At 74.5% G+C, this 57,523-nt stretch carries 51 protein-coding genes and 1 riboswitch (2 of these 52 cut by a window edge); of the genes, 25 read left to right on the forward strand and 26 right to left on the reverse strand.

The genetic code is table 11. The features are described 5' to 3' along the window. The 3 genes from SM577_RS26335 to SM577_RS26345 form a co-directional block, all read right to left on the reverse strand. Positions 1-1,410, reverse strand: partial view of a family 10 glycosylhydrolase gene (locus tag SM577_RS26335; RefSeq protein WP_474588222.1) — the 5' portion only. It extends 615 nt beyond the left edge of the window; only the first 1,410 of its 2,025 coding nucleotides appear in the window; it begins with the start codon at positions 1,408-1,410; the stop codon falls past the left edge of the window. A 126-nt stretch (positions 1,411-1,536) separates the two neighbouring features. After that, positions 1,537-1,761 (reverse strand): GntR family transcriptional regulator, encoded by a 225-nt coding sequence (locus SM577_RS26340; RefSeq protein WP_302922855.1) that lies wholly within the window; start codon positions 1,759-1,761, stop codon positions 1,537-1,539. A 90-nt stretch (positions 1,762-1,851) separates the two neighbouring features. Then, positions 1,852-2,073 carry a winged helix-turn-helix domain-containing protein gene (locus SM577_RS26345; RefSeq protein WP_474581792.1) on the reverse strand — a complete coding sequence of 74 codons (222 nt, stop codon included), beginning with the start codon at positions 2,071-2,073 and terminating at the stop codon, positions 1,852-1,854. A gap of 226 nt (positions 2,074-2,299) precedes the next feature. Between SM577_RS26345 and SM577_RS26350 the strand changes: the two genes are divergently transcribed. Beyond that, positions 2,300-2,503: a hypothetical protein gene (locus SM577_RS26350; RefSeq protein ID WP_474588223.1), complete on the forward strand. Its 204-nt coding sequence runs from the start codon at positions 2,300-2,302 to the stop codon at positions 2,501-2,503. A 40-nt stretch (positions 2,504-2,543) separates the two neighbouring features. On the opposite strand, the gene SM577_RS26355 is transcribed toward SM577_RS26350, so the two are convergent. Beyond that, on the reverse strand, positions 2,544-3,584 hold the full coding sequence (locus SM577_RS26355) for an App1 family protein (protein WP_474581791.1): 1,041 nt from the start codon (positions 3,582-3,584) through the stop codon (positions 2,544-2,546). 241 nt (positions 3,585-3,825) lie between these two features. Here SM577_RS26355 and SM577_RS26360 point away from each other — a divergent pair, with 241 nt between their 5' ends. The 4 genes from SM577_RS26360 to SM577_RS26375 all read left to right on the forward strand — a co-directional run bounded on the left by SM577_RS26360 (position 3,826) and on the right by SM577_RS26375 (position 8,088). Beyond that, positions 3,826-5,439, forward strand: a complete 1,614-nt coding sequence (locus SM577_RS26360) for a hypothetical protein (RefSeq protein ID WP_474588224.1) — start codon at positions 3,826-3,828, stop codon at positions 5,437-5,439. Positions 5,440-5,497: 58 nt separating this feature from the next. Then, a complete protein-coding gene (gene yaaA / locus SM577_RS26365) occupies positions 5,498-6,292 on the forward strand; it encodes a peroxide stress protein YaaA (RefSeq protein ID WP_474588225.1) in 795 nt (264 codons plus the stop codon). A 100-nt stretch (positions 6,293-6,392) separates the two neighbouring features. After that, positions 6,393-7,055: a hypothetical protein gene (locus SM577_RS26370; RefSeq protein WP_474581788.1), complete on the forward strand. Its 663-nt coding sequence runs from the start codon at positions 6,393-6,395 to the stop codon at positions 7,053-7,055. A 76-nt stretch (positions 7,056-7,131) separates the two neighbouring features. Further along, positions 7,132-8,088 carry a TAXI family TRAP transporter solute-binding subunit gene (locus SM577_RS26375; protein WP_474581831.1) on the forward strand — a complete coding sequence of 319 codons (957 nt, stop codon included), beginning with the start codon at positions 7,132-7,134 and terminating at the stop codon, positions 8,086-8,088. Between the two features lie 65 nt (positions 8,089-8,153). Here SM577_RS26375 and SM577_RS26380 read toward each other — a convergent pair whose 3' ends face one another. The 3 genes from SM577_RS26380 to SM577_RS26390 form a co-directional block, all read right to left on the reverse strand. Further along, positions 8,154-9,572 carry a sensor histidine kinase gene (locus SM577_RS26380; RefSeq protein WP_302922848.1) on the reverse strand — a complete coding sequence of 473 codons (1,419 nt, stop codon included), beginning with the start codon at positions 9,570-9,572 and terminating at the stop codon, positions 8,154-8,156. Between the two features lie 10 nt (positions 9,573-9,582). After that, entirely contained in the window at positions 9,583-10,239 is a 657-nt protein-coding gene (locus SM577_RS26385; protein ID WP_302922847.1) for a response regulator transcription factor, read from the reverse strand. A 97-nt stretch (positions 10,240-10,336) separates the two neighbouring features. Then, positions 10,337-10,648, reverse strand: a complete 312-nt coding sequence (locus SM577_RS26390) for a hypothetical protein (RefSeq protein WP_302922846.1) — start codon at positions 10,646-10,648, stop codon at positions 10,337-10,339. A 128-nt stretch (positions 10,649-10,776) separates the two neighbouring features. Between SM577_RS26390 and SM577_RS26395 the strand changes: the two genes are divergently transcribed. Further along, positions 10,777-11,115 (forward strand): DUF952 domain-containing protein, encoded by a 339-nt coding sequence (locus SM577_RS26395; protein ID WP_302922845.1) that lies wholly within the window; start codon positions 10,777-10,779, stop codon positions 11,113-11,115. 90 nt (positions 11,116-11,205) lie between these two features. On the opposite strand, the gene SM577_RS26400 is transcribed toward SM577_RS26395, so the two are convergent. The 3 genes from SM577_RS26400 to SM577_RS26410 form a co-directional block, all read right to left on the reverse strand. Further along, a complete protein-coding gene (locus SM577_RS26400) occupies positions 11,206-12,966 on the reverse strand; it encodes a CDP-glycerol glycerophosphotransferase family protein (protein WP_302922844.1) in 1,761 nt (586 codons plus the stop codon). 215 nt (positions 12,967-13,181) lie between these two features. Next, a complete protein-coding gene (locus SM577_RS26405) occupies positions 13,182-15,272 on the reverse strand; it encodes a DUF6077 domain-containing protein (protein ID WP_474588226.1) in 2,091 nt (696 codons plus the stop codon). 151 nt (positions 15,273-15,423) lie between these two features. Next, positions 15,424-16,062 carry a TetR/AcrR family transcriptional regulator gene (locus tag SM577_RS26410; RefSeq protein WP_302922842.1) on the reverse strand — a complete coding sequence of 213 codons (639 nt, stop codon included), beginning with the start codon at positions 16,060-16,062 and terminating at the stop codon, positions 15,424-15,426. 179 nt (positions 16,063-16,241) lie between these two features. Here SM577_RS26410 and SM577_RS26415 point away from each other — a divergent pair, with 179 nt between their 5' ends. The 5 genes from SM577_RS26415 to SM577_RS26435 all read left to right on the forward strand — a co-directional run bounded on the left by SM577_RS26415 (position 16,242) and on the right by SM577_RS26435 (position 22,061). After that, the gene (locus SM577_RS26415; protein ID WP_302922841.1) at positions 16,242-17,138 is read left to right on the forward strand and encodes an ABC transporter permease; all 897 of its coding nucleotides are present in this window, start codon (positions 16,242-16,244) and stop codon (positions 17,136-17,138) included. Further along, entirely contained in the window at positions 17,131-17,949 is an 819-nt protein-coding gene (locus tag SM577_RS26420) for an ABC transporter ATP-binding protein (RefSeq protein ID WP_302922840.1), read from the forward strand. Before SM577_RS26415 ends, SM577_RS26420 begins: the two co-directional genes overlap by 8 nt. Before the next feature lie 133 nt (positions 17,950-18,082). Further along, entirely contained in the window at positions 18,083-19,585 is a 1,503-nt protein-coding gene (locus tag SM577_RS26425; RefSeq protein ID WP_302922839.1) for a bifunctional cytidylyltransferase/SDR family oxidoreductase, read from the forward strand. A gap of 34 nt (positions 19,586-19,619) precedes the next feature. Continuing rightward, positions 19,620-21,329, forward strand: a complete 1,710-nt coding sequence (locus tag SM577_RS26430; RefSeq protein ID WP_302922838.1) for a CDP-glycerol glycerophosphotransferase family protein — start codon at positions 19,620-19,622, stop codon at positions 21,327-21,329. A gap of 186 nt (positions 21,330-21,515) precedes the next feature. Then, positions 21,516-22,061, forward strand: coding sequence for an acyltransferase (locus SM577_RS26435; RefSeq protein WP_474588227.1), 546 nt, complete (start codon positions 21,516-21,518; stop codon positions 22,059-22,061). 81 nt (positions 22,062-22,142) lie between these two features. On the opposite strand, the gene SM577_RS26440 is transcribed toward SM577_RS26435, so the two are convergent. Then, positions 22,143-23,426 carry a nucleotide sugar dehydrogenase gene (locus SM577_RS26440; protein ID WP_474588228.1) on the reverse strand — a complete coding sequence of 428 codons (1,284 nt, stop codon included), beginning with the start codon at positions 23,424-23,426 and terminating at the stop codon, positions 22,143-22,145. 275 nt (positions 23,427-23,701) lie between these two features. Here SM577_RS26440 and wecB point away from each other — a divergent pair, with 275 nt between their 5' ends. Further along, on the forward strand, positions 23,702-24,790 hold the full coding sequence (gene wecB, locus SM577_RS26445; protein ID WP_474588229.1) for a non-hydrolyzing UDP-N-acetylglucosamine 2-epimerase: 1,089 nt from the start codon (positions 23,702-23,704) through the stop codon (positions 24,788-24,790). A 16-nt stretch (positions 24,791-24,806) separates the two neighbouring features. Here wecB and SM577_RS26450 read toward each other — a convergent pair whose 3' ends face one another. The 7 genes from SM577_RS26450 to SM577_RS26480 all read right to left on the reverse strand — a co-directional run bounded on the left by SM577_RS26450 (position 24,807) and on the right by SM577_RS26480 (position 32,325). Then, positions 24,807-25,841 (reverse strand): Gfo/Idh/MocA family protein, encoded by a 1,035-nt coding sequence (locus SM577_RS26450; protein WP_302922835.1) that lies wholly within the window; start codon positions 25,839-25,841, stop codon positions 24,807-24,809. After that, positions 25,838-26,950 carry a DegT/DnrJ/EryC1/StrS family aminotransferase gene (locus SM577_RS26455; RefSeq protein ID WP_302922834.1) on the reverse strand — a complete coding sequence of 371 codons (1,113 nt, stop codon included), beginning with the start codon at positions 26,948-26,950 and terminating at the stop codon, positions 25,838-25,840. Before SM577_RS26455 ends, SM577_RS26450 begins: the two co-directional genes overlap by 4 nt. A 241-nt stretch (positions 26,951-27,191) precedes the next feature. After that, on the reverse strand, positions 27,192-27,938 hold the full coding sequence (locus SM577_RS26460) for an alpha/beta fold hydrolase (protein ID WP_474588230.1): 747 nt from the start codon (positions 27,936-27,938) through the stop codon (positions 27,192-27,194). Positions 27,939-28,054: 116 nt separating this feature from the next. Continuing rightward, the gene (locus SM577_RS26465) at positions 28,055-28,882 is read right to left on the reverse strand and encodes a C39 family peptidase (protein WP_302922832.1); all 828 of its coding nucleotides are present in this window, start codon (positions 28,880-28,882) and stop codon (positions 28,055-28,057) included. A gap of 235 nt (positions 28,883-29,117) precedes the next feature. Beyond that, positions 29,118-29,259, reverse strand: a riboswitch (cyclic di-AMP (ydaO/yuaA leader). Between the two features lie 287 nt (positions 29,260-29,546). Then, positions 29,547-30,314 carry a hypothetical protein gene (locus SM577_RS26470; protein WP_474581779.1) on the reverse strand — a complete coding sequence of 256 codons (768 nt, stop codon included), beginning with the start codon at positions 30,312-30,314 and terminating at the stop codon, positions 29,547-29,549. A 116-nt stretch (positions 30,315-30,430) separates the two neighbouring features. Further along, positions 30,431-31,021 carry a hypothetical protein gene (locus SM577_RS26475; RefSeq protein ID WP_302922830.1) on the reverse strand — a complete coding sequence of 197 codons (591 nt, stop codon included), beginning with the start codon at positions 31,019-31,021 and terminating at the stop codon, positions 30,431-30,433. A 92-nt stretch (positions 31,022-31,113) separates the two neighbouring features. Further along, a complete protein-coding gene (locus SM577_RS26480; protein ID WP_474588231.1) occupies positions 31,114-32,325 on the reverse strand; it encodes an acyltransferase family protein in 1,212 nt (403 codons plus the stop codon). Between the two features lie 316 nt (positions 32,326-32,641). Between SM577_RS26480 and SM577_RS26485 the strand changes: the two genes are divergently transcribed. The 3 genes from SM577_RS26485 (at position 32,642) to pseI (ending at position 36,283) form a co-directional block, all read left to right on the forward strand. Continuing rightward, a complete protein-coding gene (locus tag SM577_RS26485; protein ID WP_302922828.1) occupies positions 32,642-33,967 on the forward strand; it encodes a polysaccharide pyruvyl transferase family protein in 1,326 nt (441 codons plus the stop codon). Positions 33,968-34,056: 89 nt separating this feature from the next. Continuing rightward, positions 34,057-35,178, forward strand: coding sequence for a glycosyltransferase family 2 protein (locus tag SM577_RS26490; RefSeq protein ID WP_474581778.1), 1,122 nt, complete (start codon positions 34,057-34,059; stop codon positions 35,176-35,178). Between the two features lie 52 nt (positions 35,179-35,230). Next, positions 35,231-36,283 carry a pseudaminic acid synthase gene (gene pseI / locus SM577_RS26495; RefSeq protein WP_302922826.1) on the forward strand — a complete coding sequence of 351 codons (1,053 nt, stop codon included), beginning with the start codon at positions 35,231-35,233 and terminating at the stop codon, positions 36,281-36,283. Positions 36,284-36,729: 446 nt separating this feature from the next. On the opposite strand, the gene SM577_RS26500 is transcribed toward pseI, so the two are convergent. Genes SM577_RS26500 through SM577_RS26515 form a run of 4 tightly spaced genes read right to left on the reverse strand, consistent with a single transcriptional unit; the run spans position 36,730 to position 39,541 of the window. After that, a complete protein-coding gene (locus SM577_RS26500) occupies positions 36,730-37,224 on the reverse strand; it encodes a hypothetical protein (RefSeq protein ID WP_474588232.1) in 495 nt (164 codons plus the stop codon). After that, complete coding sequence (locus SM577_RS26505) at positions 37,208-37,963, reverse strand: SDR family NAD(P)-dependent oxidoreductase (protein WP_302922824.1); 756 nt, start codon at positions 37,961-37,963, stop codon at positions 37,208-37,210. Before SM577_RS26505 ends, SM577_RS26500 begins: the two co-directional genes overlap by 17 nt. Further along, complete coding sequence (locus SM577_RS26510) at positions 37,956-39,293, reverse strand: AMP-binding protein (protein WP_474588233.1); 1,338 nt, start codon at positions 39,291-39,293, stop codon at positions 37,956-37,958. Before SM577_RS26510 ends, SM577_RS26505 begins: the two co-directional genes overlap by 8 nt. Continuing rightward, positions 39,290-39,541, reverse strand: coding sequence for an acyl carrier protein (locus SM577_RS26515; protein WP_088995045.1), 252 nt, complete (start codon positions 39,539-39,541; stop codon positions 39,290-39,292). The genes SM577_RS26510 and SM577_RS26515 overlap by 4 nt, the downstream gene beginning before the upstream one ends. Positions 39,542-39,677: 136 nt before the next feature. Here SM577_RS26515 and SM577_RS26520 point away from each other — a divergent pair, with 136 nt between their 5' ends. Then, positions 39,678-40,151, forward strand: coding sequence for a GNAT family N-acetyltransferase (locus tag SM577_RS26520; protein WP_474588234.1), 474 nt, complete (start codon positions 39,678-39,680; stop codon positions 40,149-40,151). Between the two features lie 118 nt (positions 40,152-40,269). Here SM577_RS26520 and SM577_RS26525 read toward each other — a convergent pair whose 3' ends face one another. Continuing rightward, positions 40,270-42,096 (reverse strand): hypothetical protein, encoded by a 1,827-nt coding sequence (locus SM577_RS26525; protein WP_474588235.1) that lies wholly within the window; start codon positions 42,094-42,096, stop codon positions 40,270-40,272. Positions 42,097-42,461: 365 nt separating this feature from the next. On the opposite strand from SM577_RS26525, the gene pseB reads away from it, so the two are divergent. The 7 genes from pseB (at position 42,462) to SM577_RS26560 (ending at position 49,824) form a co-directional block, all read left to right on the forward strand. After that, entirely contained in the window at positions 42,462-43,445 is a 984-nt protein-coding gene (gene pseB, locus SM577_RS26530) for a UDP-N-acetylglucosamine 4,6-dehydratase (inverting) (RefSeq protein WP_302922820.1), read from the forward strand. Next, positions 43,445-44,593 (forward strand): DegT/DnrJ/EryC1/StrS family aminotransferase, encoded by a 1,149-nt coding sequence (locus SM577_RS26535; RefSeq protein ID WP_474588250.1) that lies wholly within the window; start codon positions 43,445-43,447, stop codon positions 44,591-44,593. Before pseB ends, SM577_RS26535 begins: the two co-directional genes overlap by 1 nt. A 10-nt stretch (positions 44,594-44,603) precedes the next feature. Beyond that, entirely contained in the window at positions 44,604-45,440 is an 837-nt protein-coding gene (locus tag SM577_RS26540) for a hypothetical protein (protein WP_302922819.1), read from the forward strand. Next, positions 45,437-47,251 carry a class I SAM-dependent methyltransferase gene (locus tag SM577_RS26545; protein ID WP_474588236.1) on the forward strand — a complete coding sequence of 605 codons (1,815 nt, stop codon included), beginning with the start codon at positions 45,437-45,439 and terminating at the stop codon, positions 47,249-47,251. Before SM577_RS26540 ends, SM577_RS26545 begins: the two co-directional genes overlap by 4 nt. 119 nt (positions 47,252-47,370) lie before the next feature. Further along, on the forward strand, positions 47,371-48,093 hold the full coding sequence (locus SM577_RS26550) for a glycosyltransferase family protein (RefSeq protein WP_302922942.1): 723 nt from the start codon (positions 47,371-47,373) through the stop codon (positions 48,091-48,093). Then, positions 48,090-49,151 carry a PseG/SpsG family protein gene (locus SM577_RS26555; RefSeq protein ID WP_474588251.1) on the forward strand — a complete coding sequence of 354 codons (1,062 nt, stop codon included), beginning with the start codon at positions 48,090-48,092 and terminating at the stop codon, positions 49,149-49,151. Before SM577_RS26550 ends, SM577_RS26555 begins: the two co-directional genes overlap by 4 nt. 37 nt (positions 49,152-49,188) lie before the next feature. Beyond that, positions 49,189-49,824 carry an alpha-ketoglutarate-dependent dioxygenase AlkB gene (locus SM577_RS26560; protein ID WP_302922817.1) on the forward strand — a complete coding sequence of 212 codons (636 nt, stop codon included), beginning with the start codon at positions 49,189-49,191 and terminating at the stop codon, positions 49,822-49,824. Positions 49,825-49,840: 16 nt separating this feature from the next. On the opposite strand, the gene SM577_RS26565 is transcribed toward SM577_RS26560, so the two are convergent. Then, the gene (locus SM577_RS26565; RefSeq protein WP_302922816.1) at positions 49,841-50,359 is read right to left on the reverse strand and encodes a TrmH family RNA methyltransferase; all 519 of its coding nucleotides are present in this window, start codon (positions 50,357-50,359) and stop codon (positions 49,841-49,843) included. A gap of 198 nt (positions 50,360-50,557) precedes the next feature. Here SM577_RS26565 and SM577_RS26570 point away from each other — a divergent pair, with 198 nt between their 5' ends. Continuing rightward, positions 50,558-51,904, forward strand: coding sequence for a uracil-xanthine permease family protein (locus SM577_RS26570; protein ID WP_474588237.1), 1,347 nt, complete (start codon positions 50,558-50,560; stop codon positions 51,902-51,904). A 199-nt stretch (positions 51,905-52,103) separates the two neighbouring features. Here the strand turns inward: SM577_RS26570 and SM577_RS26575 are convergent, their stop codons facing one another. Both SM577_RS26575 and SM577_RS26580 read right to left on the reverse strand, forming a co-directional pair. Continuing rightward, positions 52,104-54,587, reverse strand: coding sequence for a DNA gyrase/topoisomerase IV subunit A (locus SM577_RS26575; protein WP_474581770.1), 2,484 nt, complete (start codon positions 54,585-54,587; stop codon positions 52,104-52,106). 29 nt (positions 54,588-54,616) lie between these two features. Next, positions 54,617-56,674, reverse strand: a complete 2,058-nt coding sequence (locus tag SM577_RS26580) for a DNA gyrase/topoisomerase IV subunit B (protein ID WP_302917186.1) — start codon at positions 56,672-56,674, stop codon at positions 54,617-54,619. A 305-nt stretch (positions 56,675-56,979) separates the two neighbouring features. On the opposite strand from SM577_RS26580, the gene SM577_RS26585 reads away from it, so the two are divergent. Next, positions 56,980-57,523, forward strand: partial view of a class I SAM-dependent methyltransferase gene (locus SM577_RS26585; protein ID WP_474588238.1) — the 5' portion only. 116 nt of this gene lie beyond the right edge of the window; only the first 544 of its 660 coding nucleotides appear in the window; its start codon is at positions 56,980-56,982; its stop codon lies off the right edge, out of view.

A 57,523-nucleotide genomic window follows, 5' to 3' on the forward strand; every position in this document is an offset into this window, starting at 1 on the left:
CAGCCGGTACACGGCGTACGCGGCGGTGCTGCCGGTGGCGCCGCGCTGCCAGGTCAGGGTCACGCCGCCGGTGCCGCGTACCGCCGAGGTGAGGTTGGGTGCGGCGGGCGCCGCGCCGCCCACCCCGGCCGGCGCCAGCGCGGGCCGGCGGTAGTGGTCGCCGGCCACCCGGGTGACGGCGCCGATCCGGTCGGCGCGCACGTCCTTGGCGCTGAAGTGGATGTCGCCCACCACGCGCGGGTGGCTGCGGTTCAGGGTCAGGTGGTCGGTCAGCTCCGCCGGGTCCTGCCAGGCCGCGTCCTGCCCGGCCGCGCCGGCACGGTAGGTGGCCTGCCCGACGACCAGGTGCACGTCGGTGCCGGTCACCGTCTCGGACCACCAGCGGACCAGCTCCGCGTAGTCGGCCGCCGGGTGGCCGATGTGCCAGTAGATCTGCGGGGCGATGTAGTCGACCCAGCCCTGGCGCACCCAGCGGCGGGTGTCGGCGTAGATCGCGTCGTACGACTGGAGGCCGGTGGTGCGCGAGCCGAGCGGGTCGGTGCCGGCGTTGCGCCAGATGCCGAACGGGCTGATGCCGAACCTGACCCACGGCTTCGCCGCCCGGATCCGGGCGCCCATCTCCCGCACCAGCAGGTCGACGTTGTTGCGCCGCCAGTCGGCGATGCTGCTGAAGCCGCCGCCGTACTGGGCGAAGGTGGCCTGGTCGGGGAAGGTCACCCCGCTGACCGGGTACGGGTAGAAGTAGTCGTCCCAGTGCACGCCGTCGATGTCGTAGCGGCGGACCGCGTCCATCATCGCGTCCTGCACGAAGGCGCGGACGGCGGGGATGCCCGGGTTGTAGTAGAGGTGGCCGCCGTAGGCGACGGCCCACCCCGGGTTGGTGCGGGCCGGGTGGCTGGCCGTCAGCCTGCTCGGGTCGGTGTGGTTGGCCACCCGGTACGGGTTGAACCAGGCGTGGAACTCCAGGTTGCGGGCGTGCGCCTCGGCCACCATGAAGGCCAGCGGGTCGTAGCCGGGGTTGCCGCCCTGGGTGCCGGTGAGCCACTGCGACCACGGCTCGTACGTCGACGGCCAGAACGCGTCGGCGGCGGGGCGGATCTGCACGACGACGGCGTTCATCCGCCGCTGCTGGGCCAGGTCGAGCCAGGACCGGTACTCCGCCTGCTGGGCGGCCGGGGTGAGCCCGGTGCGGCTGGGCCAGTCGATGTTGGCCACGCTGGCGATCCACATGGCGCGCAGCTGTCGTTTCGGGGTGGCCGGGTCGGTCACGCAGGCCGCCTCGGCGGCCACCGGCACGGCGTCCGGCGGGACGGACGGTGATCCGGGGGCGTCGGCCGCCGCGGCGGCGCCGAGCGTCAGCGCCACCGCCAGCACCGACCCGGAGAGAAATCGACCAAAGTCTCTGCGCATGAAGGAGATCTTCGATGCCGTCAGAGCTTTGCGCAAGTATCCTTCACCGGCCCGCGCGACACCCGACGGCGAGGATCCGCGCACCCGACACCAGCCGCACCGTCGTCACCAGGGCGTGATCCGCGCCTACTCGGGCTCCGCCACGAATACGCCCTGCCCCTGCTGCCCGTAGACCAGGTTCCGCGCGTGCAGCTCCTTGACGGCTCGGTACGCCGTCGAGCGGGCGACGTTGTAGATCTCCCCGATCTCGGAAACCGATGGCAACTGGTGACCGGGTGGATACTCGCCGGATTTGATCTTCTGCTCGATGTCGTCAGCAACGCGGCGGTAGTGCGGTGGCCTGGTCGGCATGATCGGCTCTCCTGGACTACAGCAGCGAATCGACCAGAGCCTCTACCCATGAGGGATCTTCGATGCGGCCGGAGGCTCGCGCAAGTGTCCTTAACGCTCCGCGACCCAGAGTCCACGACCCTGTAGTCCGACGACCAGGCCCCGAGTCTGGAGGACGATGATTGCTCTCTGGACCGTGGTCACGCTGACCTCGTAGAGATCCGCAAGCTCCTTGTAGGTCGGCAATCGTTCACCGGGGGCATACTCGCCACTCTTGATGCGGGCCGTGAGGTCTTCGGCGACCTCGCGGTATCCGCCGGTCGGTATGGGCATGTGGAGGTTCCTTCGTTCGGCACCTTCCATCGGATCACGCCGTCTACCCAGCTTCAAGACCAACGGTGCCCTAGGTACTAAAGGTCTCTAAGGCTGCTCCTGTGGCGAGGCTCCTTCGTTCGGCAAACGGTGGGCCGCGTCACCAAGCCGCCCAAGGGAGACACGACGCACCGCCCCTGCCTCCCTTGGGCGCGCCTACTCGCAACCCATCCGGAAGGTGCCGACCATGCCGATCGACGAGCCGGCGTCACGGGCGACGGAGTTGTTCACGGCGAAGCGGATCCTCGACGCGCACTGGACCCGGGCGCTCGACAACCCGTGGCGCGGCGGTCGCTGCCTGGAGTGCCGGGATCGGCACACCTGCCCCCAGCTGGACTGGGCGTTGGAACTCGTGGCGGATGTCGCCTCGGTGGTCTTCCAGCGGCGGTGACCGTCGCGCAGCCGGCATCGGCGCCCCGCGTGGCCGGGGATCAGACCAGGCCCGCCTCGCGCAGCAGCTTCCACAGCCCGGCGCCGTCCGGCGCGGAGAGCCACTTCTGCCCCACCGGCCCCTGGGACGAGGGCCCGGCCGGAGCCGGCAGGGTGCCGGCCAGCACCGCCTGGGTCGGCGACAGCCGGCGGATCGCCACCCCGGCCACGTTCTCCGGGTGGGCGACCACGAACTCGCGGTAGATCTCCTGGTCGTGCTGGCCGTCGTCGCCGACCAGCAGCCACCGCACGTCGGGGAACTCCTTGGCCAGCCGGGCCAGGGTGACCCGCTTGTGCTCGCGGCCGCTGCGGAACCAGCGGTCGGCCGTCGGACCCCAGTCGGTGAGCAGCAGCGGCCCGGCCGGGTAGAGGTGCCGGGACAGGAACCGGGTCAGCGTCGGCGCGACGTTCCACGCGCCGGTGGAGAGGTAGAAGACCGGCGCTCCCGGATGCGCGGTGACCAGCCGCTCGTAGAGCACCGCCATGCCGGGCACCGCGGTGCGGGCGTGCTCGTCCAGGACGAACGTGTTCCACGCGGCGAGCAGCGGGCGGGGCAGCGCGGTCACCATGACCGTGTCGTCGATGTCGGAGACGACACCGAACCGGACCTCCGGGTCGAGGATGCGGACCGGCGCCTCCACCGGCTCGGCCTCCGGCATGCTCAGCCGCACCGACCCCCAGCCGGGCGGCAGGTCGGCCGCCACCACCGTGTCGATGAAGCCGCTGCGGTCGGCCTGCGCCTCGTGCCGCACCCCGCCCGCCTCGATGGTCACCGTCACGTGCTTGGCGGGCAGGGTGGTGAAGCTGCGCCACCCCCGCACCTTCTCCAGCCGGGCCCGCTGGCGGGTGTCCGGCCGGCCCAGCAGCACCCGGCACATCACCCGCACCCAACCGGGCGCGCCGTAGCCGGTGTACGCGATGATGTTGGTCCGCCAGCCGGTGCGCCGCAGCCGGCGCTCGACCAGCTGGTGGACGGCGTCCTCGATCCGCGCGGCCCGGTGCAGGTGCGGTACGGCCAGCTGGCCGGCGGGAGTGGGTGGCACGGTGCAACCCTGCCACAGCCCGGCCACGCCGGCCACGCGAGACGACCGCGCGGGACGGCCCCGCCGGCCACGCATGATCCACTCCGGTTGCCGTACATGGGGGTATTCCAGCGCCACGGATACCGTGATATCGCGTACATCGTGTGGATCAACCGCAGACCGCGCCGACTCCGCCGATCCGCCCCGCCCGTCCGGCCGTACGTGAAACACTCCGGTCGGGACGACGACGGGGGCGTTGGTCGTGTCGCAACCAGTACGCAACCGGGGGCGTTGGCGCCCGCAGCTCGACCGGCCGGCGCTCGTCGCGCTGCTGTTCGGCCTGGTCGGGGTGGGCTACCGGCTGGTCCTGACACTCCAGACGGTGCCCGTCTCCAACAGCGACGAGGCGACCTTCGGGCTGGCCGCGCTGCACATCGCCGAGGGCCGCGAGTTGCCCGTCTTCCTCTACGGCCAGCGCTACATGGGGATGCTGGAGTCGTACCTGGCCGCGCCGCTGGTGGCGCTGGCCGGCCCGAGCTGGCCGGTGCTGCGGCTTCCGCTACTGGTGCTCTACGCGCTCTTCCTCTGGCTGATCCACCGGCTGACCCGCCGGATCGGCTCGCCGTGGTTCGCCACCCTCGTCGTCGGCCTGCTGGCACTCGGCTCGGAACGGGTGATCCGGGACCAGATCACCGTGGTCGGCGGCCGGCCCGAGGTGAAGGTGGCGGTGCTGCTGATGCTGCTGATCGTGGTGGGGCTGGCGCAGCGCACCCTGCGCCACCGGCGGCTGGCCGTCGGGCTGTTCGGCCTGCTCGCCGGGGTGGCCGTGTGGTCGGACTGGCTGATCGCGCCGTACCTGGCGGTCGCCGGGCTGGCCCTGCTCTGGGTGCTGCGGCGCGAGCTGATCGGCGGGGCCGGCGCGCTGTTGCTGGTCGGCTTCGGGCTCGGCGTGGCGCCGATGATCCGGGACAACCTCGTCGCCCCGCCCGGGGAGGACTCGGTGTCGGTGTTCCGCGAGATCAGCGCCGGCACCGGGGCCGTCCCGGCGTGGCCCGAGCGGCTGCGCGGCGGGCTGCTGGAGGGGGTGCCGCTGGCCGGCGGGCTCTGCCCGGTCGACGGCTGCGCCCGCTGGCAGGAGTGGTTCGGCCTGCTCTACCCGGTGCTGCTGCTGGTCGCCGCGGCGGTGGCGGTGGTCGCGTACCGCCGTGGTGGCCCGCCGGGCCGGCGGGTCGGCCCGGTGGTGCACCTCGCGCTGGTCGTCGGCGCCGCCGCCACCCTGGCGTCGTACCTGCGCAGCCCGCAGGCCGCCACCGACCCGCTGGGCAACGCGCGTTACCTGTCGGTGCTCCAGCTGTCGCTGCCGGCGGTGCTCTGGCCGCTCTGGCTGGCGGCGGTGGCCTGCTGGCGGGGCACGGTCGGGGTGGCCGGCCGGCTGACCGGTGCGCTCGCCACCGCCGTGCTGGCCGCGCTGGCCGCCACCACGCTCGTGGTCACCGTGCTCTTCGCCGCCGCCGGCACGGCGGCCTCCCGGACCGAGGAGCGGCAGGCCCGCGAGCTGGCCGCCGCGGTGCGCGGCAGCGGCCTGCGCGAGGTGTACGGGGACTACTGGACCTGCAACCGGCTGGTCTTCAACACCGCGGAGGAAGTGGTCTGCGCGGTGCTCGACGACTACCTCACCCCGGGGCAGAACCGGGTGCCGGCGTACTGGGACCGGGTGGGGCGGGCCGACCGGCCGGGTTACGTGGTCGAGGCCGGCTCGACGCTGGAGCGGCGGCTGCGCCGGCTGCTCGGCGACGGGGCCGACGCCGCGCCGGTCGCCGACGTCGGCGGGTATCGCGTGTACCACCCGGCGGAGCCGGTGCGGCCGTGGCGGTAGCCCCGCCCCGTACGCTGGCCGGGCCGGCCCGACCGCCGGGGAGATCGAGGAGTCACCGATGCTCGTCCTGCTGCCGCCCTCGGAGGGGAAGGCCGACGTTGGCGCCGGCCGCCGGCTGGACCTGACCCGGCTCTCGCTGCCGGAGCTGACCCCGGCCCGGGAGGAGGTGCTGGCGGCCCTCGTCGCCCTCGCCACCGGCGACCCGGAGGCGGCCCGGGCCGCGCTCGGGCTCAGCCCCGGGCAGGCCGGCGAGCTGCGGCGCAACGCCCGGCTGCGGGAGGCCGCCACCGCGCCCGCCGGCCGGATCTACACCGGGGTGCTCTACGAGGCGCTCGACCTGGCGTCGCTGCCCCCGGCGGCGCTGCGCGCGGCGCGCCGGTCGGTGCTGGTCAGCTCGGGGCTGTGGGGCGCGGTCCGGCTCACCGACCGGATCCCGCCCTACCGCTGCCCGATCGGGGTGAGGCTGCCCGGCGTCGGCGCGCTGGCCGCCCGGTGGCGGCGGGCGCTGGCGCCGGTCCTGGCGGAGGCGGCCGGCGACGGGCCGGTGCTCGACCTGCGCTCCGGCGCGTACGCGGCGACCTGGGCGCCGCGCGGCGCGCTGGCCGAGCACACGGTGACCGTCCGGGTGCTGCACGAGCGGGAGGTCGACGGGGTGCCCGTCCGGTCCGTGGTGAGCCACTTCAACAAGGCGACCAAGGGCCGGCTGGTCCGTGACCTGCTGCTCGCGGGCGCCCGGCCGCGTACCGCCGACGGGCTGGTGACGGCGCTGCGCGACCTGAAGTACCCGGTGCTGGAGCAGCCCACGGCCCCCGGACGGCCACGGGTGGTCGACGTGGTGGTCACCGAGCTGTAGGGCAGCCGCAAGATTTCCTCAAGGCTGGACCGGATCGGTACCGCCGGGGCGGCGCACGGGTAACGGTAAGGGGACCCGACGCCCCACGAGGAGCGCCCCGTTGGAACCGATCCTGCTCGACCGCCCCCGGCCGCCGGCGACGCCGCCGCCGCTGGACTGGCTGACCCTGGCCGACGCGTTCGAGGCCGCCTGCCTGCTGCGCTGCATGCCCCCACCGGCCGGCGCCGGGCACCGGCAGCCGCCCCCGCCGCACCGCAACGGCACGGTGGAGTTCAACCGGGAGGAGGCGGCCCAGCGGATGCGGCAACTGCTCACCCGGCTGGACGTTCCGGTGGAGCACGAGTTGGCCGTCGGCGGGCTGCGCCGCCGCTACGAACTGCACCGGCTCTCGGTGCCCCGGGAACACCGGCCGGCGTACGCCCGGCTGCTAGAGGCCGGCTGGCGGCAGGGCCGGCGGGAGCTGCTCGGCGGGCCGTTCCCCGGCGCCTCGATGCCGCGCCGGGTGTGGCGGCCGCGGCTGGCCGCGGCGGCCTGGCGGGCCGCCCTGCTGGCCGGTGGGCGGCACGTCCGCCGGCACATCCTCGGCGTGCGGCTGACCGACCGGGAACTCGCCGCCGTGCTGATCCGCGGCGCCGCCCTGCTGGAGGTCCCGGCGCTGCTCCGCCCCGGCACCGGCTGCTTCCTGGTCAGCGTCGCCGACGGCCCCGACCGCGAGCGCATCCTGCACAGCACCGCCCTCGGCCCGGCCGACCGGGCCAGCTGACCCCACCGGCGCTCCGGGCGCAGTCCGGGCTTGCGTGCCGTCGGCCGCAGGGCGCAGAGTGCAGCCCGTGAGTCGAATCCGGTCCCGCCGCGCCCGCCCGCGCCCCGGCCGACCGCGGGCGCTGCTGGCGCTGCTGCTGGTCGCGGCGCTGACCGGCCTCGCCGGCTGCCGGGACGCCCCCGCCACGCCGGTGCCGATCCGGATCGCCACCGGCAGCCCGACCGCTGTCTACCACGCCTTCGGGCAGTCGCTGGCCGCCATCCTCAACCGGGAACTGCCCGGCGTGCGGGCCAGCGTGGTGGTCACCGCCGCCTCCGCGGAGAACGTCCGGCTGGTCGGCACCGGCGAGGCCGAACTCGGCTTCACCCAGGCCGACGTGCTGCCGGCCGCACCCGCCGCGCACCCGTCGGTGCTGGCGGTGGCCCGGGTCTACGACGACCTGCTGCACCTGGTCACCACCGCCGGCGGCCCGGTGCGCACGCTGGCCGACCTGCGCGGCCGGCGGGTGTCGGTGGGCGCGGCCGGGTCCGGCACCGAGATCACCGCGAGCCGGCTGCTGGAGGTGGCGCGGCTGGGCGACGACGCGGTGCACCGGGAGCGGCTGGGCCTGGACGACTCGGTCGCCGCGCTGCGCGCCGGGCGGATCGACGCGTTCTTCTTCTCCGGCGGGCTGCCGGTGCGGGGCGTCGAGGAGCTGTCCGGCGCCACCGCCATCCGGATCGTCGACCTCGGCGACTGGACCGAGCCGCTGCGGCGCGGCAACCCGGAGGTGTACGTCTCGCGGGACATCCCCCGCTCCGTGTACGGCGTCGACCCGGTCACCACCGTGGCCAACCCGAACTTCCTGGTGGTCCGGGCCGACCTGCCCGAGTCGCTGGTGCGGGAGGTGACCCGGCTGCTGATGGAGCGCCGGGAGGAACTCGCCGCCGCGCATCCGGCGGCCGGGCGGATGAGCCCCCGCGCGGCGATCGCCACCGCCCCGCTCCCCCTGCACCCCGGCGCCGCCGGCTGGTACCGCGCCACCAAACCGTGACCGGGCCGGGTTGACCCGCTGCCGCCGGGCCGGCCCGGCCGGTGCGGCCCCCGGCGATCAGACGATCACGAGGCCCGACCCTCGACGGCCAGTGGGGTGGGGGTGGCGGGTTCGTCGGTGGGGGCGGGGAACCAGAGTCCGGCAATCAGGCCGCGGGGCTGGCCGCGACGCATGGTGAGCCGCCCGTCCGAGGCGTCGACCAGCACCGCGACGATGGTCAGGCCCAGCCCGGCGCCGTCGACGTTCTGCACCTCCGGCGCCCGCCAGAAGCGTTCGGTCGCCTGACCGAGCTGGCTGGCGGTCATGCCGGGGCCGGTGTCGCGCACCTCGAGCGCGATCCCGCCGTCCTGGCGCCGGACGGTCACCGTCACCTCGCCGCCGGCACCGCTGAACTTCACCGCGTTGTCGATCAGCGCGTCCAGGGCCTGGTCGATGGCGGTCGGCACGGTCCGCGCGTACGCGGGCGTGTCGGGGGCCACCAGCCGGAGGGTGACCGACCGGTGCCGGGCCAGCGGCTCCCAGGCGGCCATCCGGGCGGCCGCCACCGCCGCCGCGTCCACGGTCACCCGCTGGTTCTCCCGCCGCTCGGCGCGGGCCAGGGTGAGCAGCGCGTCCAGCACCAGGGCCAGCCGGTCGGTCTCCTCCAGGGCGAGCCGGTGCTCCGCGCACCCCTGCGGGTCGGTCAGGCTCGGCCCCAGCTCCTCCACCCGCAGCCGCAGCGCGGTGAGCGGGTTGCGCAGCTGGTGGCTGGCGTGCGCGACGAAGGCGCGTTGCCGGTCCATCACGTCCGACACCACGTCCGCCATGTGGTTGAAGCTGGTCGCCAGCCGGCGCAGCTCGGGCGGGCCCAGCCGGTGCTGCACCCGCGCGCCGCGGTCCCCCTCGGCGATCTCGTGGGTGACCGCGTCCAGCTCGGTGACCGGGCGCAGCACCCAGCCGGCCAGCCCGAACGCGGTCAGCACGCAGGCCAGCACGGCGAGCAGGCCGGTGCCGGCCAGCAGCAGCCACCAGGCGGTGACGGTACGGCGGACCGCGTCGGCCGGGGTGGCGATCACCACCGCGCCGAGCACCTCACCGCCGTCGTTGATCGGCACCGCCACCACGATCGGCCCGTCCACCCACGGCCAGACCGACTCCGGCCCGCTGGCCTGCTGGCCGGAGAGGGCGGTGTCCAGCGCCGCGCCGGTGCCCGGGGCGCCCTCCCAGCTCGCCGAGGCGACCACTGTGCGGCGGTCCCGGTCGACCACCGCCGCGCCGATCCCGTACAGCTCGTCGTAGCTGCGCAGCTCGTTGTCGATCGGGCCGGGCGTGCCGCCGCGCAGCGCCGGGCCGGCCAGCGAGGCGAACCGGGTCGCGTCGGCGAGCCGGTCGGCGCGGACCCGGTCGGTCTCCCGGGTGGCCAGGGTGGCTGCCAGCGGGGTCTCCAGCGCCATCAGGACCAGCACCATCAGCAGCAGGTAGCTGATCACCAGGCGGCGTCGCACCCGTCCCCCTTCACTCGCCGCGCAGCCGGTAGCCGACCCCGCGCACCGTCTCCACCAGGCGCGGGTCGCCCAGCTTGCCGCGCAGCGAGCCGACGTGCACCTCCACCGTGTGCCGGTCGGCCCAGGTGGTGCCCCAGGCGTCGAGCAGGATCCGGTCGCGGGGCACCGCCACCCCGGGCTGCCGGGCCAGCGAGAGCAGGATGTCGAACTCCTTGCGGGTGAGCGCCACCGCCCGGCCGGCCACGGTCACCGTACGGGCCGCCACGTCGATCCGGACCGGCCCGGACTCGATCAGGTTCCGCTCCGGCACGCTGTTCGCCGCCCGGCGCAGCACCGCCTCGATCCGGGCCTGCAACTCCACCATCGAGAACGGCTTGACCACGTAGTCGTCGGCGCCGAGCCGCAGGCCGAGCACCCGGTCCCGCTCCTCGCCCCGGGCGGTCACCGCGATGATGCCGAGCTGCGAGCTGCGCCGGCGCAGCTCCCGGCACAGGTCGGTGCCGTCGCCGTCGGGCAGGGTCAGGTCCAGCAGGACCAGGTCGCAGGGGGCGGCGGACAGCGCGGCGGCGACGGTCGCGGCGTGCTCGACCTCGTAGCCCCGCCGGGTGAGGGCGGACGAGAGCGCGGCGGCCACCCGGCGGTCGTCCTCGACCAGCAGGATGCGCAAGCGGTTCCCCCATTCGTCGGTCCGTCGACCCGAATGGTGGCAGAAGCCGGACCGGGGCGGGAGGGCCGGTCCGGTGGTACCGCGGCGATCCGACGCGCTAGAGGCCGAACGTGTCGTCGGCGACGGCGTCCCGGACCCCGTCCACGAAGCCCCGGAAGCCGGGATCGTCGTGGCTGGCCGGCACGCTGGTCACGTTCTCCCCGGTGGCCTGGGTGACCGCGTCGACCAGCGGCGGGAAGTCGATCTCGGCGTCGGCCAGGGTGTCGTCGTCGGCCTCACCGAGGTTGATCACGTGCTGCACGTCCTCGCTCGGGGTGTCCGGGTCGTCGGCCCACTCCCCGCCGGCCTGGTAACACTCGTCGTACAGCGCGCGCTGGCTGTCGGTCCAGTCGTCGTCGTAGCTCTGCATCGCCATCCCTCTCCGACCCGCTCCACCTGAGCATGCCGGGCCGGGGGCGACGGAAGGGCCGGTACCGGCGAAACCGGCCGTGCCGGGACGAGCCGCCCGCCGCCCGCCCGGACGCGTAGGCTCCCGATGTGATCTACAAGCTGCTGCCGACCACGGAGTGGGACGAGGCACTGGCCGCCGGCCACCTGGCGGGCACGGCCGTGGACCGGCAGGACGGCTTCGTCCACCTCTCGGCCGCCGACCAGGTGGTGGAGACCGCCCGCCGGCACTTCGCCGGGGCCACCGGGCTGACCCTGCTGACCGTCGACCCGGCCCGGCTGGGCGACGCGCTGCGGTGGGAGCCCTCCCGGGGCGGGCAGCTCTTCCCGCACCTGTACGGCCCGCTGCCGGTGGCCGCGGTGGTGGCCGCGCAGGCGCTGCCGGCGGACACCCCGGCCGCCGACGCGGTGGCCGCCCTGCTCGGCTGAACGGCCCACGGCTCCCGGCGTACCCCGGAGACGACAGCGCCCGGGACGACGCGGTCGTCCCGGGCGCGGCGGGGTCGGTGCGGCGCGCGCTCAGCGGCCGCAGAGCCGGGCGATCTCCTCCTGGAACCGGTCCATCGGGTTGGCCTCCGCGGGGCCGAGCAGGTAAGTCTTCAGCTCCCGGCGGGCCTCGGTCAACGGGTCGTCCCCGGCCCGGGTCAGCGAGACGATCTTCTCCAGCTCGCCGCAGTCGGCGGAGAGCAGGTACGCCGCGCGGGCGGTCGGGTACTCCCGGCGGAACTCGTCCTCCGGCAGCCCGCCCGGGTTGGCCACCACGTACGGCCGCTGGCTCTGCACGAAGTCGGAGACCACACTGGACACGTCGCTGATCAGCAGGTCGGTCTGGTTGAAGCAGTCGAACAGCGCCGGCGTGCGGCCGGTGACCACCAGGTGCCGGGTGCCGTCCAGCGAGGTCGCGTCGGGGTCGCCGCCGGCCGCCCGGATCCGCCCGACGATCCGGTCGTGCACCGCCTTGGCCTCCTTGGCCCGCGAGCCGGTCAGCGGGTGCGGCTTGTAGATCAGCCGGATCCGGGGCGAGACGGCGAGCAGCCCCTTGACGATCCGCTCACCCATCAGCACCAGCGAGGTGTGGTAGGGGTCGTCGTCGAGCCAGCCCTCCCAGGTGGGTGCGTAGAGGACGGTGAACGGCCGGTCCACCGCCTCGGCGCCGAAGGTGTGCACGCCGGCCAGCTGCGGGCGTCCGATCTCGACGATGTCGGAGTCCAGCACGCCCACCCCGGCCCGGGCGTACCGCTCCCGGCCGGCGAGCCCGGCGACCCAGACCTCGTCGTACACCTTGCTGTACGGGTTGACGCTGGCCGCCTTGTCGCTGTCGCCGTGGCCGACGAAGACGTGCTTCATGCCCGGCTCGCGGAGCATGTGGATGTTCGCGCCGACGTTGGCGGCGTAGAGCGCCGCGCGCACGCTGCCCAGTTCGAGGTTCATGAAGTCCACCCCGGCCGGTACGCAGATCACCGGCAGCCGGGTGTCGGCGAGGTCGAGGAAGGCCTCCTTGTTGCGCAGCAGCACCACCGCGCGCTGCTGGAGCGCCTCGGTCGGGGCCAGCCACATGTTGGCCTGGTAGACGTCCTTGGCCGGGCCGGCGAAGTAGAGCGCCACCTCGGGGCGGTAGGTGTCCAGCCAGCGCTGCACCGCGGGCAGCAGCGGGCTCTGCCCGCTGCCCCGGCCGCGCAGCCAGGTCAGCGCGACGATCGCGCCGACCACCCCGGTCACCGCGACCGCCACCGCGGCGGTGACCAGGAACGGGGTCACGTCGTCGGACACCGCGGCGACCACCGCGGCGGGAACGAGCAGCACGTTGACCACCGGCATCCGGTCACCGGCGATGGCGGACGCCCAGGCCGGCGGCTCGGGAGCCGAGCGGAGCGGACCCAGCTCGATGTTGCGCACCAGCGCCGACTGCGGGTTGCGCCGCTCGATCATGGTGACCAGCGCGCCGGAGAAGACCGCGACCACCCAGACCGCGGCGGGCAGCACGAGCAGCAGGCTGAGCTCGATCCCGGTCAGCGCCACCTCGGCGGCCACCAGCAGCACGGCCGCCAGGTCCCGGGTCAGCTGCCGGTAGCCGCGGTTCAGCCCGACCTTCTCCAGCAGCACGTCGGAGGCGGGTGACCAGCGCATCAGGGCGAACTCCCCGAGCACCGCGACCAGCCCGGCGACGGCGAACAAGCCGATCCAGCCGAGGGCGCCCGCAGCGAGCATGACCAGGTAGGACAGCACCAGCAGCGCGCCGCGGGCGGCGACTCCGATCCGTCCTGTCAACGTGCCGAACAACGAGTACGCTCCCTACGAAGATCGATGACGGGCCGGGCCCATGTCGTGCTCTCCCCCCGCGGCGGGCCGTCAGCGCGTGCTGCGACCTTAACGCGAACGGACAGCCGGGCGTCGCTCGGGTATCCGGTACCTTTCGGTCAAACCAGCATCCGGCCGCCCGCGCCGCACCGCGGGGCCCGTTCCCACGGCGTCGTCGCGGACGGCCGGCGGGTCGGTCAGCCGCGCCGGTAGCAGGTCACCGCGCCGGGCGCCGGGCGCTCGGCGAACTGTTCGAAGCCGAGCCGCGGCGCCATCTGGCGGGCGTAGCTGTTGCCGTTGTAGACACAGATGGTGCCGACGCCGAGCCGGTCGATGGCCGCGGCCACCTCCGCCTCCGACGGGGTGATGGCGCCGTCGGCGAACTTGGCGAGCAGCAGCCGGTCCTTGGCGAAGTCGGAGTTCAGGTCGTACTCCACCAGGTAGAAGTCGCGGGGCAGGACCACCCGGACCCGGCTGGTGACGATCAGCGAGGTCCGCATGATCACCGACGGGGCGAGGACGAGGCCGTCCGGCCGGTCCAGGTCCTTGATCCAGAAGGCGATCCCCTGCCGCTGCTGCGGCAGCTTCCAGGTGGGCCGGTCGTGCACGGTGACCCAGCTCTCCTTCGACCACATCGGGGTGGCGAAGACCGCGAACGAGGCGACCATGGCCGCCGCGACGCCGACGCCGACCACCCGGCGCAGGGCCGGCATCCGCACGGGGACGTTCACCGTGCAGAGCAACCCGACCAGCGTGGGCAGCGCCAGCAGCCAGGGCACCCGCCAGAGCACCACCGAGATGCCACTGAGGTCGCTGAGCAGCTCCAGCACGCCGGGAACGAGCAGCACGCTGAGCGTCAGGGTGCCGCCGGCGGCGAGCAGCGCCGGGGTGCGCCGGCGGGCCAGCAGCGGGCCGCACCACAGCGCCAGCCCGCAGATCACCCCGACCACGCCGATCATCAGCGTCCGCCGGTAGGTGTACTCGGCGTCGAAGAACGCGTCGTCCGCGCCGGTGGCGGCCGCCATGTCGAGGACCAGCTGGGAGACCACCACCGAGCCCACCGGGTACGCCACCGCCGCCGCGCCGGCCAGCAGCGCGTCCTTCCAGCGGCCGACCAGCAGCATGGCGAACGCCGCCGCGCCGACCAGCATCGGCAGGATGATGGCGGCGGTGGTGGTGAGCCCGGTCGCGGTCACCGAGAGCGCGACGATGAGCAGCAGGCCCCAGCGCGAGCGGTTGTCGAACCAGTTGGTCAGGTAGAGCCACATCAGCGGGATGACCGCCGAGACGAACATCCCCTTGCCCTCGTAGAGCCGGGGCAGGTGGAAGGTGCCGAGCGCGGCGTCGCTGCCGGCCACCAGGTAGAGGAAGGCGACGGCCACGCTGAACGCGAGCAGCGGCCGGCGCGGGGCCCAGCGGTGCACCAGGCGCCAGAGGGCCAGGATGGCGAGCACCGCGAGCACCGGCAGCAGCACGTACCAGGTGGCGGAGGCGCCGTGGATGCCGAAGACCCGGCCGAGCGCCCCGGCGAACACCTCGATGGACGCGATCGGCGGCTGGGAACCCATCGGCGGCGCGACGTTCTCGGTGAACAGGAAGTCGTTGAGCGGGATGATGTCCCGCTCGGCCACCCACACCGACTTGCCGACGTAGTAGACGTCGTCCGGGGTGTTGCGGGCGATGAAGAACGAGGAGATGGCGACCAGCAGCGAGACGACCAGCGCGTACCCGGACTGGACGGCGGTCGGGACCGGCGCGGCCGACGCGGTCGCCGGCGAGCCGAGCCACATCCGGCGGATCAGCAGCATCCCGCCGACCGCCGCGACCGCCCCGGCGCTGGCCGGGACCCACCAGGACATCCCGTCGCCGGCCGTGGTGTTGGCCAGGCCGGCGGTGACCGCGGCCACCGCCGCCGCGGCCAGCACCACGACCAGCCAGCGGCGGGGGTACCCGGCCGTGTCCGGCTCGGCGGCCGTCGGCGCGGCGGGCGCCGCGGGGTCGGCCACGGGCGCCGACCGGTGCCGCCGCGCGGCCCGCAGCACCGCCGCCCCGGCCAGCACCACGCAGCTGACCAGCCAGATCGTGAAGGTCACCGACGGGGCCAGGCTGAACAGGAACGCCGCGTGGTAGAGCACCGTCCAGAGCGCGAACGCCAGCACGCCGGCGTCGGTGAGGACGGCGGGTGCGGCGGCGATCAGGGACCGGAGCCGGCCGGGTTCCGCCGGGGCCGGGGTCGCGGCGGCGCCGGAGCGCGGCGGGGCGACGGCGACGTGGTCGACTTTCGACACGGGGGGTCCTTGTCGTTGTACGGGCACGGTGTGGGCGATGAAACGGGACGGCGGGGCCGGCGGGGCCCGTCGGTGACCCGATTGGCAAGCAGAGTAGCCGGACCGCCCGGGCGCCGGTGTACGGCGCGGGTGGCACCGGCGGGTCGGCAGGTCAGCCGGTGACCGGTGCCTCCCGTTGCCGGGGCAGCGGCCCGTCGGCGCCCAGCCCGACCGCCACCGACTCGACCAGCGTGTCGAGGTAGCCGGCGGTGAGCGGGGTGCGGGCGATGGCGAGCCGCCAGTAGAGCGGGCCGACGATGAGGTCCACCGCCGCCTCCGGGTCGGTGTCGGCGGGCAGCTCGCCGCGCTGCACGGCGCGGCCGATCAGCCGGCCGCCGATCTCCTGCTGCCGGGCGCGCAGCACCCGCTGCAGGGTCTCGTCGATGGTCGGGTTGCGGGCCGCCTCGGCCAGCAGGTCGGGAATGATCTGCGAGGCCAGTGGGTGCCGCAGCGCGTGCGCCACCACCTGGAAGAGCAGTTCGAGGTCGCCGCGCAGGGTCCCGGTGTCCAGCGCCGGCAGCTTGCCGCCGGCCGCGGCGGAGACGATCTCCAGCACGAGTTCCAGTTTCGAGCTCCACCGCCGGTAGATCGCGGTCTTGCTCACCCCGGCGCGGCGGGCCACCGCCTCGATGGAGAGCCGGCCGTAGCCGACCGCCGCGAGCTCCTGCATCAGTGCCCGGCGGATGGCCGTGGTGATGTCGTCCCGGAGCACGGCCGCGCCGGCCGGCGTGCGCCGCTTCTCGGTCGTCACCTGGGACTCTTCTCGGCTGTCACGTGGAACAATGTAGCGCAACGACGGTACGGTTGCGTCCCGACGTGTTTTGAACTACGGTCCACGCAGCGACGGGGGCGGCGCTCCACGCACTGGCCACGCTAGATTCCATCGTCGCGCGCATCCCCGTTGACCCGAAAGATCGGAGCGCCCATCCCATGGCCGACACGGCGCTGGCCGACCCCGACGCCGGCCTCACCCAGGCGCAGCTCGCCGCCCGGTACGGGCTGCGGGTCGCCGGCGAACGCCCCTCGCTGGCCGAGTACAGCCGGCGGCTCTGGCACTACCGGCACTTCATCTCCGCGTACGCGAACGCCAAGCTGGTCGCGTCGTTCAGCAATGCCAAGCTGGGGCAGCTGTGGCAGGTGCTCACCCCGCTGACCAACGCGGCGGTCTACTACCTGATCTTCGGCCTGGTGCTGGAGCAGCGGGAGATCCCGAACTTCATCGCGTACCTCTGCACCGGCCTGTTCATCTTCAACTTCACCCAGACGGCGGTGCAGAACGGCACCCAGTCGATCACCGGCAACCTGGGCCTGATCCGGGCGCTGCACTTCCCGCGGGCCTGCCTGCCGCTCGCGGTCACCGTGACCCAGTTCCAGCAGCTGCTCGGGGCGATGGTGGTGCTGATCGCGATCGTGCTGGTCACCGGCGAGCCGATCACGCTGGCCTGGCTGGTGCTGGTGCCGGCGATCCTGCTCCAGACGATCTTCAACGCCGGGCTCACCATGGCGGTGGCCCGCCTCGGCGCGAAGGTGGCCGACCTGAAGCAGGTCATGCCGTTCCTGCTGCGCGCCTGGATGTACGGCTCCGGGGTGCTCTACAGCGTCACGCTCTTCGAGGAGAACCTGCCCGGCTGGGCCACCCGGCTGGTGGAGCTGAACCCGATGCTGGTCTACATCGAGCTGGGCCGGGTCGCCCTGCTGGAGGACGCCCCGCTGCTCAACTCCTCCCTGTCGCAGCTCTGGCTGGTGGCGGTGGGCTGGGCGATCGTGATGGGCGCCGGGGGTTTCCTCTACTTCTGGCGCGGCGAACAGGAGTACGGCCGTGGTTGAGCACTTCGAGACGTCCAACGACGTGACGGTCACCCTGCCCCGGATCCGGGAGCGGATCCCGACGGTGGTGGTCGACGACGCGCACGTGATCTACCGGGTGCACAAGGGCGCCGGTGGCGGCGGCGGGCCGGTGGGCGCGCTGAAGCGGATCGTGACCCGCACCTCCGCGCCGAACATCCGCGAGGTGCACGCGGTCAAGGGGGTCAGCTTCACCGCGTACCGGGGCGAGGCGATCGGGCTGATCGGCAGCAACGGCTCGGGCAAGTCGACGATCCTGCGGGCGATCGCCGGCCTGCTGCCGGTGAACCGCGGCGCGATCTACACCCAGGGCCAGCCGTCGCTGCTGGGCGTGAACGCCGCCCTCTTCAACGACCTCGCCGGCGAGCGCAACGTCGTGCTGGGCTGCCTGGCGATGGGGATGCACCCGGCCGAGGTGCAGCGACAGACCCCGGAGATCATCGAGTTCTCCGGGATCAACCAGCGCGGCGACTTCGCCTCGCTGCCGATGCGCACCTACTCCTCCGGCATGGCCGCCCGGCTGCGCTTCTCCATCGCCGCGGCGAAGAAGCACGACGTGCTGCTCATCGACGAGGCGCTGGCCACCGGCGACAAGGGCTTCCGCAAGCGCAGCGAGCAGCGGGTGCGGGAGCTGCGGGAGAGCGCCGGCACGGTGTTCCTGGTCAGCCACCAGCTCTCCTCCGTCCGCGACACGTGCGAACGGACAATCTGGCTGGAATCGGGCGTCCTGCGGATGGACGGCCCGACCGACGAGGTGGTCCGGGCCTACGAGGCGTTCGCCAACGGCAAGTAGGCCGAGCCATCGACCCGCCTACGCGCGGGCCGCGTCGTCGCGTTGGGGCGGCGCGGCCGGCGCGTTAAGGTTCATCCCGTCGCCGCGCCGGCGGAACCTTCTGTTCACGTACCCCTGAGAGTGAGGATCGGCAATGACGCAGGACCACACCACTGGCCCGGACGCCGCGCCGCAGACCCCGGCGCCGTGGCGGCCCTCGCGGACGGTGGCGGTGGTCCTGGCGGGTGGCACCGGGACCCGGCTGGGCCTCGGCATCCCGAAGCAGTTGCTGAAGATCGCCGGCAAGCCGATCATCGAGCACACCCTGGCGGTCTTCGAGGCGGCCCCGGAGATCGACGAGATCATCGTGCTGATGGCCGCCGGCCACGTCGCCGAGGCCCAGCAGATCGTCGAGAAGGCCGGCTTCCGCAAGGTCAGCAAGGTGATCGAGGGCGGTGACACGCGCAACGCCACCACCCGGATCGCGCTGGACGCGGTCGGCCCGGACGACTGCAATATCCTCTTCCACGACGCGGTCCGGCCCCTGGTCAGCGGCCGGATCGTGCGGGAGTGCGTGAACGCGCTCTGGACGTACTCGGCGGTCGACGTGGCCATCCCGTCGGCCGACACGATCATCCAGGTCGACGAGAACGACTGCATCACCGACATCCCGGTACGGTCGTCGCTGCGCCGGGGGCAGACCCCCCAGGCGTTCCGCTCCGGCACCATCCGGGAGGCGTACCGGCGCGCCGAGGGCGACCCGAACTTCGCCGCCACCGACGACTGCGGCGTGGTGCTGCGCTACCTGCCGGGCACGCCGATCAAGGTGATCGACGGCTCGGACGAGAACATCAAGGTCACCCACCCGGTCGACGTGCACCTGGCGGACAAGCTCTTCCAGCTCGCCGCCGCCCAGGCGCCCCGGCTGACCGACCACCGCAGCTACACCGAGGAGCTGACCGGCCGGACGATCGTGGTGTTCGGCGGCAGCTACGGCATCGGGCACGACCTGACCGAGCTGGCCCGCCGCTACGGCGCCCAGGTCTTCCCGTTCAGCCGCTCCAGCACCGGCACCCACGTCGAGCGCGCCGCCGACGTCGAGGCGGCGCTGAAGACCGCCTTCGAGGCCACCGGACGGATCGACCACGTGGTGGTCACCGCCGGCATCCTGGAGAAGGGCGCCCTCGTCGAGATGGACGAGGAGACCATGGACCGGGTGCTCCAGGTCAACTTCGTCGGGCCGGTCATCGCCGCCCGGCAGGCGCTGCCCTACCTCCAGCAGACCAAGGGCCAGCTGCTGCTCTACACCTCCAGCTCCTACACCCGGGGCCGGGCCCAGTACGCGCTCTACTCGTCCACCAAGGCGGCGCTGGTCAACCTCACCCAGGCGCTGTCCGACGAGTGGGCCGAGTTCGGCGTCCGGGTCAACTGCATCAACCCGGAGCGGACCGCCACCCCGATGCGCACCAAGGCGTTCGGCGAGGAGCCGGAGCACACCCTGCTCGCCGCCGAGACCGTGGCCCGGGCGTCGCTGGACGTGCTGATCTCCGACCTCACCGGCCAGGTGATCGACGTCCGCCGGGCGCCGGGCGAGGTGCCCAGCCAGCCGACGCCGGCGCAGGCCGAGCAGGCGGCGGGCGCCGCGGTCGGCGGCTGAGCCGGGCCCGGCGACGGCGGGAGGCGCAGCCGAGATGCGTGGTGACCTGGTTCGGAAACTGGTCGCCCGGGGCCTGACCACCGGGCTGGCCGTGCTGGCGTTCCTGGTGGTGGCGCTGACCGGCGCCACCGGCTGGGGGCTCGGCCTGGCGGTGGCCGCGCTGGCCGCGGCGGCGTGGGAGCGGCGGGTCCGCCCGGGCGCCGACAGCGTGCCGGAGACCGTGCTGGTCGCGGCCGGCATCCTGGTCGGCTACGCCCGGCGGCTCGACGCCGGGTTCGATCCGGTGCTGGCCGCCACCGCGCTCGTCCTGCTGGGTCTGGTGCTGCTCGTCGGGCCGCTGCGCGACGCCGGCAACCTGGAGATCCGGGCCGCCAACCTGCCCGTGCGTGGCTGGACGCCGCTGGTCGCCGCACAGTTGGGCAGCGCCCTGCTCGGGCTGCTCGCGGTGGTGGCGCTGGCGGCCGCGTTCGCGCTGCCCGCCGCCGTCGCGCTGGTCGCCAGCCTGCTGGTCGGCGCGAGCGCCGGCGCGGTCGGCCTCGACCTGGCCCGGCGGCGGTTCCGGCCGCCGGCCGGCGGGTCGGCGGTGACCCGGGCGCTGCGCCGGCACCAGCCCGAGTTCCTGCTGCACTTCTCCGCGCCGCCCGGCTCCGAGTACCAGGTCACCATGTGGCTGCCGTACCTGGAGCGGATCGGCCGGCCGTTCCTGGTGATGGTGCGCGAGCCGGAGTTCCTGCGCACGATCGCGGCGGCCACCACCGCCCCGGTGGTCTACTGCCCCACGCTGAAGGCGATGGACGAGGCGCTGGTGCCGAGCCTGCGGGTGGCTTTCTACGTCAACCACGGCGCGAAGAACAGCCACTGCATCCGGTTCACCCAGCTCACCCACGTGCAACTGCACCACGGCGACAGCGACAAGGCGCCCAGCGCCAACCCGGTCTCGGCGATCTTCGACCGGATCTTCGTGGCCGGCGAGGCCGCCATCGACCGGTACGCGCGGGCCGGGGTGGAGATCCCGGCCGAGAAGTTCGAGGTGGTCGGCCGGCCGCAGGTGGAGGCGATCGAGGTCCGCCCGGAGCCGGTCCGCGGCCTGACGCAGCCGACCGTGCTCTACACGCCGACCTGGACCGGGCACCACGCGGACGCCAACTACTGCTCGCTGCCGGTGGCGGAGACGCTGCTGCGCCGGCTGCTGGCGCGCGGCGCCACGGTGATCCTGCGGGCCCACCCGTACACCGCGCAGAACCCGGCCTCGGCCCGCCAGCTGGGCCGGCTCACCGAACTGCTGGCCGCCGACCGGGCGAAGACCGGCCGGCAGCACGTCTTCGGCGCCGCCGCCCGCGAGCTGACCCTGACCGAGTGTGTGAACCGCTCGGACGCGCTGGTCTCCGACGTGTCCGGGGTGATCTCCGACTACCTCTACTCGGGCAAGCCGTACGCGGTGACCGACATGGGCGGCGACGGCGACCGGTTCACCGAGCGCTTCCCGCTGGCCGGCTCCGGCTACGTGCTGCGCCGGGACATGTCCAACGTCGACGAGGTGCTCACCGCGCTGCTCGACACCGACCCGCTGGCCCCGGACCGGTGGGCCACCCGGCGCCGCTATCTGGGCGACTTCCCGGCCGAGTCGTACGCGGAGGCGTTCCTGGCCGCCGCCCGGCGGGAACTCGACCGGGGCGGCCGGCCGCCGGCGCCCCGGACCGGCGGGCTGCCGGTCGAACCGGAGACCGTCGCCCCTGCCACCTGACCGGTCCTTCGCGGCGGTCGGCTCGACGGCCGACGTGCGGAACCCGCCACACCCGGCCGGCCCCGCCGGCCCGGACGCGGCGCGCGGTGACCGGGATGAGGGCCACCACGGCGCGGTGGCGGGTCAAATCGGACAACAAGGGCGTATCCTACGCCGAGTCCCGCTACCCGAGTCCTGCGAGTTGACATGGCTGACACCGCGCTCTCCCCGGTCTTCGTCCACCCCACCGCCGACGTCGAGGAGGGCGCCTACGTCGGGGACGGCACCAAGGTCTGGCACCTGGCGCACATCCGGTCCTCCGCCCGGGTCGGCGCCGGCTGCGTCATCGGCCGCAACGTGTACGTCGACGCCGGGGTGACCGTCGGCGACCTGGTGAAGATCCAGAACAACGTCTCCGTCTACCGGGGCGTCACGCTGGAGGACGAGGTCTTCGTCGGCCCGTGCGTGGTCTTCACCAACGACCTGCGACCCCGCGCGCAGAACCCGGACTGGACGATCACGCCGACCCTGGTCCGCCGGGGCGCCTCGATCGGCGCCAACGCCACCCTGGTCTGCGGCATCGAGGTGGGCGCGTACGCGATGGTCGCGGCCGGCTCGGTGGTGACCCGGGACGTGCCGCCGTACCAACTCGTGGCCGGGAACCCGGCCCGCCCGCTGGGCTGGGTGGACGCGAGGGGCGAGGTGGTCTCCCGCGACCCGGGCACCCGCCCCGCCGGCCTCGACGAGGGCTGACCGGACGAGCCACGCCGGCCCCGGGGCACGCTCCCGGTAGCCGTTCCGCGGCGCCCCCGCCCACGGGCGTCGGCCCGGCGGTCAGGCGCCGATCACGATCCGCCGGACGCCGGTCCAGCGCGCCGGGTCGGTGACCCGGCGACCGTCCACCAGCACCCGCACCGAGGGCAGGTCGGCGGGGGTCAGCGACCGGTACTCCGGGTGGTCGGCCTGGATCACCGCGGCGGTGACGGCCTGGTCGGCGTACGCCGGCAGCCCCAGCGCGGTCAGCTCGGCGGCCGTGTACATCGGGTCGCAGACGTACGGCCGGGCACCCCGGGCGCGCAGCGCGTCGACGGTCGGGAAGACGCCGGAGAAGGCGGTCTCCTTCACCCCGCCCCGGTAGGTGGCGCCGAGGACCAGCACCTCCACCCCGGTCAGGTCGCCGTACGCGGTGGCGAGCAGGTCGACGGCGTACTGCGGCATCTGCGCGTTGGCCTCCCGGGCCGCGCGGACCACGCTCGCGGCCGGGTCGTTCCACAGGTACATCCGGGGGTAGACCGGGATGCAGTGCCCGCCGACCGCGATGCCGGGCTGGTGGATGTGGCTGTACGGCTGGGTGTTGCAGGCCTCGATCACGGTGGTGACGTCGACCCCGACGGTGGCGGCGAACCGGGCGAACTGGTTGGCCAGCCCGATGTTCACGTCCCGGTAGGTGGTCTCGGCCAGCTTCGCCAGCTCCGCCGCCTCGGCCGAGCCGAGGTCCCACACCCCGTTGGCCCGGGGCAGGTCCGGCCGGGGGTCGAACTGGAGCACCGACTCGTAGAACGCCACGCCCCGCGCTGTCGACGCCCGGTCCACCCCGCCGACCAGCTTCGGGTAGCGGCGCAGGTCGGCGAAGACCCGGCCGGTGAGCACCCGCTCGGGGCTGAACACCAGGTGGAAGTCCTCGCCCACGGTCAGCCCGCTGCCCCGCTCCAGCATCGGGGCGAAGCGGTGCCGGGTGGTGCCCACCGGCAGCGTGGTCTCGTAGCTGACCAGGGTGCCCGGCCGGAGCCCGGCCGCCACCGCCCGGGTCGCGTCGTCCATCCACCCGAAGTCCGGCATCCCCCGGCCGTCCACGACGAGCGGCACCACCAGGACCACCGCCTCACAGCGGGCGACGGCCGCCGCGGTGTCGGTGGTCGCCGACAACATCCCGGCCGCCACCACCTCCTTCAGCCGGACGTCCAGGTCGGCCTCGCCCGGGAACGGGACCGCCCCGTCGTTGACCAGCCCGACGACCCGCTCGGAGACGTCGGCGCCGATCACCCGGTGCCCGCTCGTCGCGAACTGCACGGCGAGCGGCAGCCCGATCTTCCCGAGGGCGACGACACAGATGTTCATGGCTCTTCTTTCTTCGTCATGGAAACGGGGTCGCCGACGGAGCCGGTCGACCCGGTGACACAGGCGCTACCGCGATAACGAGCAAGCCCTGTCGTTGGTGCCGCCGTTCGAGCTACTCAAAACCGACATGCCCGACACAGCGTGTTCGCCGGCCCAGCACCGATCCGGGACTTATGGTCAGAGGCCGGAACCGGTCCCCGGCGCAGTCGTCGCACCGCACGCGGGCACCGGTTTCCCGCCACCACCCGTGTCACCCGTCCGCAGGAGCCCATCCGGTGAAAGTCATCAGCGTTGTAGGAGCCCGCCCCCAACTGGTCAAGCTGGCGGCGATGGCGGCGGCCTTCGTCGACACCCGACACGAGCACGTCATCGTGCACACCGGACAGCACTACGACGTCAACCTCTCCGACGTCTTCTTCCACGGGCTCGGCATCCCTGCTCCCGATGTGCACCTGGGCATCGGTTCGGGTAGCCACGGCGTACAGACCGGCGGGGTGCTCGCCGCGATCGACCCCGTCCTGGCCGAGCACCGGCCCGACTGGGTGCTGGTCTACGGGGACACCAACTCCACCCTGGCCGGCGCCGTCTCCGCGGTGAAGCAGCACATTCCGGTGGCGCACCTCGAGGCCGGACTGCGCTCCTTCAACCGCCGGATGCCCGAGGAACACAACCGGGTGCTCACCGACCACGCGGCCGATCTGCTGCTCGCCCCGACCGCTGAGGCCATGCGGCACCTCGCCCGGGAAGGGTTGGCCGACCGCGCCGTACTCAGCGGGGATGTGATGGTGGACGTCTGCCTGCGGGTCCGCGACGCGGTGCTGGCCGGCCAACACCCCCGCCCCGCACTGCCGCACGGCATCGATCCGGACCAGCCGTACCTGCTGGCCACCCTGCACCGACCGGACAACACCGACGACCCCGACCGGCTGTCGGCGCTGCTGGCCGCACTCGCCGACCTGCCGCTGCCGGTGGCGCTGCTGGCGCACCCGCGGCTGGTGGACCGGGCCGAGAAGCACGGCCTGAAGCTCGACCAGGGTGCGGTGCGGGCCGGCCAGCCGCTCGGCTACGCGGGTCTGGTGGCCGCGGTGCTCGGATCGGCCGGGGTGGTCACCGACTCCGGCGGCCTCCAGAAGGAGGCGTTCCTGCTCGGCCGTGCCTGCACCACCCTGCGGCCGGAGACGGAGTGGGTGGAGACTCTCGACGGTGACTGGAACCAGCTCGTTCCGGACCCCGATGCGCTGGGCCGGCGGGCGTGGGCCGAGACGGCCGCCCGACCGACACCGCGGGGCGAGCGGGGCGCTCCCTACGGCGATGGCCGGGCGGCCGAACGCGTACTGCGGATCCTGGCGGAGCGACTCGGCTGATCCGCGCTGCGCCCGTTCAGGACAGCGGGACGGTCGCGGGGTGCTCGGGTGCGGCGTCGGCATCGATCTCGACGGTGCTGCCCTCGGCGGCCGACTGGAGCAGCGCGGCGGCGACCCGCACCGTGCGCAGCCCCTGCCGCAGGGTGACGATGTCGCTCTCCTTGCCGTCGACCGCGTCGCGGAACCGCTCGTGCTCCACCAGCAGCGGCTCGCGCTTCGGGATCGCGTACCGGACCATGTCGCCCTCGGCCACGCCGCGGAAGGCGCGCAGCGCCTCCCACTCGGTGTCGATCGCCCCGTTGGCGTACCAGGTCAGGTCGGCGGTGAGGGTGTCGGCGACGAAGCAGCCCCGCTCGCCGGTGACCACCGTGGACCGCTCCTTCAGCGGGCTCAGCCAGTTGACCAGGTGGTTGACCATCGCGCCGCCGGCCAACTGGCCGACCGCGGCGACCATGTCCTCGTGCAGCCGGCCGCTGCGCGAGACGGTCCGCGCCGACACGGTCCGGTACTCCCGGCCGACCACCCAGCTGGTCAGGTCGATGTCGTGGGTGGCCAGGTCCATCACCACGCCCACGTCGGCGATCCGGTGCGGGAACGGCCCCTGCCGCCGGGTGACCACCTGGAACACCTCGCCCAGCTCGCCGGCCTCCAGCCGCAGGCGCAGGCTCTGCAGGGCCGGGTTGTACCGCTCGATGTGGCCGACCCCGGCCACCAGGCCGGCGGCCTCGAACGCGTCGACCAGGCGGCCGGCGGCGGCCACCGAGGGGGCGAGCGGCTTCTCGACGAGCGCGGGCACCCCGCTGGCGGCCAGCGCCAGACCGACCTGCTCGTGCAGCGCCGTCGGGCAGGCGACCACCGCGTAGTCGACGCCGAGCGCCAGCAGGGCGTCCAGGTCGGGTACGACCGGCACCCGGAGCGCGCCGGCCGGATCGCCCGCCGGGTCGACGACGCCGACCAGCTCCACCCCGTCCAGGGCGGCGAGGACCCGGGCGTGGTTACGCCCCATCGCGCCGAGGCCGATCAGGCCGGCGCGCAGCCGGGCCCGGGTCATCGGGCACCCCCGGCCAGGTTGGCGCCCTCGGCGACCCGCTCCAGGTCCCGCTGGGACAGCGTCGGGTGCACCGGCAACGAGAGCACCTCGGCGGCGGCCCGGTCGGTCTCCGGCAGGTCCCACGGACCCGGTCGGCCGTCGTCGGCGAGGTAGGGCCGGAGGCGGTGGATCGGCGTGGGGTAGTAGACCGCGTTGCCGACGCCCAGCTCGGTGAGGCGCCGCCCGGCCGCGTCGCGGCGACCGCCCGGCACCCGCACCGTGTACTGGTGGTAGACGTGCCGGGCGGCGTCGGCGACCGGCGGGGTGAGCAGGCCGGTGATCCGGGCGTCGAGCAGCTTCGCGTTGGCCCGCCGCTGCTCCGTCCACTCCGGCAGTTGACGCAGCTGCACCCGGCCGATCGCCGCCGCCACGTCGGTCATCCGCATGTTGGCGCCGACGATCTCGTTGGCGTACCGCTGCTCCATGCCCTGGTTGCGCAACAGCCGCAGGGTACGGGCCAGCTCGCCGTCGGCGGTGCTGACCATGCCGCCCTCCAGGGAGTGCATGTTCTTGGTGGGGTAGAAGCTGAAGCAGCCGGCCGTGCCGAACGCGCCGACCGGCCGTCCGGCCAGGGTGGCGCCGTGCGCCTGGGCGGCGTCCTCGACCACGGCCAGCCCGTGCCGGTCGGCGATCGCCATGATCCGGTCCATCGCGGCGGGGTGGCCGTAGAGGTGCACCGGCAGGATCGCCACCGTGCGCGGGGTGACCGCCGCGGCGACCGCCGCCGGGTCGAGGCAGAAGCTGGCCGGTTCGATGTCGACGAAGACCGGCCGGGCGCCCACCAGCCGGACCGCGTTGGCGCTGGCGGCGAAGGAGAACGACGGGACGATCACCTCGTCGCCGGGGCCGAACCCGAGCGCCATCAGGGTCAGCTGGAGGGCGGACGTGCCCGAGTTGACAGCGACGCAGTGCCGGCCGGCGACCAGCTCGCCGAACTCCGCCTCGAACGCGGCCACCTCCGGCCCCTGCACGACGCGGCCGCTGCGCAGCACCCGCACCGCCGCCTCGATCTCGGCCTCGCCGATGACCGGCCTCGCCGGTGGAATCACTTCTGTGGTCAGCCCGGCCATGGGGCTTCCTCCTGTCGAACAGCTACCGCGTCCGGATCGGACGCGGCGCTACGTCGTTCGGATGTGGACAGGAGGGGTGGTGGGGTTACGGACGGGTGACCCGGTGGGGGTCGGCGCGGAAGGGCCACCCGGACAAACAGGACGCCCGGCGCACTCCGGGACGTACGGGCATGTTATCCCGAGGACTCGGGGCGTCGCGGCACAACACCCTGATCCCCGCCGGGAACCGGCGCGGCGGGGCTCAGCGGTACGGGTCGACCAGGGCGAGCACCGACTCCGGGTCCTCCACGTGCGCGTTGTGCCCGAGACCGGGCAGCGTCACCACCGGCACCCCGAACTCCTTGAGCTGCTCGTCGGAGACCATCGGGTCACGCTCGCCGCGCGCCAGCACCACCGGCACGTCGGTCGCCGCCAGCAGAGCCGGCAGGTCCGGCTCCCCCACCGCGAACGCGGCGTTGTCCATCGCCAGCCGCCAGCGGCCGTCGACCTGCCGCAGCCCGGCCTCGACGACGGGATGGTCCGGGGCGAACAGTCCGGTCAGCCCGGCCACCCGCAGGTAGCGACGGGCCGCCTCGTCGCGGCTGGCGAACCAGGTGACCGGGCGGGCGGCCAGCTCGGCGGCCCGCTCCAGTTCGGCCGGCGACCAGACCGCCTTGATGCCGAGCCCGACCACCGCGTCCACCGTCAGCCCGGCGGTACGCGCGGCCAGCGCCAGACCCACCACGCCGCCGAGGGAGTGCCCCAGCACGACGAGCCGGTCACCCGGCTTCAGGCCACCGGCGACCTGCCCGGCCAGCCCGGCGAAGGAGTACCGCGGCAGCGGCGGGGACCAGCCGTGCCCGGCCAGGTCCGGCGCCAGCCACCGGCCGGCCCACCGGCGCTCCAGCAGGGGCGCCCAGGGCAGCCACACCTCGCCGGTGGCGCCCATGCCGTGCAGCAGCAGCAGGAGCGGTCGCCCGCCGTCCCGGGTACCCGATTCGTCGACCATAGGGCGCAGTGTGCCACCGGTCGGACACCCGGGGCGAGAGCCGGGCGCCCCTACGCGCCGGGCGCCGGCCCCCGTGGTGGGGAGCCGGCGCCCGAGACGGAGGGACGCGGCGGCGGTCAGGCGGAGTAGCCGCGGGTCGCCGCCCAGTTCGCCAGGTCGATTGTGGTCATCCAGTACGAGGCGGTGGCCGGGTTCGCCGAGTCGGCGATCTTCACCAGCCGGCCGTCGTCGTCGTAGCCGACCACGGCGATGTAGTGCCCGCCGGGGAAGGAGTGCCAGCCGCCGCCGGTGTCGGTGGCGCTGCCGGCCACGTTCACCACGACACCGCGCTTGTCGGTGATGGCCCGGACCACGTCGGCCTGGAGCTGGTCCATCTGGGCCGGGGTGGCGGCCCCGCCCGGGATCATCCGGGTCCGGTACGGGTCGCCCTTCACCACCGCGTTGAGCACCCGGGTGGTGTCGTTGGCGGAGTTGGTGCCCATTTCGGTGGTGCCCAGCTGGGCGCCGAGGGCGTCCTGGCTGCGGTCGATACCGGCGGCGCTGAGCGCGTTCCGCACGGCCGCCGGGCCGCAGTTGTAGAAGGTCGTCTGGGCCTGGTAGTCGTAGTCGAGGACCTTGCGCGACGGCGGCTTCGGCGCCGCCTTGCGGGTCAGGTCCGGGTTCGGCGCGGCCGACGAGGCGGCGGCCGAGGGAGCGGCGCTCGACGGGGCGGCGCTCGACGGGGCGGCGCCGATCCGGGCCTCGCCACGGGACGCCACGGCGGGCGCGTCACGCAGTTCGGCGACCGTGGCCTGGGCCGGCGCCGAGGTCGGGGCCTCGTCGGTGCCGGCGGCGAGCGCGCCGGCGCCGGAGGCCAGCACCAGGGCCGCGGCCGAGGCGGCGGCCACCTGGTAGGGGCGCTCGGTGGCGATGCGCCGCAACTGGCGCTTGAGGTGGTGCTTCATGGTTCCTCCACGGGACTCGGGGGCGAGCGGCGCACACGCGGTGCCGGCGGGCAGGCCGGCTCGACCGCGCGGACCCCTGGTCCGCGGGTTGGTGGGCCACTCAGGGAAGCGCCCGGACGTCGGGCGGGGCGGTTGCCGGCGGGTCAGCTCGCGACCGGGGCGAGCAGGACGGGCACCGCGGGGCCGTGGAGGCGGGGGAAGAACCGAGGGGTGGGATCGTGCTGCACGAGGATGGAACTCCTTCCGACACCGCCGACCGGGTTAGCTGACGGATTCGGGCGGGAAGTACGCCCTACCACGGGCCGCGGCCCGCGGATTCACCCCAGAGGTGCATTGGTTCCCCGGTTCGTGTGATCACGATTGAGCGGGTCGGCGCGGCGTCGCCTCTTGCGATCGGTTACCGCACCGGACGGGCCGACACTACTGGTCGGTTCGGAGCCTGCCAAGCCCGGTTCACCTGCGTAAACCTGCTTCGGCGCGACAATTTTGCGGCCAGTTACGCACTGGCGTGACTCAATGGGACAGCCCTCTCCGACCGCGTTACCGGGCGACAATCGGACAAGCGTGCGGCGTCGGCGGGGAATTGACGGCGCACCTCGGCCGGTCCGTGCCGGATGACCGTTTTCCCATTGGCTGTGACCGGCGTCACCGGAATATTTCCCGATCAACCAACCCGGGCCGGGCGCCACCGGGCCGGGGCCACGGAACGGGCCGGCACCGCGTCGACCCGGGACGCGGGCAGCCGGCCCGGCCGGAGCCGGGCCGCGGCGGCGTACGCCTCGGCGGCGAGGGCCCGCGCCGCCTCGGCGGCCAGTTCGGCGTCCCGCCACGCCGACCGCTCCCGCTCGGCGGCCAGCCGGTAGCCGGCCCGGCGCTGCTCGCGTACCGCCCGGGCGAGCACGATCTCCTGCTCCACCGGGTGCCGCCGGGGATCCCAGCCGGCCCGGTGGCAGAACACGTCGGACAGCTGCCGGGCGGACAGCTCCCCGCGCCAGTGGGCGGCCATCGCCGCGTGGTGCAGCCAGCGCTCGCGGGCGGCGTACTCGGCGGGCGTGCGCGGTGTGCGCGGGGCCGGCAGGGCGGCGGCCCCGGCGAACCGGCGGGCGGCGGTCTCCGCCTCGTCGTAGGCCTGCCAGGTGCGCTCCACCTCGGCCTGCGCGGCGAGCCAGTCGGCGCGCCGGCGGCGGGCGGTCTGCGCCGCACGGGTGGCGGCGACGGCCACCTCCTCGGCGTACCGGCGCAGGTCGGCGAGGTCGGGCTCGGCCGGCTCGGCGGCCGCCGGGGCGGACTCCTCGTCCGTGGGGCGCTCCGGGCGGGCGACCAGCACGGTGAGCACGGTCAGCGCCAGCACCAGCAGGCCGGACCAGATGGCGGCGGCCCGCGGCACGTCGATCAGGAACTGGTGGTAGAGGACGGTCTCCAAGGTCGGCACCTCACGGGGGAAGCGGATGCGGAAGCGGGAGCCGCGCCCGGACGTGGTGGAAACACCGCCGACGCCGGACGGGGGCGGATTGCGATCGCGGGCGGGGCGGGGACCCCGCGGACGGATCAGGCGTGCGGCGGGGCGCGCGGGGTGCGGACGGCCGGGACGGACCCGGCCGGCACCGGCGCGGCAGCGGCGAGGGCCGCGGGTGGGGCGGCGGCCGGCACGACCCAGGCGACCCCGCCGGCGAGCGCGGCGGGCCGCTCGTCGCCGGCGGCCGTCGACGCGGACCCGGCGAGCACGACGGCCGCCCCGGAGGAAACAGCGAGGCCGGGGACCGGGCGGCCGGTCGGACCGGCGACGGCGACACCCGGGACCGGCTCGCCGGCGAGGCCGACGCCGTGGACGGGGCGGCCGGCGAGGGCGGCGTCGTGGACCGGGTGGCCGGTCGGGCCGGTGAGAGCGGCCCGGTGCGCCGGGTGGGCCCCGGGTCCGTCGGCGAAGGCCGCGCCGGGCCGGGTCGACGCGACCGGACCGGCCGGCGTGTCGGTGAGGCGGGGCACGGCGGCGCACACCGCCGGCTCCGGGCCGGCCGGTGCGGCGACCGCGCCGGGCGCTCCGAGGGCGATCGCCACGGCGACGGCGAGGCCGGCCGTCAGTCGCGCGGCCCAGCGCGCCACCCACCACAACGGACAGGTGAGCGCGACCGGAAGCACGACGACAACGCTACCGCCCGGCCCGGTCCCCCGCACCGCTGCCGGGCGTGTCGCGGTTTCGCCGCGCCGACGGCACGACCAGGGTGGACGGGTCAGCGCGAGTCGACGTACGCCGATGGCCGCTCGGGCGCGCGCGGGCTCGGCACGGCGCTGCCCGGGGCCGGCGGGGTGGGCGTGCCGGCTGCCGCGTCCGGCACCGCGCCGCCGACCGTCCGCTTCGGACGGCGCGGCGCCAGCCGGCGCATCATCGGCGTCTCGACCCAGCGGTGCAGCAGCGCGGCCAGCCCCAGGTTCAGCAGCAGGAAGCCGAGCACCACGAGCGGGCCCCACCAGCCGGTGAAGCCGGTCCCCCAGTCCCCGGTGAGCCGGAGCACGGTGATCATCACGAAGACGTGCACCAGGTAGAAGGCGAACGAGACCTCACCGAGCCAGATCATCGGCCGGGAGCGCCACGGCGAGCGCAGCCCGCGCACGTCGGCGTCCGCCGCCGCGGTGATGACCAGGATGTACGCCACCGAGAGCAGCGCCGCCCACAGCTCGGCCCGGATCCACTGCGCGGCGACCACCCAGGTGACCGCGAAGATCAGGCTGGCCAGCGGCAGTCCCGGCCCCCGCCACCGGCCCCGGCGCATCAGCTCGGCCGCGGCCACCCCCATCCAGAACTCCAGCGACCGCACCGGCGGGAAGACCTGGGTGAACCACCAGCGGTCGGCCTCGGGCACCAGGGCCTGGCCGGGCCAGAGCGCGAGGATCAGCAGCGGCACCCCGACCACCACCGCCCACAGTGCCCCGGACCGGGCCCGGCGCACCAGGGGCAGCACCAGCGGCAGGCAGAAGTAGAAGAAGAACTCGCAGGACAGCGACCAGCTCACGGTGTTGACGCTGTAGAAGTAGCCGGGTCGCGGGTCCCAGGCCTGCACCAGGAAGAGGTTTTCCAGCGCGGCGCCGACGTCGACCGGGTCGGCGAACCAGAGCCCGACCAGCAGGACCAGCGCCCAGAGCAGCAGGTGGTTGGGGTAGATCTTGGCGAACCGGCGACGCCAGAAGGCCCACGGGGAGTCGCCGGGACGGGCCGACCAGACCAGCACGAACCCGCTCAGGATGAAGAAGAACTGCACGCCGGACAGGCCCAGGGTGAAGAACCAGTTCACCACGGCCTGGTGGTCGGGCTCCGCGATGATCCGCATGGTGCCGGCGTGGAAGCCGAAGACCAGCAGCGCGGCGATCCAGCGCAACCCGGTCAGCGACGGCAGGCGGTTGGCGGACCGCGTGGTGCAGCCCGGCGCGACGGTGGCGCCCGTCATGCGCGACTCCCGGCAGTCGGCGAGCTGACCAGCACGTACGGCTCCTTCTCGGCGGCGTCATGGGCGGCCGCCGGCCGGAGCACCGGGTGGCGTTCCGGGGCGAATCGCCCGCCCGGGCACCCTACCCGGCCCGGCCGACCGGTCGGCCGGGCCGGGGCACGACGGTGACGGGCGTCTGTGCACGGGGCGGCGGGTGGCCTAATATTCCCCGAACCCTCAGGTGCGAGCCGCCCGGCCCGGTGGCCGGCCGGAGTCGAGCGGTGACGCGGTGTCCGCACGACCGCTCCCGAGGGCGGACGAGAGGCGGAGCGGCGCGATGCACCAGCGGATCCTGATGCGGGCCAAGAAGGGCCCGTTCGACGTCTACTCCCCCGAGGAGGCGTTCGAGGGCAACTGGATCGGCGAGAACAACGGCAACCTCGTCTTCAGCCACGCCGCGCACAAGCTGCTCAAGACCCGCGGCACCGAGATCACCTCGAACGAGTTCCGGATCGACCTGCGCGAGGCCGACCTGGTCAACGAGCGGTACGACGTGTTCGTCATCCCGCTCGCGAACGCCTTCCGGCGCAGCTACGCGCACCGGCTGGTCACCATGACCAAGTTCATCGAGCGGCTGAAGATCCCGGTGGTGGTGCTCGGCGTCGGCGTGCAGACCGACGTCAACGGCGACCGGGAGTACCTGCGTCCGATCGACGACGTGGTGACCAAGTTCGTCCGGGCGGTGCTGGACCGGTCGCACAGCATCGGCGTACGCGGCGAGATCACCGAGGGCTACCTGCGCACCCTGGGCTTCTCCGCGGTCGACGTGATCGGCTGCCCGTCGATGTTCCTGCACGGCGACAGCCTGCGGGTGGAGAAGAAGAAGGCCACCCTCGACCGGGACGATCGGGTGGCGCTGACCATCTCCCCGTACGTCAAGTCGATGGCGAAGATCGTCGCCGCGCACCTGGAGCGCTACCCCAACCTGCGCTACCTGCCGCAGGACCTGAAGACGCTGGGCACGCTGCTCTACGGCGACGCGCCGGAGGACCGGGGCAAGACCGCGGCGATCCCGATCCACACCTCGCACCCGCTGTTCGTCGAGGACAAGGTGCGGATGTTCCTCGACCCGTGGACCTGGATGGACTACCTCTCCGGGTTCGAGTTCGCCTTCGGCACCCGGATCCACGGCACCATCACCGCGCTGGTCTCGGGCACGCCCGGTTACCTGTTCGCGCACGACTCGCGCACCCTGGAACTCGCCCGCTACTTCGACATCCCGCACCGGGTGATGAAGGACGTGCCGGCCGACGTCGACGCCGCGCAGCTCTACGACGAGGCCGACTACACGGCGCTCAACGACGGCCACAAGGCCCGGTACGAGACCATGCTGTCCTTCCTGACCAAGCACGACCTGGGCAACTCGTTCGCCGACGGCGACAGCGCGGCCCGCTTCGACGCCCAGGTGCGGGCGACCACCTTCCCGCCCGCCGTGCGACCGGCCGCCGCCACCGACCGGGACACGCTGCTGGCCCGGGTGCAGTGGCTGCACGACCGGAACGTCGGCTTGCAGCAGGAGGTCGAGACCCTCCAGGAGCAGCAGTTGCGGGCCCGGGTCCGGCGGGCGGTCGGCGGGCCGGTGCGGCGCATCCTGAACCGTTAACCCGCCGCTCGGCGGACGTTCGATGACTCCACCTCCGCCGGTCACGTGAGGTTCCGGCGCCGGCCACCCTCGGGGTCGAGGGTGGCGGCGTGGTCACTGAGCCGACGCAACCACCGCTGCTGAGCATCGTCGTCCCGGTGTACGGCGTCGAGGCGTACCTGTACCAGTGCCTCGAGTCGGTCCGGGCCGACGTCCCGGCCGGCGAGGCGGGCACCGTGGAGATCGTCGCGGTGGACGACGCCTCACCGGACCGGTGTGGGGAGATGCTGCGCTCGTACGCGGCCGGCCGGGCCGGCGTGCGGACGGTGCACCTCACCCGCAACGTCGGCCTGGGGCTGGCGCGCAACGCCGGGCTGGACGCGGCCACCGGCCGGTACGTCTGGTTCGTCGACAGCGACGACTGGCTGCCGCCGGGCACGATCCCGGCGGTGCTGGACCGGCTGCGCGCGCACCAGCCGGACGTGCTGATGCTGGACCACCTGCGGGTGCACGAGAACGGCCGGCGGGAGGTCGACGCGAGCAGCCACCTGCTGCGCGGCATTCCCGGCGTGGTGCGCCTGGCCGACCAGCCGCGGCTGCTGCGGGTACAGCACACCGCCTGGAACAAGGTGGTCCGCCGGGACTTCCTGGCCGAACTGGAACTGCGCTTCCACCCCGGCTGGTACGAGGACATCCCGTTCAGCCACCCGCTGCTGATCGGCGCGGAGAAGATCTCGGTGCTCGACCGGGTCTGCTACCTGTACCGGCAGGGACGGCTCGGGGCGATCACCTCCACCCGCAGCGGCCGGCACTTCGACGCGTTCGACCAGTACGAGCGGCTGCTGGACTGGGTGCGCCGGCGCTACCCGGACGAGCGGCTGCACGCCGAACTGTTCCAGCTGATGGTCAACCACTACCTGGTGGTGGCGGGCAACGACGACCGGCTGCACCCGCACCTGCGCCGCGCCTTCTTCCGCCGGGTCGCCGAGCACTACCGCCGCTACCTGCCCGCCGGCGGCTATTCCCGGCCGGGCGGGGTGGCCGGGCTCAAGCACCGGCTGGTGGGCCGGAACAACTACCTGGCGTACGCGGCGCTGCGCCGGGCGCACCGGCTGGCCGGACGGCTGCGGCGGGCTCCCGAGCCGGCCCGCCCCGACCCGGTGACCGGTCCCGGGCCCGCGGCGGTGGACCGGGCCCGACCCGAGGCGCTGAGCGGGCACCCCCGGACATGAGGACGACGACAGGACCGCACCCGGTGCGGACGTACGGTGAGCAGAGGTCGGCATGACGACGACGGTGAAGATCGGACCGCACGCGGTGGGGCCCGGGGAACGACCCCTGGTGGTCGCCGAGATGTCCGGGAACCACAACGGTGACCTGGACCGGGCACTGGCCATCGTGGACGCGGTCGCGGCCAGCGGGGCGCACGCGCTCAAGCTCCAGACGTACCGGCCGGACACCATCACCATCGACGTGGACACCCCGGCGTTCCGCATCTCGGGCGAGCACGAGCTGTGGGGCGGGGAGAACCTCTACCGGCTCTACGAGCGCGCGCACACCCCGTACGAGTGGCACGAGCCGATCTTCGCGCGGGCCCGGCGGCACGGGCTGACCGTCTTCTCCTCGCCGTTCGACGCCTCCGCCGTGCGGCTGCTGGAGGAGCTGGACGCCCCGGCGTACAAGATCGCCTCGTCGGAGCTGGTGGACCTGCCCCTGATCCGGCTGGTCGCGAGCACCGGCAAGCCCCTGGTCATCTCGACCGGGATGGCCACCGTCGCGGAGATCGACGCCGCGGTGCGCACCGCCCGGGCCGGCGGCGCCGGGGGCATCGTGCTGCTGGCCTGCACCGCCTCCTACCCGGCGCCGCCGGCGGACAGCAACCTGCGCCGGCTGCCGGTGCTGGCGGACGCCTTCGGCGTGCCGGTCGGGCTCTCCGACCACACCCCGGGCATCGGCGTGGCGGTGGCCTCGGTGGCGCTCGGCGCCTGCTTCATCGAGAAGCACGTGACCCTCGACCGGGCCGACGGCGGGGTCGACTCGGACTTCTCGCTGGACCCGGGCGAGCTGGCGGCCCTGGTGGTCGAGTCGGAGCGGGCATACGCGGCCCTCGGCGGCACCGCGATCGGCCCGACCCCGGCCGAGCGGGAGGGGCTGCGTTTCCGCCGCTCGCTCTTCGTGGTCGAGGACGTCCGCGCCGGCGACCCGGTGACGGCGGCCAACGTCCGGTCCATCCGGCCCGCCGGCGGCCTGCCGCCGGTGGAGATCGACCGGGTGCTCGGGCGCAGCTTCACCGTCGACGTCCCGCGCGGCACTCCCCTGAGCTGGGATCTGATCTGATCCCACCCGGCTACCCGGTCCCGCTGCCCCCGGCAGGCACCACATGCCGGCGGGGGCTGGTGGTGACCTGTTCGCGTCCTGTCGAGCTGCCCCGCCCCACGGGGCACGAACCGACCGGCACGCCAGCGCCCGGCGTCAGCTCCCTGTGCGCCCTGTCGGCCGCCCGTGTGTGACAACCGCCGGGGTGGGTCCCGGGTTGCGACCGCGCCCGGGCCGCCGCGCGGCACCTCCGGACGCAACGCCGGTGCGGGCGGTCGCATGGATGGGGCAGCTCGACAGCCGCTGTGACCGGCGGTCGCACCGGCGCGGGCGGTCGCATGGACGGGGCAGCTCGACAGCCGCCGTGACCGGCGGTCGCACCGGCGCGGGCGGTCGCATGGACGGGGCAGCTCGACAGGCGGCGTGCCGGTGGTCGTGCGGGCAGTTCACCGAGGCGAGCGCCGGGTTCAGCGGGTGGTCGGCGGCGGGGCGAAGGCGACGGTGACCACCAGGTCGGCCAGGCGCAGGGTGCGCCAGAGGGCGCCGGTGCCCGCCGGGACGACCAGCTCGTACCGGCGCCACCAGGTGGCCATCGGCACGTCGGCGAGCTTGCAGAGGCACTCCGCCCGGGTCCACCGGGCCCAGAAGTCGGCCGCGCCGAAGCGGTGGGCCAGCGCCGGCGGGACGGGCGCGCCGACCCGCTCCGCGTCCACGGCCACCCGCCAGCCGGCGGTCGGGCCGTACCAGCCGACGCACCGGCCGTCGTCGAGGTGGCTGCGGGTGACCGCGGTGGCCAGCTCGGCGGGGGTACCGACCCGCAGGTGCCGGTCGGCGGCGCCGAGCAGCGCCGGCACCGGCCGCGGCCCGACCGCCCGCGCCGGCCGGGCGCCCGGCGCGGGCGGGGCAACCGGGGCGGCCGGTACGGGCCGGACGGCCCCGGCCGGCTCAGACGGACGCGGCACCGTCGACCACGATGACCTGGCCGTTGATGTTGGTCTGCTCGCGGAGCAGCATCCGCACCACCGGCACCACCTCCTCCGGCTCGGTGAGGTGACCGGTCGGGGTACGCCGCACGATCTGGTCGAGCTGGGTGCGGCCGAGCACGGCGGACATCTCCGAGGCGAAGAAGCCCGGGGCGACCGCGTTGACCAGCATCCGGCCGCCGAGTTCCCGGGCCAGCGACCGGGTGGCGGCGTCCATCCCGCCCTTCGTGGCCGAGTAGGCGACCAGGCCGGGGAAGCCGCGCTGCGCGCAGATCGAGGTGACGTTGACGATCCGTCCGCGCAGCCCCCGGGCCAGCAGCCGGCGCACCACCAGCCGGGTGAGCCGCAGCGGGGCGGTCAGGTTGGTCTCGACGATCCGGGCGATGTCCTCGGCGGCGGTGTGGGCGTGCAGCGAGTCCTGCCCCACCGCGGCGTTGTTCACCAGCCCGTCGACCGGGCCGAGCCGCTGCTCGGCGGCCCGCAGGAAGGAACTCGTGGCGCCGTGGTCGGTGACGTCCACCGCGTCGACGTGCGTGCGGTCGGGGTGTTCGGCGGCGAGCTTGGCCAGTTCCGGGGTGACCGTACGGGCGAAGGCGGCCACCCGTACCCCCCGGTCGACCAGGTCGGTGACGATGGCCAGGCCCAGTCCGCGGGAGCCGCCCGAGACGAGCACCACCGAGGCGGGCGGGACGGGCTGCGGGTCGGTGTGCTCAGACATCGCTCTTCAGGGTCTCCTTGACGGGGATCTCGGTCAGTACCCGGATCCGGCGCGGTACGGCGTGGTCGGGCAGTCGGTCGGCGCACCAGCGGACGAGGGCCGCCTCGTCGGGCGGCTCGGCGGCGTCCGGCGCCGGGACCACCTCGGCGACCACCATCCGGCCGAGCAGCGGCGCCCGGCGACCGGTGACCCGGGCCCACGCCAGCCGGGGATGCGCGGTGAGCACGTCGCGGACCAGGCCGGCGGAGACCTTGCTGCCGCCGACGTTGATCTCGTCGGAGTCGAGCCGCCCGGTGATCAGCACGCGGTCGTCCACCACCCGCACCCGGTCGCCGGTGCGGACCGGGCCGTCCAGCCCCATCCCGTGGTACGGCGAGGTGATCACCAGCTCGTCGCCGCGCACCGAGAGGGTGGGCCGACCGGGAACGTCCCGGTCCAGCCAGTCGACCGGGAAGCCGGCCCGGCCGTCGTGCACCACGATCGACGCGCCGACCTCGGACGAGGCGTAGATCCAGGAGATCCGGGCCGCCGGGAACAGCTCCCGCAACTGGTCCAGGATCGCCTGGTCGACCGGCTCCCCGCCGAGAGTGAGCTGGCGCAGCGGCACCCGGGCCAGCGCGGCGGCGTCCCGGTACAGCGTGCGCCGCCAGAAGGTCGGGGTGCCGGAGACCGCGTCGACGCCGTGCGCCGCGGCCAGCACCGGCCACTCGTCCAGCTCGTCCGGCTCGACCACCACCAGGTGTTGCCCGGGCTGGGTCAGGGAGAGCGTCACCACCTGCCACCAGGCGTAGCTGCCGGGGGCGTACGGGCAGAGCCAGGTGCGCTCCGGCTGGGCGCCGCGGACGGTGGTCAGCGAGTCGAGGGTGTGCCCGACCCGCTTGGGCCGGCCGGTCGAACCGGAGGTCAACAGCCAGAGCCGCCCCGGCTCGGCCGGACGCGGCCCGCCCGAGCCCGACCCGCCGCCGGCCGGGCCACCCCCGTCGGGGTCGCCCCCGGCGGCCGGATCGTCGCGGTCGGCCGCGACACCCTCGTCGGGCCGGGTGCCGTGGTCGCCCAGGGCGGTCACGATGAAGCCGGCGGCGCGCAGCTCGGCCCGCATCACCGGGTCGACCCGGCCGGGCGTGCCGAGCAGCAGCTCGGTGCCGTGCACCGCGTGGTGGCGGGCGGCGGCGAGCGCGGCCCGGGCGGAGTGCGCGAGCACCGCGGCCGGCTCGGGCAGGCTCAGCTCGGGCAGGTCCCGCCAGTTGACCGCGACGCCGCCGACCACCAGTCGGTTGTCGGCGCCCGCCGGCTCGCGGGTGGCGGCCGGGCGGGCGGTGGAGACGGTCACTGTCGCTGCAGCTCGACCAGGAAGTCGAGCACGTCGCCGACGGTGGCGATGCGACGCAGGCCGGGGGCGTCGAAGTTCAGCTCCTCGCCGGTCTCGTCCTCCACCCGCAGGGCCAGCTCGGAGAAGTCCAGCGACCGGAAGCCGATCTCCCGCAGCTGCGCGGCGTCGTCGTCCGGCAGCGCCCGGCCCTGGTTCCGCAACACCTGCGCCATGAGGTCGCGAATCTGCGCGCGACTCAATTCTTCCATGCGCCGGAGTGTACCGCCCGAAGAATGGATAACTGATTTACCGGGGGTTGCCGGTAGGGTGCGACCCGACCCGAACAACGGTACGGAAAGCGAGATTCACGTGCTGCGCGAAGCGACCGGGGACGACGTTAACCTGATGTTGTCCTGGCGTAACCAGGAAATCAACCGGCAGGTCAGCCGGAACAGTCACGAGATCACCCCGGCCGAGCACGCCCGCTGGTGGTCCGGGGTGCGGGCCGACGAGTCCCGGCGGGTGCTGGTGTACGTCCGCGACGGCCGGCCGTGCGGCGTGGTGACCTTCTTCGACCTGCGCCTGACCGGCCCCAGGACCGGGTCGTGGGGCTTCTACCTGGACGCGGAGGGGCTGGCCGAGCGCGGCGAGACGCTGCCCGCCTGGCTGGAGATCATGCGGGAGGCGGTCGACCACGCCTTCGACGTGCTCGGGCTCGACCGGCTCGACGGCGAGGTGCTCGCCCACAACACCGTTGTGCGGCAGATGAACCGCCGGTTCCGGTTCGTCGAGGGCACCCCCCGCGACGAGCTTTCCGACGGCCGGGAAATCACCGTCATCCCGATTTCCCTCGACCGGTCCGACCGCCGTCTCCGCTGACATTCCGGCGGCCGTACGACAATTGTGCGTTCCGTTTTCACCAGCCGTCGCCCGGCCGGCTATCCGCCGTTAACCCGACCCGAGGAGAAGCGCCGGGAATTGTCGGAACGACGTCGGTTCAGCCGCGCCGCCAGGCGGCCCAGTGCTGCGCCGGGTTGCCGCCGAGCCGGACGAACCCGTGGCGGCCGCCGTCCCAGTCGTCCGGCTGGCCCGGGGCCCAGCGGGCGAGGACCACGTCGGCGGCGGCGGGCGGCCGGTCGTCGAACCACCGCACGTCGGTCCAGGTGACCTGGTGACTGAGGTTGAACCGCAGGATGTAGTGCACCCCGACCGAGGCGTAGACCCGATCCCCCGGGCGTACGCCCAGGTCGGCCACCCGGGGGGTCGGTTCGGTCGCGGCCACCATCGGCTCGACCAGCCGCTGCGTGATCACCTGCATGGTGCCCACGTTGACCACGACGAGCGCGACCAGCACCGGCACCCGCAGCCGGGGCACCCGCAGCGCCGCGACGAGCAGCACGCAGCCGGCCACCCCCACCAGCGCCCCGGCGAGCGGGCGCAGTTCCCGCCAGCCGCCGGTGAGCGCCATCAGGTCCGGCGCGCTGAAGCCGCCGTAGCGCAGTTGGTGGCCGCGACTGTCCACGTACGCCAGCCGGGCGGCGATCAGCGCGGCGCCGGCCACCAGCAGGCCGACGGCGACGCCGGCCCGGCGCACCGCCTCCCGGCGCCCGGCGGCGAGCAGCACGCCAACCCCGACCAGCAGCCAGAACGGGGCGAGCATCTGCACGTACCGGCCGTAGATCGCGTCGAGGGGCTTGCCGGTGATGCCGGCCAGGATCACCGACGCGCCACCGGCCACCCCGACGGTAGTGACCAGCGCGACGCCGAGGGTCCAGCGGAGCGCGTCGTCGCCACCCGGCCGGCGCAGGTGCCGTACCGCGGCGGCCCAGGCCACCCCGGCCAGCCCGAACGTGATCACCACCAGGTACCACAGCTGGGTGCCGACCGCGGCGCCGAGCCGCAGCAGCCCCTGGCCGGAGGCGACCGCCCGCAGCGTGCCGCCGCCGGGCGGGTCGCCGAGCAGGTAGACCCGGTCCCCGAGCAGCCGGATGCCCGCCTCGTTCACCAGCGCCAGGGCCAGTACCGGCAGCAGCGCGGCCAGCACCGCGCCGGGCCGGATCCGGCGGCGGGCCAGCAGCAGCAGGACCAGCCCGGCGTGCACGGCCACGATGACCAGCCCGCGCGAGTGCAGCAGGTGGAACGCCCCGGCCAGCGCCCCGACGGTGGCGGCGGCGAGCGGGCCGGGTCGGCGTACCCAGCGGTGCACGGCGAGCAGCCAGCCGACCAGCAGCGGAGCCAGCACCGCGTCGATCATCGCGACGGTGGCGTAGAAGACCGCCGCCGGCAGGGTGGCCGCGGCCGCGGCGGCAGCGAGGGCGTACCACCGGCGCAGCCCGAGCAGCCGCCGGGCCAGCAGGTACGACAGCGGGAAGAGGGCCGCGTTGACCAGCGCGTTGATCAGTTGCACCAGCCGGTAGCTGTCGGTGAAGTCGCGGTCGCCGAGGAACGCCGGGCTGATCAGCATCGGGTAGCCGACCCGGCGCAGCGGCCCGTTCTCGCTGCTGAAGCCGCCGGGCCCGCCGGCCAGCGCGCGGGCGGTGTTGAGGTAGCTGTCCTCGTCGGTGTGCGCGATCGGCAGCTCGATGTGCCGGCCGAGCCACATCCGCCAGCCGACGCCGAGCAGCCACCCGGCGACCAGCAGCACCGGCACCACCCAGCGCCGGCCGGCCGGGGCCCCGTCCGGAACCGCGCCCGCCGGGGCGCCACCGTCCGGCGCCGGGTGGGTCGGGCCGCCCGCCGCGACGCCGGGCGCGGTCGGCGTACCCTCCGCGGTCGTCCCCGCCCGGGACGCCGGCCGCCGGGTCACGTCGCTGCCGGTAGCCATCGCGTCTCCTGCTCCCGTCGCCGGCGCCGGCCGCGCGCGTGCCCGCGGCGAACCCGCCGGACGACGTGTGGATGGGCCGCGAGCACCGGACGACCCGGCGCGGCGGCGTGGGAAAGCGCGGGCGACCCGGCCCGTACGGTCGTCGGGTCGCCTCGCGCGCCGCCACTGTAACGGCCCCCATCCGGCCCGGTCAGCCCGCCGCTGAGCTGGGCGGAAGTGTTCGCCTGCCCGGTGCCCGGCATTAACGGCGCCAGCCCGAGCGGTTCATCCGCGGGCGTCGGTGCGTTAACCCGCCGGGTCTAGCGTTCCGATCCGGTCGGCCGCCCGAGGGCCGCCGGATCATCCACGGACACGGGAGCACCACAGTGAGCGAGTTGAATGGTTCGTCCATTCTGGTCACCGGAGGAACGGGTTCCTTCGGCCGGACCTTCCTGCGGCACGTCCTGGCCGAGGCCGACCCGGCCCGGGTGGTGGTGTTCTCCCGCGACGAGCTCAAGCAGTACGAGCTGCGCCAGCAGCTCGGCGACGACCCGCGGCTGCGCTGGTTCATCGGCGACGTACGGGACCGGCACCGGCTGACCCGGGCGATGCACGGGGTGGACCACGTGGTGCACGCCGCCGCCCTGAAGCAGGTGGACACCGCCGAGTACAACCCGTCGGAGTTCATCGCCACCAACATCACCGGCTCGCAGCACGTGGTGGACGCCGCGATCGAGGCCGGCGTCAAGAAGGTCATCGCGCTCTCCACCGACAAGGCGTCCAGCCCGATCAACCTCTACGGGGCCACCAAGCTGGTCGGCGACAAGCTCTTCGTCTCCGCCAACCACTACGCCGCCCACCACCCGACCCGGTTCGCCGTGGTGCGCTACGGCAACGTGGTGGGCAGCCGCGGCTCGGTGGTGCCGCTGTTCCGCCGGCTGGCCGCCGAGGGCAAGAGCCTGCCGATCACCGACAAGCGGATGACCCGCTTCTGGATCACCCTCGACCAGGCGGTCCAGTTCGTCCTGGACTCCTTCGACCAGATGCAGGGCGGCGAGCTGTTCGTGCCGCGGATCCCCAGCATGCGGATCCTCGACCTGGTCGAGGCGGTCGCCCCGGACGCGACCACGCACGAGATCGGCATCCGGCCGGGCGAGAAGCTGCACGAGGAGATGATCGCCCCGGACGACAGCCGGCGGACGCTGCGCGCCCGGGACCGGTTCATCGTGCAGCCCACCATCGCGACCTGGGGCTACCAGCCGCCGGTCGACTGCGAGCCGGTGCCGGACGGGTTCGCGTACCAGTCGGACGGCAACGACGAGTGGCTCAGCGTGGCGCAGCTGCGCGACATGCTCGGCGTCGCGGCGTGATGCTCCCGTACGGCCGGCAGTCGGTCACCGACGACGACGTCGCAGCGGTGGTCGCCGCCCTGCGCAGCGACTGGCTCACCACCGGCCCGCAGGTCGCGGGGTTCGAGGCCGACCTGGCGGCGTGGACCGGCGGTGCCGGCTGCGCCGCCGTCTCCAACGGCACCGCGGCGCTGCACGTGGCGTACGCGGCGGCCGGCGTCGGCCCCGGCGACGAGGTGGTGGTGCCGCCGATGACCTTCGTGGCGACCGCCAGCAGCGCCGCCCTGCTCGGCGCGCGGATCGTCTTCGCCGACGTCGAGGAGGAGACGTACACCCTCGACCCGGCGGCGGTGGCCGCCGCGACGACGGCGCGCACCCGGGTGGTGTCCGCCGTGGACTACGCCGGCCACCCGGCCGACTACGATGCCCTGCGGTCCGCGCTGGCCGGCTCGGACGCGCTGCTGCTGGCCGACGCGGCGCACTCGATCGGGGCCACCTACCGGGACCGGCCGGTCGGGTCGCTGGCCAACCTGACCACCTTCTCCTTCTTCCCCACCAAGAACCTGACCACCGCCGAGGGCGGCGCGGTCGCCAGCACCGATCCCGAGCTGCTGAAGCGGGCCCGCCGCTTCCGCAACATCGGGCTGGTCCGCGAGCGCGCCGAGCAGCGCTGGCCGGACGAGGGCGGCTGGCACCAGGAGGTGCACGAGTTCGGGCTGAACTACCGGCTGCCGGACGTGCTCTGCGCGCTCGGCCGCAGCCAGCTGCGCCGGCTCGACGACTTCCTCGCCCGCCGGGCCCGGCTGGTCGCCCGCTACGACGCGGCGCTGGCCGACCTGCCCGGGGTACGGATCCCCGGCCGGCGGGCCTGGGCCCAGCCGGCCTGGCACCTCTACCCGATCCGGGTGCTCGACGGCCGCCGCCGCGAGGTGTACGACCGGATGCGCGCCGCCGGCATCGGGGTGCAGGTCAACTACATCCCGATGCACTGGCACCCGGCCTTCGCCGACCTCGGCTACCGGCGGGGCTCCTGCCCGGTGGCCGAGTCGTTCTACGCCGAGCAGCTGTCCCTGCCGCTCTTCCCCGACCTCACCGACAGCGACCAGGACCGGGTGATCGACGCGCTGGACGCGGCACTGCGCGGCGTCCCGGCACGGACCGCCGCCTGAGGGACGACCGATGCACCACGCCAACCACTTCTACGGCCATGCCCACGTGCTGGCCCGCTACGCCGGCCTCGGCGACGGCCACCCGCCGCGGATCAACGGGTACGTCCAGCACGGCTGGAACATCGGCGACGGCCTCGCCCCCGGCCACCCGTACGCCGAGCGCACCCCGAGCCTGCTCTGGTCCGAGCAGACCCGCCGCCGGGCCTGGTCGGTGGGGCGGCGCAACGTCACGGTGATCGGGGCGCCGTTCGCGTACCTGCTGGCGCTGCGGCCCGAGGACCCGCCGGAGCGGGAACGGGAGGGAACCATCTGGTACCCGTTCCACGGCTGGGAGGGCCAGCACGTCAAGGGCAACCACCGCGAGCTCATCGCGCTGATCCGGGCCACCGAACCGGGCCCGGTCACCGTCTGCCTCTACTGGCACGAGCACCGGATGCGCCGGGTGCGCCGGCTCTACGAGAACGCCGGGTTCCGGGTCATCTGCCACGGCTACCGCGGCCACTGGTGGCGGGACACCGACCCGCTCTTCCTGGACAAGCAGCTCACCGAACTGCGCCGGCACCGCCGGGTGGCGTCGAACCGGTTGACCAGCGCCATCTTCTACGGCATCGCCGCCGGCTGCGAACCGGCGGTCTACGGCGACCCGATGGTGCTGGCCGACGAGGACCCCACCTTCGGCGGGACCGCCCGGATCCGCCGCCAGTGGCCCGAGCTGCACGGCGCGTCGGTGCACCTGCCGACCGCCGTCGAGATCGCCCGGGCCGAACTGGGCACCGACCACCGCTTGCCGCCGGCCGCGCTGCGTGAACTGCTCGGCTGGGCGCACCCGCAGGAGGAGACGAGTTGACCACTGACACGGCGCCCCCGGTCGCGCTGCCCGGCGGGGAGATGCTGGCCTGGTCCGACCTGCCGGCGGTCCGCCTCGCCACCGGCGGTCCGCTGGCCGCGCTGGTCGCCCGGGTGGTGCCCGCCGGGGCCCGGGTGCTGCTCGCCGGCCCGCACGACCCGGCGCTGCTCGACCGGCTGGCCCACGCCGAGGTGACCTGCCTGCTGCGCAGCTACCCGGACGGGGTGGCGCTGGCCGACCGGGCGACCCGGGTGGTGGTGGGCGGACCGGCCGGGCTGCCCGACGACGGGCCGTACGACGTGGTCGTCGCGGCGGCCGGGCTGGACGCGGTGGAGTCGGTCGAGGGCCCCCGGCTGGGCTGGGCCGGGGTGCTGGCGCGCCTGGTGGCCGCGCTGCGCCCCGGCGGTGACCTGCTGCTGCGGCTGGACAACCCGCTCGGGGTGCACCGGCTGGTCGCCGCCTCGCCCTGGTACGCCGCCCGGGAGGACTCCGCCTGGACGGTGGGTGGGGTGCTCGACGCGGCGTACCCGGCCAACCTCGACCGGCTCCGCGACCGGCTGGCCGGCGCCGGGCTGGACGCCGACACCTGCTTCGCCGCGTACCCGCGGCCGGACGCGACCACCGCGCTGCTGGACGCCGCCGCGCTGGCCCGGCGGACCGACTCGGGGTTGTTCGACGCGGTGCTGCACGGCGCCTGCGCCGGCGGCTTCGCCGGCCGCGAGGTGCTGCGGGACCCGGCCCGGCTGGCGGTCGACGCGCTGCACGCCGGTCGGGCCGCCGACCTCGCGCCGGGTTGGCTGGTGCTCGCCCGCAAGGCCACCGGCCCCGACCGGCCGGCCGCCGGGGACCGGCCCGACCTGCCGGTGGCGCTGGTGCAGACCGGCCCGCCGGGGGTGGGCGTGGTGGAGGTGGTGGACGCGCCCGAGGGGTGGCGCTGGCGGGCTGACCGGCCGGCCGACCGGGGCGGGCCGGCGGCGCCGTACGCCACCCGGGAGGCCGCCTACCGGGACCCGGCGGAGCTGACCGGCCCGGTCGCCGAGGGCCGCCTGCTGCGCACCCTGCTGCTCGACGGCTGCCTGCGCCGTGACCTGGACGGGCTGCGCCGGCTGCTGCGCGGGTACGCGGCCTGGCTCGCCGGCCAGGCCGGCCCCGACGGCCGGCTCGCCGGCGCGGTGGCGTTGGCCGGGGTGGACAACGTCGTGCTCGCCGGCGACCGGTACGCGGTGCTCGACCCGAGCTGGCGGGCCGCCGAGCCGCTGCCCGGCCCGGTGGTGCTGGCCCGGGCGCTGTGGCGGTTCGCCACCGAGCTGCTCACCGGCGGGTACGCCCACCCGTGGCCGTCCACCCTGGACGTGGCGGGGCTGACCATCGTGCTCGGCGGCCTGGCCGGGCACGACCTGAGCCGGGCCACCGTCGACGCGGCGGTGGAGACCGAGGCCGCGGTCACCGCCGCGCTGCACGGGCTGGACAGCGACCGGCGGGTGGCCCTCGCCGGCGAGCTGCGGGCGGTCGAGCCCACCGACCCGCCGTCGGGGCCGCGCAGCTACCAGCAGCTGCGCGAGGCGTGGCTGCGCCAGCGCGACGAGCTGACCCGGCTCGGCGCGCTGCTGAAGTGGACCGAGGAGCTGCTCACCTCGCGGGAGCGGGCGCTGCGCCGGGCCGACGCGACGATCCAGCTGCTCAGCGGCTCGCTCAGCTACCGGGTGGGCCGGCTGGCCATCACCCCGGCCCGGCTGGCCAAGCGGGGCGCCCGGGCCGCGAAACGCCGGGCCCGCGCGGCGTTGGGCACCCGGCAGGAGGAGCAGCAGTGACCGCCCCGGAGCGGACGTCACCGCCCGCCGGTTCGGCAGCGGGTGCCGGCAGCCCGGTAGCCCAGGCCAGCGCAGCGGCGCGGGCCGGCACGGCGGCGCGGGTCGGGGCGGGGCCGCGGATCGTCGGCATCGTGCAGGCCCGGATGGGTTCGTCCCGGCTGCCCGGCAAGGTGCTCCGGCCGCTCGCCGGGCGCAGCGTGCTCGGCCGGGTGGTCCGGGCCGCCACCGACAGCGGCGTCCTCGCCGACCTGGTGGTGGCCACCAGCACCGACCCGGCCGACGACGCGGTGGTCGCCGAGTGCGACCGGCTCGGCGTGCCCTGCCACCGGGGGCCGGTCGACGACGTGCTGACCCGGTTCGTCGGCGCGCTGCGGGCGCACCCCGGCGACGCGGTCATGCGGTTCACCGCCGACTGCCCGCTGCTGGACCCGGAGATCGTCGCGCTGGTGGCCGGGGTCTACCGGGCGGTGCCCGGACTCGACTACGCCAGCACCTCGATCGCCCGTACGCTGCCCCGCGGGCTGGACGTCGAGATCGTCCGGGCCGGGGCGCTGGACGCCCTGGACCGGCTCGCCAGCGGCCACCACCGGGTGCACGTCACCTCGTACGCGTACACCCACCCGGAGCTGTTCCGGGTGCTCGGGGTGACCCTCACGCCGGACCGCTCGGGGCTGCGGCTCACCCTCGACACCGAGCAGGACTGGCGGCTGATGCGGGCGGTGACCGACCATTTCGGAGACGTCAGCGTGCCGCTGGCGAAGCTCGCCGACTGGCTCGACGGGCAGCCGGCGCTGCGCGCCCTCAACGCCGGGGTCCGGCAGAAGCGGCTGGAGGAGTCCTGAGCACGGTACGAGTCGGGCTGCGCTGCGACGCCGGGCCGAGCCGCGGCGTCGGTCACCTGGTCCGCTGCCTGGCGCTGGGCGAGGAGTTCCTGGCCCGGGGCGCCACCGTGGAGCTGTTCGGCTCGGTCGACCGGGTCGGCTGGGCGGCCACCCAGCTCGCCGCCCGGGGCATCCCGCTGCGTCCCGGCCCGGAGACCCCCGCCGACCTGGTCGCCGCCGCGCGCCGGCACCGGCTGGACGTGATGGTGCTCGACTCCTACGAGCTGGACCCGGCCGGGGCGGGCGCGCTGCGCGCGGCGGGGGTGCTGACCCTGGCCGTCGTCGACGGCGACACCCGGGGGCAGGACGCCGACCTCTACCTGGACCAGAACTTCGGCGCCCGGACCGTCGCGCCGGCCGGGCGGCTGCTCGCCGGCAGCGCGTACGCCCTGCTGCGAGACTCGGTGCTGGCTGCCCGGCCGGCGGCACCCCGGCCCGCGACGGCGGTGGGCCGCGCCCGGGTGCTGGCCTTCTTCGGCGGCACCGACGCGGTCGGCGCCGCCCCGGTGCTGGCCCGGGTGCTCGTCGCCACCGGGCACCCGATGGACCTCACCGTCGTGGTCGGCCGTCCCGAGGTGGCGGCGGACCTCGCGGCGGTGACGCCGGGACGCGGGCAGGCGCTGCACCCGGTGCCGCCCACCGACGAGCTGCCCGCCCTGATCGGCGCGGCCGACCTGGTGGTCAGCGCCGCCGGCACCTCCACCTGGGAGCTGTGCTGCCTGGGCGCGCCGGCCGCGCTGGTCTGCGTGGTGGACAACCAGCGCGAGTCGTACCGCCGGGTGGTGGCCCACCGGCTCGCCGCCGGCCTCGGCGAGCTGCCGGCGCTGACCGGCCCCGGGGTGGCCGGCCGCGCGGCCCGCGCCGCGGCGGCCCGGATCCTGCGCGGGCTGCTCACCTCGCCGGCGCACCGCGCCGCGCTCTCCGCCCGGGCCTGGGCCGCGGTCGACGGGCACGGCCGGGCCCGGGTCGCCGACGCGGTGCTCGCCGCGGTCGCCGCCCCCGCCACCACCCCCCGTTAGTCGTACGCCTGTACGAAGAGCCTGGTAGGGTGCGGGCATGTCGCAGGCCGCCTACCAGCCCTCGATGCTCGACCTCACCGACGCCGGGCCGGCGCTCGGGCCGCTCGCCGGCGAGCTGCGCCGGCACGTGCTCAGCCGGGGCGCCTGGGTCGACCACCTGCCCGGCTGGGTGCGCGGCTCCGACCAGGTGCTCGACACGCTGCTGCGGGAGGTGCCGTGGCGGGCCGAGCGGCGCACCATGTACGACGCCGAGGTGGACGTGCCCCGCCTGCTCTGCTGGTACGCCGGCGGCCGGGAGTTGCCCCATCCGGTGCTCACCGAGGCGCGCGAGACGCTGACCCGGCACTACGCGCCGGAGCTGGGCGAGCCGTTCGTCACCGCCGGCATGTGCCTCTACCGCACCGGGCGCGACAGCGTGGCCTGGCACGGCGACACGCTGGGCCGGTCCGCGCACAGCGACACGATGGTCGCCATCGTCTCGTTCGGCTCGCCCCGGCCGCTGCTGCTCCGCCCGCGCGGTGGCGGGGCCAGCCTGCGCTTCCCGCTCGGGCACGGCGACCTGATCGTGATGGGCGGCTCCTGCCAGCGCACCTGGGAGCACGCCATCCCGAAGACCGCCCGGCCGGTCGGCCCCCGGGTCAGCGTGCAGTTCCGCCCCGCCGGCGTGGCCTGAGCCCCACCGGCGCTCCTCACAGCAGACCGGCGAGCTTGTAGAGCACCAGCGAGCCGGCAACGGCGACGTTCAGGCTCATCCCGCCGCCGACCATCGGGATCTCCACGGCCGCGTCCAGGGCGTCGAGCGCCTCCGGCGGGATGCCGGTGGCCTCGTGCCCCAGCACCACGACGGTACGGCCGCGCGCGGCGGGCAGGTCGCCGAGGCGGATCGCCTCGTCGGCCAACTCCACCCCGAGGATCCGGCTGCCGGCGGCCCGCTCGGCGGCCAGCCAGCGCAGCGGGCTGCCGATCCGGTGCACGCAGCCCGGCCGGCGCAGCGTGTTGCCCCGGGCGACCGCCTCGTCGACCCACCGGAACGGCGGCACGGCCAGGCAGGCGCCCACGGCGTCGCAGGTGCGCAACAGGGTGCCCAGGTTGGCGCCGTGCATCGGCCAGAGCGGGGCGGCGACCAGGTGGCCCCAGCAGCGGTGCGGACGGGGGCGGCGGGCGGCCCGCAACTCGCGGCGGGGCCGGACCCGGATGGCGGGGCTCATGCCGCTACGGCGACTCCGCCGTGGTGCAGATCGAGCATTGCAGGGGTGTGCTTCGCGGCGCACACGGGCCATCGACGGCGACAGGCCGCTCGATTCTAGACGGACCGGGCCCCGCGTGGCAGCACCACTGGCCATGTCAGAATCAACGCTCAGGGTCCCTCACGCCCCCGCCGCCACCCTCGACGCGAAGGGCGCTCCATGACCCAGTCCTCCACCGAGCCGCGATCCCGCTGGTCCCCGTGGTCCCTGCACGGCGACGGCCGGTCCATCCGCCCCGGCGACGTGGTGCACCCCGACGAACGACTCTCCTGGCCGCGCACCCTCGGCGTCGGCGTGCAGCACGTGGTGGCGATGTTCGGCGCCACCTTCACGGTGCCGCTGATCACCGGCTTCCCGCCGGCCACCACGCTCTTCTTCTCCGGCCTGGGCACGCTGCTGTTCCTGCTGATCACCGGCAACCGGCTGCCGTCGTACCTCGGCTCGTCGTTCGCCTTCATCGCGCCGGTGCTCGCGGCCAAGGCCGGCGGCGACATCGGGCCGGCGCTCGGCGGCATCCTGGTGGCCGGCGCCGCGCTGGCCGTGGTCGGGCTGGTGGTGCAACTGGCCGGCTCGCGCTGGATCGACGCGCTGATGCCGCCCGTGGTCACCGGCGCGATCGTCGCGCTGATCGGCCTGAACCTCGCCCCGGTCGCCTGGGACGGCGGCGGCAGCGGCACCGGGGTGAAGGCCCAGCCGCTGATCGCGGTGGTCACCCTGGTCGCCATCCTGCTCGCCACGGTCGCCTTCCGGGGCTTCCTGGCCCGGCTGTCCATTCTGCTCGGTGTGGTGGTCGGCTGGCTGCTCGCGGCGCTGCTCGGCGACCTCGACCCGAAGGCGGTCGACGGGCTGCGGGACGCCGCGTGGATCGGCCTGCCGGACTTCCACGCGCCGAGCTTCAGCCTGCGCGCCGTCGTGCTGGTGATCCCGGTGATCCTGGTGCTGATCGCGGAGAACGCCGGCCACGTCAAGGCGGTCGCCGCGATGACCGGGCGCAACCTGGACCGGGACATGGGGCGGGCGTTCCTCGGCGACGGGCTGGCCACCGTGCTGGCCGGTTCCGGCGGCGGCTCCGGCACCACCACGTACGCGGAGAACATCGGCGTGATGGCGGCGACCCGGGTCTACTCGACCGCCGCGTACTGGGTGGCCGGGCTGGCGGCGGTGCTGCTCGGGCTGAGCCCGAAGTTCGGCGCGCTGATCCTCACCGTGCCGGCCGGCGTGCTGGGCGGCGCCACCACCGCGCTGTACGGGCTGATCGCCATCCTCGGCGCGCGGATCTGGATCGAGAACCGGGTGGACTTCCACGACCCGGTGAACCTGCTCACCGCGGCGGTCGCGGTGATCGTCGGCGCGGCGAACTACACGCTCACCGCCGGCGACCTGTCGTTCAACGGCATCGCCCTCGGCACCGCCGCCGCCCTGGTCATCTACCACGGCATGCGCCTGATCGCCCGCCTCCGCGGCACCACCCCCGAACCCCGCCCCACCCCCCAACCCGAACCCTGACCCCCCACCCCCCCACCCCCCACCCCCCCGGGCCGGCCGGTGAACCCCGTTGATCATGAGGTTGGCGGTGCGAGATGTCCGGTTCCACGCCGTCAACCTCATGATCGTCGGGGTGCCCGGGGGCGGGGGAGGGCGGGGGCGGGGGCGGGTGAGGGGGCGGGGGTGGCTGGGTGAGTAGCCGGGCCCTTTCGCGTCCGGGTCAGTCGCGTTCGATCTGGTGGCCGATGACGGTGGGGCCGAGCATGACGGCGAAGCCGGAGCCGTCGCGGCGCGGGTCGGCCGCCGGCAGCTCCACCGGCTCGCCGTTGGCCGTGGCGCCCACCGGGCGCGGGCCGACCCAGGCGACCACCACGTCGGTCTCGCCCTTGAGGAACCGCTGGGCGCGCACCCCGCCGGTCGCCCGCCCCTTCGCCGGGTACGCCTTGAACGGCGTCACCTTCACCGTCGCCCCGGTGGAGGTGACCACCATCGGCTCACCGTGCTTCGGGTCGTCGGTGCGCACCGCGCCGAAGAACACCACCCGCGCGCCGGCCGGCAGGTTGATGCCGGCCATGCCGCCGCCCTTGAGGCCCTGCGGGCGCACCAGCCCGGCCGGGAAGCGCAGCAGCGACGCCTCCGAGGTGACGAAGGTGAGCGTCTCGGCCCCGTCGGTGAGCCAGGTCGCGCCCACCACCTCGTCGCCCTCGCGCAGCCCGATCACCTCGAACTCGTCCGAGCGGACCGGCCAGTCCGGCGCGCAGACCTTCACCACGCCCTGCCGGGTGCCGAGCGCCAGCCCCGGCGAGCCCTCGGCCGTCGGGCCGAGCGGCGCCAGGCCGACCACCGTCTCGCCGGCGGCCAGCGGCACCAGTTCGGCGGCCGACATGCCGCCGCGCAGCGACACCGTGCCGGCCTGCTCGGGCAGCACCGGCAGCGGCAGCACGTCGATCTTGAACGCCCGGCCGGCGCTGGTCACCAGCAGCACCCGGCCCCGGGCGGTGGTGTGCACCACGGCGCGTACCGCGTCGTGCTTGACCCGGCCGTGCCGGCGCCGCCCCTCGGCCGCCTCCTCCGACTCGGCAGCGGTCCGGGCGACCAGCCCGGTCGCGGAGAGGATCACCTGGCACGGATCGTCGGCCACCTCCAGCGGGCCGGCCGGCGCGGACGCCGCCAATACCTCCTTGAGGTCGCCGTCGACCAGGGTGGTCCGCCGGGCGGTGCCGAACTGCTTCACCACCGCGGCCAGTTCGTCGGAGACGAGCTTCCGGAGCACCTTCGGGTCGTCGAGGATCCGGGACAGCTCGGCGATCTCGGTGCGCAGCTTCTCCTGCTCGGCCTCCAGCTCGATCCGGTCGTACTTGGTGAGCCGGCGCAGCGGAGTGTCCAGGATGTAGGTCGCCTGGATCTCGGAGAGCTTGAACCGCCGCATCAGCCCGTCCTTGGCCGCCTGCGCGTCCTCGCTGCCCCGGATCAGCTTGACCACCTTGTCGATGTCGAGCAACGCGATCAGCAGGCCGTCGACCAGGTGCAGCCGCTCCTCGCGCTTGCGCCGCCGGTACGAGCTGCGCCGGGTCACCACCTCGTAGCGGTGGGCCAGGAAGACCTCCAGCAGCGCCTTCAGCCCGAGGGTCTGCGGCTGCCCGTCGACCAGCACCAGGTTGTTGACGCCGAAGGACTGCTCCAGCGGGGTCAGCCGGTAGAGGTCGGCGAGCAGGGCCTGCGGGTTGACGCCGACCTTGCACTCGATGACCAGCCGGGTGCCGCTCTCCCGGTCGGTGAGGTCCTTGACGTCGGCGATGCCGGTGAGCCGCTTGGTCTTGGTGACCTCGTTCGTGATCGCCGCGATCACCTTCTCGGCGCCGACGCCGTAGGGCAGCTCGACCACCGTGATCGCCTGCCGGCCCCGGCTGCCCTCCAGCGGGCCGATCTCCACCTTGCCGCGCATCCGGACCACGCCCCGCCCGGTCTCGTAGGCCCGGCGGACCTCGTCCAGGCCGAGCAGCAGGCCGCCGGTGGGCAGGTCGGGGCCGGGCACGAACTCCATCAGCTTGTCGAGCGTGGCGTCCGGGTGGTTGATCAGCCAGCGGGCGGCCTGGACCACCTCGGCGAGGTTGTGCGGGATCATGTTGGTCGCCATCCCGACCGCGATCCCGGACGCGCCGTTGACCAGCAGGTTGGGGAAGGCGGCGGGCAGCACGGTGGGCTGGGTCAGCGAGCCGTCGTAGTTCGGCTCGACGTCGACGGTGTCCTCGCCCAGCTCGCCGACGAGCAGCATCGCCTCGCGGGACATCCGGGCCTCGGTGTAACGGGCGGCGGCCGGGCCGTCGTCCGGGGAGCCGAAGTTGCCGTGCCCGTCGATGAGCGGCACGTTGAGGGAAAAGTCCTGGGCCAGCCGGACCATCGCGTCGTAGATCGCGGTGTCGCCGTGCGGATGGTACTTACCCATGACGTCGCCGACGATCCGGGCCGACTTCACGTGGCCGCGGTCGGGGCGGTGTCCCTGCTCGTACATCGACCAGAGGATGCGCCGGTGCACCGGCTTGAGGCCGTCGCGGGCGTCCGGCAGGGCCCGGGAGTGGATCACCGAGAAGGCGTACTCCAGGTAGGAGTCGGAGACCTCGGCGACCAGCGAGTTGTCGATGACCCGGGCACCGGCCTGGTCGAACGCGGAATGGTCGACCTTGGTGTCCTTGCGGCGTGCCATCGCTCAGCCCTCCCCTCGTACTGACGTGTTCATGCGTCGATCGCCTCCCGGTCGACCAGGTCGGCCGAGTCGATCAGCCAGTTGCGACGCGGTTCGACCTTCTCCCCCATCAGCAGGTCGAGGATCCGCTCGGCGGCGTCGACGTCGTCGAGGGTGATCCGGCGGACCGACCGGGTGGCCGGGTTCATGGTGGTCTCCCAGAGCTCGTCGGCGTCCATCTCGCCGAGACCCTTGAACCGTGGGATCGGAGTGACGATCTGCTTGCCGGCCTTCTCCAGCCTGCGCACCGTCGCCGCCATCTCGGCCTGGGTGTAGGTGTAGAACGTCTCCGGGTTGCGGCCCTTGGTGGTGATCTTGTGCAGGGGCGGCATCGCGGCGTAGAGCCGGCCGGCCTCGATCAGCGGCCGCATGTAGCGGGCGAAGAGCGTGATCAGCAGCGTCCGGATGTGCGCGCCGTCCACGTCGGCGTCCGCCATGATCAGTACGCGGCCGTAACGCAGCGCGGACAGGTCGAAGGTGCGCCCGGAGCCGGCGCCGAGCACCTGCACGATGGCGGCGCACTCGGCGTTGTCCAGCACCTGCTGGAGGTTGGCCTTCTGCACGTTGAGGATCTTGCCCCGGATGGGCAGCAGCGCCTGGTATTCGGCCGAGCGGGCCAGGCGGCCGGTGCCCAGCGCGCTGTCGCCCTCCACGATGAACAGTTCGCTGCGCTCGATCCCCGCGGCCCGGCAGTCGACCAGCTTGGCCGGCATCGACGCGCCCTCCAGGGCGGTCTTGCGCCGGGCGGCGTCCTTCTGCTGCTTCTGGGTCAGCCGCACCCGGGCCGCGTCGACGATCTTCTGGAGCACCGTGCGGGCCTCGGCCTTGCTGCGCCGGTCGTCCAGCCAGGCCTTGACGTGCTGCTCGACCAGGGACTGGATCACCTTGGTGATGCCGGCGGTGGAGAGTTCGTCCTTGGTCTGCGAGGTGAACTGCGGCTCGGGGATCCGCACGTGCACCACCGCGGTCATCCCCTCCAGGACGTCGTCCAGGGTGGGCGGATCCTCCTTGGCCTTGAGCAGGCCACGGGTGTTGCGGACGGCGTCGGCGAGGGTACGCGCCAGGGCCCGCTCGAAGCCCTTGCGGTGGGTGCCGCCGTGCGCGTTGCGGATGGTGTTGGTGAAGCACTCGACGGTGCGCTCGTAGCCGGTGCCCCAGCGGAAGGCCACCTCGACCTCGGCCCGTCGCTGCACGTTGGACTGCATCACGCCGTTGGCGTCGGCGGCGTTCTCCCGGTAGCTGCCCTCGCCGGTGACCAGCAGCGTGCCGGAGACCGGGCGGTCACCGGCCGGGGCGAGGAACTCCACCATGTCGGTCAGCCCGTTGGGGAAGTGGAAGCGCTCCTCGGTCGGCTCGGCGCCGGTGTGGTCGCGCAGCAGGTAGCTCACGCCGGGGACCAGGAAGGCGGTGTTGCGCAGCTTCATCCGCACGGCCTCGGTGTCCAGGGCCGCGCCGGTCTCGAAGTAGCGGGGGTCGTGCCAGTAGCGGATGGAGGTGCCGGTGCGCTGGCCGCGCTTCATCGCGCCGACGACCTGGAGCCCCGGGCCGGCGGTGAACGGCGCGTCCGGCCCGTCGCCGTCGAAGATCCCCGGCACGCCGTGCCGGAACGACATGGCGTGGACCTTGCCGCCCCGGCGGACCGTCACGTCGAACCGGCGGGAGAGCGCGTTGACCGCCGAGGCGCCCACGCCGTGCAGGCCGCCGGAGGTCTTGTAGCCGGAGCCGCCGAACTTGCCGCCGGCGTGCAGCCGGGTGAGCACCAATTCGACGCCGGAGAGGCCGGAGCGGGCGTGCACGTCGGTCGGGATGCCCCGGCCGTCGTCGTCGACCTGCACCGAGCCGTCGGCGTGCAGCGTCACCTCGACCTTGCGGGCGTGACCGGCGACACCCTCGTCGGTGGCGTTGTCGAGGATCTCGTTGACGAGGTGACCCACGCCACGGCTGTCGGTGGAGCCGATGTACATGCCGGGCCGCTTGCGGACGGCGTCCAGCCCCTCGAGGTGCGTGAGGTCGTCGGCCCCGTACAGGGTCTCAGGCTCTGCGGTCAACTGGTCGTACTCCCAGGTCTCGGCGGTGTGGTGCCGCTCACCGGCGAACGTCGCCCCCCTCGCGGCGCGCCGCAGCGAGCCTAGCCCGCTGCTCCGACAACGCCGTGGCACCCCGCGCGACCCGCCGGGGCGGGGCGCGGGCTGCGGTCCGGAAGCTCCGGAAGACGCGCTCGGCGCGCTCCCGGCAGTGCAACGCCGCGGACGCCGGCCGGATTCCGGCTCCCGCCCGGGACGGCCGGAACGGCACCGCACCGCTACGCTGGCCGACGGTCGCGCCCGGTGGGGCGCCGGCGCGGGGAGGCGGCGTGCGGGAGGACGAGGCGACCGGGCGGCTGTCGGCCGAGTCACTCGCGGCGGGCGACCCGACCGGCTGGTTCGAGCGGCTCTACACCGAGGCGGAGCGGGGCGACGCGGCGGTGCCGTGGGACCGGGACGCCCCGCACGGGCTGCTGGCCGGGTGGACCGCGGCGAGCGGGCTGACCGGGGCCGGCCGGCGGGCGGCCGTGGTGGGCTGCGGCTACGGCCGGGACGCCGAGCACGTGGCCGGGCTCGGTTTCGCCACCGTGGCCTTCGACATCTCCCCGACAGCGGTCCGGACCGCCCGGGACCGGCACCCGGGCTCGCCGGTCGACTACCGGGTGGCCGACCTGCTCGACCCGCCGGCCGCCTGGCGGCGCGGGTTCGACCTGGTGGTGGAGAGCATGAACGTGCAGGCGCTGCCACCCGAGGTCCGGGCCGCCGGGTTCGGCGCGGTCGCCGACCTGGTGGCGCCGGGCGGCACGCTGCTGGTGATCGCCGCCGGCCGGGCCGACGACGAGGAGCCGCCGGCCACGCCGCCCTGGCCGCTCA

This window comes from Micromonospora desertarenae, assembly GCF_056150265.1.

Bases quoted from the DNA above. Each gene is read 5' to 3' on its own strand.
- SM577_RS26340 (WP_302922855.1), bottom strand. From the start codon at position 1,761: ATGCCGACCAGGCCACCGCACTACCGCCGCGTTGCTGACGACATCGAG.
- SM577_RS26345 (WP_474581792.1), bottom strand. From the start codon at position 2,073: ATGCCCATACCGACCGGCGGATACCGCGAGGTCGCCGAAGACCTCACG.
- SM577_RS26350 (WP_474588223.1), top strand. From the start codon at position 2,300: ATGCCGATCGACGAGCCGGCGTCACGGGCGACGGAGTTGTTCACGGCG.
- yaaA (WP_474588225.1), top strand. From the start codon at position 5,498: ATGCTCGTCCTGCTGCCGCCCTCGGAGGGGAAGGCCGACGTTGGCGCC.
- SM577_RS26390 (WP_302922846.1), bottom strand. From the start codon at position 10,648: ATGCAGAGCTACGACGACGACTGGACCGACAGCCAGCGCGCGCTGTAC.
- SM577_RS26415 (WP_302922841.1), top strand. From the start codon at position 16,242: ATGGCCGACACGGCGCTGGCCGACCCCGACGCCGGCCTCACCCAGGCG.
- SM577_RS26425 (WP_302922839.1), top strand. From the start codon at position 18,083: ATGACGCAGGACCACACCACTGGCCCGGACGCCGCGCCGCAGACCCCG.
- SM577_RS26430 (WP_302922838.1), top strand. From the start codon at position 19,620: ATGCGTGGTGACCTGGTTCGGAAACTGGTCGCCCGGGGCCTGACCACC.
- SM577_RS26435 (WP_474588227.1), top strand. From the start codon at position 21,516: ATGGCTGACACCGCGCTCTCCCCGGTCTTCGTCCACCCCACCGCCGAC.
- SM577_RS26440 (WP_474588228.1), bottom strand. From the start codon at position 23,426: ATGAACATCTGTGTCGTCGCCCTCGGGAAGATCGGGCTGCCGCTCGCC.
- SM577_RS26450 (WP_302922835.1), bottom strand. From the start codon at position 25,841: ATGACCCGGGCCCGGCTGCGCGCCGGCCTGATCGGCCTCGGCGCGATG.
- SM577_RS26455 (WP_302922834.1), bottom strand. From the start codon at position 26,950: ATGGCCGGGCTGACCACAGAAGTGATTCCACCGGCGAGGCCGGTCATC.
- SM577_RS26460 (WP_474588230.1), bottom strand. From the start codon at position 27,938: ATGGTCGACGAATCGGGTACCCGGGACGGCGGGCGACCGCTCCTGCTG.
- SM577_RS26465 (WP_302922832.1), bottom strand. From the start codon at position 28,882: ATGAAGCACCACCTCAAGCGCCAGTTGCGGCGCATCGCCACCGAGCGC.
- SM577_RS26480 (WP_474588231.1), bottom strand. From the start codon at position 32,325: ATGACGGGCGCCACCGTCGCGCCGGGCTGCACCACGCGGTCCGCCAAC.
- SM577_RS26485 (WP_302922828.1), top strand. From the start codon at position 32,642: ATGCACCAGCGGATCCTGATGCGGGCCAAGAAGGGCCCGTTCGACGTC.
- pseI (WP_302922826.1), top strand. From the start codon at position 35,231: ATGACGACGACGGTGAAGATCGGACCGCACGCGGTGGGGCCCGGGGAA.
- SM577_RS26505 (WP_302922824.1), bottom strand. From the start codon at position 37,963: ATGTCTGAGCACACCGACCCGCAGCCCGTCCCGCCCGCCTCGGTGGTG.
- SM577_RS26515 (WP_088995045.1), bottom strand. From the start codon at position 39,541: ATGGAAGAATTGAGTCGCGCGCAGATTCGCGACCTCATGGCGCAGGTG.
- SM577_RS26520 (WP_474588234.1), top strand. From the start codon at position 39,678: ATGTTGTCCTGGCGTAACCAGGAAATCAACCGGCAGGTCAGCCGGAAC.
- SM577_RS26525 (WP_474588235.1), bottom strand. From the start codon at position 42,096: ATGGCTACCGGCAGCGACGTGACCCGGCGGCCGGCGTCCCGGGCGGGG.
- SM577_RS26535 (WP_474588250.1), top strand. From the start codon at position 43,445: ATGCTCCCGTACGGCCGGCAGTCGGTCACCGACGACGACGTCGCAGCG.
- SM577_RS26540 (WP_302922819.1), top strand. From the start codon at position 44,604: ATGCACCACGCCAACCACTTCTACGGCCATGCCCACGTGCTGGCCCGC.
- SM577_RS26560 (WP_302922817.1), top strand. From the start codon at position 49,189: ATGTCGCAGGCCGCCTACCAGCCCTCGATGCTCGACCTCACCGACGCC.
- SM577_RS26565 (WP_302922816.1), bottom strand. From the start codon at position 50,359: ATGAGCCCCGCCATCCGGGTCCGGCCCCGCCGCGAGTTGCGGGCCGCC.
- SM577_RS26570 (WP_474588237.1), top strand. From the start codon at position 50,558: ATGACCCAGTCCTCCACCGAGCCGCGATCCCGCTGGTCCCCGTGGTCC.
- SM577_RS26575 (WP_474581770.1), bottom strand. From the start codon at position 54,587: ATGGCACGCCGCAAGGACACCAAGGTCGACCATTCCGCGTTCGACCAG.